Annotated in this window: 54 protein-coding genes and 2 tRNA genes (2 of these 56 only partly in view); 38 read left to right on the top strand and 18 right to left on the bottom strand. The window is 62.7% G+C overall.

The genetic code is table 11. The features are described 5' to 3' along the window. Positions 1-777: the 3' portion of a glycine cleavage system aminomethyltransferase GcvT gene (gene gcvT / locus H4I92_RS16345; protein WP_077531574.1), read on the top strand. 348 nt of this gene lie to the left of the window's left edge; only the last 777 of its 1,125 coding nucleotides appear in the window; its start codon lies off the left edge, out of view; the stop codon is at positions 775-777. Positions 778-794: 17 nt separating this feature from the next. Here the strand turns inward: gcvT and H4I92_RS16340 are convergent, their stop codons facing one another. Further along, positions 795-1,418: a riboflavin synthase subunit alpha gene (locus H4I92_RS16340; RefSeq protein ID WP_077531818.1), complete on the bottom strand. Its 624-nt coding sequence runs from the start codon at positions 1,416-1,418 to the stop codon at positions 795-797. Between the two features lie 16 nt (positions 1,419-1,434). Next, positions 1,435-1,857 carry a CBS domain-containing protein gene (locus H4I92_RS16335; protein ID WP_077531573.1) on the bottom strand — a complete coding sequence of 141 codons (423 nt, stop codon included), beginning with the start codon at positions 1,855-1,857 and terminating at the stop codon, positions 1,435-1,437. Between the two features lie 152 nt (positions 1,858-2,009). Here H4I92_RS16335 and H4I92_RS16330 point away from each other — a divergent pair, with 152 nt between their 5' ends. From H4I92_RS16330 to H4I92_RS16305, 6 genes are all read left to right on the top strand, one after another. Beyond that, the gene (locus tag H4I92_RS16330) at positions 2,010-2,924 is read left to right on the top strand and encodes a hypothetical protein (protein ID WP_077531572.1); all 915 of its coding nucleotides are present in this window, start codon (positions 2,010-2,012) and stop codon (positions 2,922-2,924) included. A 125-nt stretch (positions 2,925-3,049) separates the two neighbouring features. Further along, positions 3,050-3,724: a TetR/AcrR family transcriptional regulator gene (locus H4I92_RS16325; RefSeq protein WP_077531571.1), complete on the top strand. Its 675-nt coding sequence runs from the start codon at positions 3,050-3,052 to the stop codon at positions 3,722-3,724. Then, positions 3,690-4,214, top strand: a complete 525-nt coding sequence (locus H4I92_RS16320) for a L,D-transpeptidase (RefSeq protein ID WP_077531570.1) — start codon at positions 3,690-3,692, stop codon at positions 4,212-4,214. The genes H4I92_RS16325 and H4I92_RS16320 overlap by 35 nt, the downstream gene beginning before the upstream one ends. 40 nt (positions 4,215-4,254) lie before the next feature. Next, positions 4,255-5,280 carry a beta-N-acetylhexosaminidase gene (gene nagZ / locus H4I92_RS16315; protein ID WP_245800952.1) on the top strand — a complete coding sequence of 342 codons (1,026 nt, stop codon included), beginning with the start codon at positions 4,255-4,257 and terminating at the stop codon, positions 5,278-5,280. Then, on the top strand, positions 5,277-6,440 hold the full coding sequence (locus H4I92_RS16310; protein WP_077531568.1) for a mechanosensitive ion channel family protein: 1,164 nt from the start codon (positions 5,277-5,279) through the stop codon (positions 6,438-6,440). The genes nagZ and H4I92_RS16310 overlap by 4 nt, the downstream gene beginning before the upstream one ends. Next, positions 6,427-7,179 carry an S-methyl-5'-thioinosine phosphorylase gene (locus H4I92_RS16305; protein WP_077531567.1) on the top strand — a complete coding sequence of 251 codons (753 nt, stop codon included), beginning with the start codon at positions 6,427-6,429 and terminating at the stop codon, positions 7,177-7,179. The genes H4I92_RS16310 and H4I92_RS16305 overlap by 14 nt, the downstream gene beginning before the upstream one ends. Before the next feature lie 17 nt (positions 7,180-7,196). On the opposite strand, the gene H4I92_RS16300 is transcribed toward H4I92_RS16305, so the two are convergent. Both H4I92_RS16300 and mfd read right to left on the bottom strand, forming a co-directional pair. Further along, complete coding sequence (locus H4I92_RS16300) at positions 7,197-7,955, bottom strand: CsiV family protein (protein ID WP_077531566.1); 759 nt, start codon at positions 7,953-7,955, stop codon at positions 7,197-7,199. 11 nt (positions 7,956-7,966) lie between these two features. After that, on the bottom strand, positions 7,967-11,464 hold the full coding sequence (gene mfd, locus H4I92_RS16295) for a transcription-repair coupling factor (protein ID WP_077531565.1): 3,498 nt from the start codon (positions 11,462-11,464) through the stop codon (positions 7,967-7,969). A gap of 173 nt (positions 11,465-11,637) precedes the next feature. Here mfd and H4I92_RS16290 point away from each other — a divergent pair, with 173 nt between their 5' ends. The 9 genes from H4I92_RS16290 to sthA all read left to right on the top strand — a co-directional run bounded on the left by H4I92_RS16290 (position 11,638) and on the right by sthA (position 20,952). Beyond that, entirely contained in the window at positions 11,638-13,122 is a 1,485-nt protein-coding gene (locus tag H4I92_RS16290) for a glyceraldehyde-3-phosphate dehydrogenase (protein ID WP_077531817.1), read from the top strand. A gap of 146 nt (positions 13,123-13,268) precedes the next feature. Continuing rightward, entirely contained in the window at positions 13,269-14,624 is a 1,356-nt protein-coding gene (locus H4I92_RS16285; protein WP_077531564.1) for a Na(+)-translocating NADH-quinone reductase subunit A, read from the top strand. A gap of 3 nt (positions 14,625-14,627) precedes the next feature. Beyond that, on the top strand, positions 14,628-15,836 hold the full coding sequence (locus tag H4I92_RS16280; RefSeq protein WP_077531563.1) for an NADH:ubiquinone reductase (Na(+)-transporting) subunit B: 1,209 nt from the start codon (positions 14,628-14,630) through the stop codon (positions 15,834-15,836). Then, positions 15,823-16,623 (top strand): Na(+)-translocating NADH-quinone reductase subunit C, encoded by an 801-nt coding sequence (locus H4I92_RS16275; protein WP_077531562.1) that lies wholly within the window; start codon positions 15,823-15,825, stop codon positions 16,621-16,623. Before H4I92_RS16280 ends, H4I92_RS16275 begins: the two co-directional genes overlap by 14 nt. Before the next feature lie 3 nt (positions 16,624-16,626). Beyond that, positions 16,627-17,292 (top strand): NADH:ubiquinone reductase (Na(+)-transporting) subunit D, encoded by a 666-nt coding sequence (locus tag H4I92_RS16270; protein ID WP_077531561.1) that lies wholly within the window; start codon positions 16,627-16,629, stop codon positions 17,290-17,292. Continuing rightward, positions 17,292-17,900: an NADH:ubiquinone reductase (Na(+)-transporting) subunit E gene (nqrE, locus tag H4I92_RS16265; RefSeq protein ID WP_077531560.1), complete on the top strand. Its 609-nt coding sequence runs from the start codon at positions 17,292-17,294 to the stop codon at positions 17,898-17,900. The genes H4I92_RS16270 and nqrE overlap by 1 nt, the downstream gene beginning before the upstream one ends. A gap of 36 nt (positions 17,901-17,936) precedes the next feature. Further along, positions 17,937-19,163 carry an NADH:ubiquinone reductase (Na(+)-transporting) subunit F gene (gene nqrF, locus H4I92_RS16260; protein ID WP_077531559.1) on the top strand — a complete coding sequence of 409 codons (1,227 nt, stop codon included), beginning with the start codon at positions 17,937-17,939 and terminating at the stop codon, positions 19,161-19,163. 98 nt (positions 19,164-19,261) lie between these two features. Beyond that, the gene (locus tag H4I92_RS16255; RefSeq protein ID WP_077531558.1) at positions 19,262-19,510 is read left to right on the top strand and encodes a (Na+)-NQR maturation NqrM; all 249 of its coding nucleotides are present in this window, start codon (positions 19,262-19,264) and stop codon (positions 19,508-19,510) included. 47 nt (positions 19,511-19,557) lie between these two features. After that, a complete protein-coding gene (gene sthA / locus H4I92_RS16250; protein WP_077531557.1) occupies positions 19,558-20,952 on the top strand; it encodes a Si-specific NAD(P)(+) transhydrogenase in 1,395 nt (464 codons plus the stop codon). On the opposite strand, the gene H4I92_RS16245 is transcribed toward sthA, so the two are convergent. The 5 genes from H4I92_RS16245 to H4I92_RS16225 form a co-directional block, all read right to left on the bottom strand. After that, a complete protein-coding gene (locus H4I92_RS16245; RefSeq protein ID WP_077531556.1) occupies positions 20,936-21,739 on the bottom strand; it encodes a glycerophosphodiester phosphodiesterase in 804 nt (267 codons plus the stop codon). The genes sthA and H4I92_RS16245 overlap by 17 nt on opposite strands. 17 nt (positions 21,740-21,756) lie before the next feature. Next, complete coding sequence (locus H4I92_RS16240) at positions 21,757-22,869, bottom strand: 3-deoxy-7-phosphoheptulonate synthase (protein WP_077531555.1); 1,113 nt, start codon at positions 22,867-22,869, stop codon at positions 21,757-21,759. Between the two features lie 26 nt (positions 22,870-22,895). Beyond that, the gene (tal, locus tag H4I92_RS16235; RefSeq protein ID WP_077531816.1) at positions 22,896-23,861 is read right to left on the bottom strand and encodes a transaldolase; all 966 of its coding nucleotides are present in this window, start codon (positions 23,859-23,861) and stop codon (positions 22,896-22,898) included. Positions 23,862-23,965: 104 nt separating this feature from the next. Beyond that, positions 23,966-24,958, bottom strand: coding sequence for a tRNA dihydrouridine(20/20a) synthase DusA (gene dusA / locus H4I92_RS16230; protein WP_077531554.1), 993 nt, complete (start codon positions 24,956-24,958; stop codon positions 23,966-23,968). Positions 24,959-24,964: 6 nt separating this feature from the next. Beyond that, a complete protein-coding gene (locus H4I92_RS16225; protein ID WP_077531553.1) occupies positions 24,965-25,867 on the bottom strand; it encodes a zinc ABC transporter substrate-binding protein in 903 nt (300 codons plus the stop codon). 163 nt (positions 25,868-26,030) lie between these two features. On the opposite strand from H4I92_RS16225, the gene gltX reads away from it, so the two are divergent. The 3 genes from gltX (at position 26,031) to H4I92_RS16210 (ending at position 27,742) form a co-directional block, all read left to right on the top strand. Continuing rightward, positions 26,031-27,518 carry a glutamate--tRNA ligase gene (gene gltX / locus H4I92_RS16220; protein WP_077531552.1) on the top strand — a complete coding sequence of 496 codons (1,488 nt, stop codon included), beginning with the start codon at positions 26,031-26,033 and terminating at the stop codon, positions 27,516-27,518. A 65-nt stretch (positions 27,519-27,583) separates the two neighbouring features. Then, positions 27,584-27,659: transfer RNA gene (locus H4I92_RS16215), tRNA-Ala, on the top strand. Between the two features lie 7 nt (positions 27,660-27,666). Next, positions 27,667-27,742: transfer RNA gene (locus tag H4I92_RS16210), tRNA-Glu, on the top strand. 52 nt (positions 27,743-27,794) lie between these two features. Here H4I92_RS16210 and H4I92_RS16205 read toward each other — a convergent pair. The 4 genes from H4I92_RS16205 to H4I92_RS16190 all read right to left on the bottom strand — a co-directional run bounded on the left by H4I92_RS16205 (position 27,795) and on the right by H4I92_RS16190 (position 31,711). Further along, positions 27,795-28,646, bottom strand: coding sequence for a 6-pyruvoyl trahydropterin synthase family protein (locus H4I92_RS16205; RefSeq protein WP_077531815.1), 852 nt, complete (start codon positions 28,644-28,646; stop codon positions 27,795-27,797). Positions 28,647-28,714: 68 nt separating this feature from the next. Then, complete coding sequence (locus H4I92_RS16200; protein ID WP_077531551.1) at positions 28,715-29,800, bottom strand: response regulator; 1,086 nt, start codon at positions 29,798-29,800, stop codon at positions 28,715-28,717. Between the two features lie 47 nt (positions 29,801-29,847). Further along, entirely contained in the window at positions 29,848-31,128 is a 1,281-nt protein-coding gene (locus H4I92_RS16195) for a PEGA domain-containing protein (RefSeq protein WP_077531550.1), read from the bottom strand. 118 nt (positions 31,129-31,246) lie between these two features. Further along, entirely contained in the window at positions 31,247-31,711 is a 465-nt protein-coding gene (locus H4I92_RS16190; RefSeq protein ID WP_077531549.1) for a hypothetical protein, read from the bottom strand. A 143-nt stretch (positions 31,712-31,854) separates the two neighbouring features. Between H4I92_RS16190 and H4I92_RS16185 the strand changes: the two genes are divergently transcribed. After that, positions 31,855-34,779, top strand: a complete 2,925-nt coding sequence (locus tag H4I92_RS16185) for an insulinase family protein (protein ID WP_077531548.1) — start codon at positions 31,855-31,857, stop codon at positions 34,777-34,779. Here H4I92_RS16185 and ppsR read toward each other — a convergent pair whose 3' ends face one another. Further along, entirely contained in the window at positions 34,780-35,598 is an 819-nt protein-coding gene (gene ppsR, locus H4I92_RS16180) for a posphoenolpyruvate synthetase regulatory kinase/phosphorylase PpsR (protein WP_077531547.1), read from the bottom strand. A 168-nt stretch (positions 35,599-35,766) separates the two neighbouring features. Between ppsR and ppsA the strand changes: the two genes are divergently transcribed. From ppsA to H4I92_RS16160, 4 genes are all read left to right on the top strand, one after another. Continuing rightward, positions 35,767-38,139 carry a phosphoenolpyruvate synthase gene (ppsA, locus tag H4I92_RS16175; RefSeq protein ID WP_077531546.1) on the top strand — a complete coding sequence of 791 codons (2,373 nt, stop codon included), beginning with the start codon at positions 35,767-35,769 and terminating at the stop codon, positions 38,137-38,139. Between the two features lie 40 nt (positions 38,140-38,179). Further along, entirely contained in the window at positions 38,180-39,103 is a 924-nt protein-coding gene (locus H4I92_RS16170; protein ID WP_077531545.1) for an alpha/beta fold hydrolase, read from the top strand. Positions 39,104-39,129: 26 nt separating this feature from the next. Continuing rightward, positions 39,130-39,627 (top strand): ribonuclease E activity regulator RraA, encoded by a 498-nt coding sequence (gene rraA, locus H4I92_RS16165; RefSeq protein ID WP_077531544.1) that lies wholly within the window; start codon positions 39,130-39,132, stop codon positions 39,625-39,627. A gap of 152 nt (positions 39,628-39,779) precedes the next feature. Continuing rightward, positions 39,780-40,076: a PilZ domain-containing protein gene (locus H4I92_RS16160; protein ID WP_077531543.1), complete on the top strand. Its 297-nt coding sequence runs from the start codon at positions 39,780-39,782 to the stop codon at positions 40,074-40,076. A gap of 12 nt (positions 40,077-40,088) precedes the next feature. On the opposite strand, the gene H4I92_RS16155 is transcribed toward H4I92_RS16160, so the two are convergent. Then, a complete protein-coding gene (locus H4I92_RS16155; protein WP_077531542.1) occupies positions 40,089-40,778 on the bottom strand; it encodes a TIGR04211 family SH3 domain-containing protein in 690 nt (229 codons plus the stop codon). Between the two features lie 65 nt (positions 40,779-40,843). Beyond that, the gene (locus tag H4I92_RS16150) at positions 40,844-41,143 is read right to left on the bottom strand and encodes a YciI family protein (RefSeq protein WP_077531541.1); all 300 of its coding nucleotides are present in this window, start codon (positions 41,141-41,143) and stop codon (positions 40,844-40,846) included. Between the two features lie 111 nt (positions 41,144-41,254). Here H4I92_RS16150 and H4I92_RS16145 point away from each other — a divergent pair, with 111 nt between their 5' ends. Next, positions 41,255-42,133: a PHP domain-containing protein gene (locus tag H4I92_RS16145; protein ID WP_077531540.1), complete on the top strand. Its 879-nt coding sequence runs from the start codon at positions 41,255-41,257 to the stop codon at positions 42,131-42,133. Here the strand turns inward: H4I92_RS16145 and H4I92_RS16140 are convergent. Further along, on the bottom strand, positions 42,121-42,663 hold the full coding sequence (locus H4I92_RS16140) for a YecA/YgfB family protein (RefSeq protein WP_077531539.1): 543 nt from the start codon (positions 42,661-42,663) through the stop codon (positions 42,121-42,123). The genes H4I92_RS16145 and H4I92_RS16140 overlap by 13 nt on opposite strands. 9 nt (positions 42,664-42,672) lie before the next feature. Beyond that, positions 42,673-45,807 carry a ribonuclease E gene (rne, locus tag H4I92_RS16135; RefSeq protein WP_077531538.1) on the bottom strand — a complete coding sequence of 1,045 codons (3,135 nt, stop codon included), beginning with the start codon at positions 45,805-45,807 and terminating at the stop codon, positions 42,673-42,675. Between the two features lie 653 nt (positions 45,808-46,460). Here rne and H4I92_RS16130 point away from each other — a divergent pair. The 13 genes from H4I92_RS16130 to putA form a co-directional block, all read left to right on the top strand. Then, positions 46,461-47,438, top strand: a complete 978-nt coding sequence (locus H4I92_RS16130; RefSeq protein WP_077531537.1) for an RluA family pseudouridine synthase — start codon at positions 46,461-46,463, stop codon at positions 47,436-47,438. Then, positions 47,435-48,091 carry an HAD family hydrolase gene (locus tag H4I92_RS16125; RefSeq protein ID WP_077531536.1) on the top strand — a complete coding sequence of 219 codons (657 nt, stop codon included), beginning with the start codon at positions 47,435-47,437 and terminating at the stop codon, positions 48,089-48,091. The genes H4I92_RS16130 and H4I92_RS16125 overlap by 4 nt, the downstream gene beginning before the upstream one ends. A gap of 19 nt (positions 48,092-48,110) precedes the next feature. After that, complete coding sequence (locus H4I92_RS16120) at positions 48,111-49,145, top strand: S49 family peptidase (protein WP_077531535.1); 1,035 nt, start codon at positions 48,111-48,113, stop codon at positions 49,143-49,145. A 41-nt stretch (positions 49,146-49,186) separates the two neighbouring features. After that, positions 49,187-49,753 carry a YceD family protein gene (locus H4I92_RS16115; RefSeq protein WP_077531534.1) on the top strand — a complete coding sequence of 189 codons (567 nt, stop codon included), beginning with the start codon at positions 49,187-49,189 and terminating at the stop codon, positions 49,751-49,753. 36 nt (positions 49,754-49,789) lie between these two features. Next, entirely contained in the window at positions 49,790-49,969 is a 180-nt protein-coding gene (rpmF, locus tag H4I92_RS16110; RefSeq protein WP_077531533.1) for a 50S ribosomal protein L32, read from the top strand. Positions 49,970-49,976: 7 nt separating this feature from the next. Continuing rightward, on the top strand, positions 49,977-50,981 hold the full coding sequence (plsX, locus tag H4I92_RS16105) for a phosphate acyltransferase PlsX (RefSeq protein WP_245800950.1): 1,005 nt from the start codon (positions 49,977-49,979) through the stop codon (positions 50,979-50,981). Between the two features lie 19 nt (positions 50,982-51,000). After that, positions 51,001-51,942 (top strand): ACP S-malonyltransferase, encoded by a 942-nt coding sequence (fabD, locus tag H4I92_RS16100; RefSeq protein WP_077531532.1) that lies wholly within the window; start codon positions 51,001-51,003, stop codon positions 51,940-51,942. Between the two features lie 25 nt (positions 51,943-51,967). Then, positions 51,968-52,708: a 3-oxoacyl-ACP reductase FabG gene (fabG, locus tag H4I92_RS16095; protein ID WP_077531531.1), complete on the top strand. Its 741-nt coding sequence runs from the start codon at positions 51,968-51,970 to the stop codon at positions 52,706-52,708. A 128-nt stretch (positions 52,709-52,836) separates the two neighbouring features. Continuing rightward, positions 52,837-53,073, top strand: coding sequence for an acyl carrier protein (gene acpP / locus H4I92_RS16090; RefSeq protein WP_077531530.1), 237 nt, complete (start codon positions 52,837-52,839; stop codon positions 53,071-53,073). Positions 53,074-53,165: 92 nt separating this feature from the next. Then, entirely contained in the window at positions 53,166-53,984 is an 819-nt protein-coding gene (locus tag H4I92_RS16085; protein ID WP_077531529.1) for an aminotransferase class IV, read from the top strand. Next, complete coding sequence (gene mltG / locus H4I92_RS16080; protein ID WP_077531528.1) at positions 53,984-55,039, top strand: endolytic transglycosylase MltG; 1,056 nt, start codon at positions 53,984-53,986, stop codon at positions 55,037-55,039. Before H4I92_RS16085 ends, mltG begins: the two co-directional genes overlap by 1 nt. After that, the gene (gene tmk, locus H4I92_RS16075; RefSeq protein WP_077531527.1) at positions 55,039-55,686 is read left to right on the top strand and encodes a dTMP kinase; all 648 of its coding nucleotides are present in this window, start codon (positions 55,039-55,041) and stop codon (positions 55,684-55,686) included. Before mltG ends, tmk begins: the two co-directional genes overlap by 1 nt. A gap of 93 nt (positions 55,687-55,779) precedes the next feature. Further along, positions 55,780-56,608 carry the 5' end (the start) of a bifunctional proline dehydrogenase/L-glutamate gamma-semialdehyde dehydrogenase PutA gene (gene putA / locus H4I92_RS16070; RefSeq protein WP_077531526.1) on the top strand. The gene runs 2,357 nt beyond the window's last position, so the window shows 829 of its 3,186 coding nt (coding positions 1-829); the start codon lies at positions 55,780-55,782; its stop codon lies beyond the right edge, outside the window.

Here is a 56,608-nt window from a genome sequence, read left to right as displayed (position 1 = left end):
GTCAACGCGGCCTGCAAGGCCGAGGACATTGCCCACCTGCGCGCCGGCCTGCCGGCCTCCATTACGCTGACCGAGATGGCCGACAGGGCGCTGATCGCCCTTCAGGGTCCGAAAGCCGAGGAGGCACTGGCGAAACTGCAGCCGGAAGTGCGGGAGATGAAATTCATGGACAACCGCCCCATGACGCTGCTCGACAGCCCCGCGATCATTTCCCGCAGCGGCTACACCGGCGAGGATGGTTACGAGATTTCCGTGCCTTCCGACGTCGCGGAAACCCTGGTCCGCCGCCTGCTCGAGGACGAGAATGTGGAGCCGGTGGGGCTGGGCGCCCGCGATTCACTGCGTCTTGAGGCCGGGCTCTGCCTTTACGGCCATGACATCACCACTCGCACCACCCCGGTCGAAGCCTCCCTCGGATGGGCCATCGGCAAGCCACGCCGGCTCGGTGGTGAGCGCGAAGGGGGGTTCCCCGGCGCCCAGCGGGTCCTTGCCCAGATGCGCGAAGGGTCGCTCGAACGCAAGCGCGTTGGCTTGGTAGCCGAGGGCAAGGCGCCGGTGCGCGAAGGCGCGGTTCTCTATGCCGAGGGTGGCGAGGAGCCCATCGGGGAAGTAACCAGTGGCAACTTTGCCGCGAGCGTGGGCGCGCCCATTGCGATGGGGTATGTGCGTGCGGATCTGGCAGAGAAGGGCACCACCGTTGAGGCGGATGTGCGGGGTAAGCGCCGCAGCATGACGGTCTCGGCGATGCCCTTCCTGCGCCCCGGTTACCAGCGCTAGAAAGGCTGGCGGCGGGGTCAGTCGGCCCTGCGGGGCACCAGGTCCAGGCGGTTAAGGGTATCGATGATGGTCTGGGTCTGGTGGTCGATTTCAATGTCCACGTGGTCGCCTTCACCGAGCGTCCCGAAACGCGTCGCCCTGAGTGTCTCCGGAATAAGGTAGACGGCAAAGCCGTCGCCGGTCAGCTCGGCAATGGTGAGGCTGGCTCCATCCACCGCGATGTAGCCCTTGCTGATGAGGTAAGGGCGCCACTTCTGGGGAACGGAAAAGGCGATCCGGCGGTTATTTTCGGGCTCCTCAATTGCGCTGACCCTGGCCATGCAGTGAACATGGCCTGACAGCAGGTGCCCCCCGATCTCATCGCCGATGCGGGCGGCACGCTCGACATTGACCGGATCCCCTTCCTTGAGTCCGCCCAGGGTGGTGACCCTCAGGGTTTCCATCATCACATCAAATGCGGCCCGGTCGCTGTCAGGCCAGGCTTCGGTGACCGTGAGGCAGGCGCCGTTGACGGAGACTGAAGCGCCAATCGCAATGCCATCAATGAAGTCTGCCGGAAACCGCAGCCGGATTCGGTGGAGTCCGGCCAGACGCTCGACGCTCGCAACCTCGGCTATGCCCTGAACGATTCCTGTAAACACGCCACCCCCCGCCCGATCAGATGTGGCCGTGGCCACTGTTGCGTACCCGGCTCAGCGCCCGCAGTACATCACCCCGTGTAATGACCCCAATGACCCGGCTGTTCTCGACCACGGGGTAGATCTTTGGCTTGGCGCCAAGCATTTCCTCGGCCAGATGGGTCACATCCTCATTTGGGCCAACGGAAACGGTCCGCCGCGACATCACATCGCTCACCAGCTGGTGCTCCTGAGCGTAATAGGAGTCGTTGAGCATCTCCTTGATGCAGTCCTGCTCGGTCACAAAGCCGACAAGGCGCTTGTGCTCGTCCAGAACTGGCGCGCCCAGCTCTTCCTGCTTGACCAGTGTGGCCGCCACTTTTTCGATCGGGTCAGAAGGAGAGAACCAGAGTGACAGTGAACGCATGTAGTCGCGTACCAGGATCTTGGGTGTGGTCGTCATGGAGCCTTGCCTCTGTAAAAGTTTGTTCCACGGCCTTCAGGGTGAATCAGAATACGCTACGCTGCCAATACATGCTAGGACATGGGACTGGCATTCAAGACCCGACGGAATCAGCCGTTAACCAGTGAGGGTACAGGTACGCGGAGAATGGGATGGCGCAGCATCAGCCTGAACGGGCGGAGGAACCGCGGGTTCATCCTGGCGGTAGACTGGAGCCGGTTCCTGAATCGGAAACGCCCGAATGGAATCAGTCGGTGGATGCCGGGATCCCGTGGGGCGAAGGGGATGGGGATACGGCCAGCGGTGAGGAGGCGTCACCAGACGCAGCTACCGAAGAAGCTCTCCAGGCGGCACGAGAGGCGTCGCGCAATCGCCAGCAACGCCGTCGCCGGTTGCTGCACGACTGTGAGCGTCTGCTTCTTTTGGATTTCGATACTCTTGCCATGCCAGGGTGGCCAGACCATCACCAACTGAATCTGGCGCGGCGTCGGCGCGACAGCTGGCTGCTGCTTGTGAGCGTACTTGCCGCCGTGGTTCTGGCGGGCATGGGTAACCTGGTGCCGGCGTTAATCGGGGGGGTGGCCTTTGGCGGCCTGGCGCTGGTTGCGCTCTGGGGGCTGCCGGGCGTGCGCCATGTTTTTACCCATCACCCCTCCTATATGGAGCTATTGCTGAAACGGCGGCGCCTGCTGCACCGGGCCCGCAAACATGTTGAACACCTGGAGGGGCCCATAGGCCTGGCGGCTGCATGCCGCCCGCTGGCCGAGTATAATCCGGCCCTGCGTCGCAGCCGGTACACCGGCCTCTACAGCCTTTCCGAGAGAGGTCAGCTGGTGGACAGCATCCGGAACCGGGCGCAGGCTCAGCTCTATCTCATTTTTGCTCTGGAAGCGGAAAAGGCCTATAACCGTCTGCGTGAGGAATACCTGCGCACCCACGAGCAGATGCTGGATCAGGGAGAGGTAGAGCCGCTGGATGCAGCTGCCCAGGCTACCGATCCCAGCCTGGTGCCTGTGCCGGAGTCGGATCCGGGCGCCGGGGCCCCTGAATCCGCAGATGGCGAGTGAAAGGATACCACCGGGGCAGCTCCGGCTACGGTGGATGCAGGCAACCCGTCCGTTCGTCTTGACACCTTTCCGGCTCAAACGTATGTTTCAAACAATTGTTTGGTCAAACGTTTGAGCGGGATTCCATGGCGCAGTCGGATACAGTTGACAGGATTCTGGATGCGGCGGAAGAGCTGTTCGCCGAAAGGGGCTTTTCCGAAACCTCTCTCCGCATGATCACGGGTAAGGCCGGGGTGAATCTAGCTGCGGTCAATTACCACTTTGGTTCCAAGAAGTCGCTTATCCAGGCGGTATTCGCACGCTTCCTCACTCCCTTCTGTATTGCGCTGGAGGCGGCCTTTGATCGCCTGGAGGCGGAAACGGCTCCGAAGCCCCCCGATCTGGAGTCAGTGCTCCGCGTGCTCACCGCCACCCTGGTGGAAATGCCGCGCCAGCACGATCGCAGCATCGCCATCTACATGCGCCTGCAGGGGCTCGCCTATACCCAGTCCCAGGGGCACCTTCGCCGATTCCTGGAAGCCGAGTACAGCCACACTTTCGGCCGCTTCATGCGGCTCCTCAAAAACGCTACCCCGGAACTGTCCGCCGTGGAACGCTACTGGCGCAACCAGTTCATGCTGGGTGCCACAGCCTTCACCCTCTCCAGCAGTGATGCGCTCACTGAAATCCTCTGGAACAAACTGGGCGTTGAGACACCCAACGAGGAGATTGTGGACCAGCTCGTTCCCTTCCTTGCCGCGGGGATGCAGGCGCATACTGTTGCCCATGGCAACACAGGGAATTCCGACAGCGGTGCCTGACGGCGCTGATCCGGTTGAGCGGATCGAGCTGGACCTGGCCCGTCAGGTCATGACTCTGAGCGGGCGCACTGGTCCATGGCTCTGCTACCGCATTTCCACGGCCGCTGCCGGGCCCGGTCAGCAGGATGGTTCCGGTGGAACGCCTCTGGGGTGGCATCGCATTCGCTCCTGCATCGGCGCCGGCCAGCCCCGGGGCGCGGTCTTCCGCGGCCGGCGTCCCACCGGAGAGGTCTGGAGCCCGGAGCTCCATCAGGCGCATCCCGGGCGTGACTGGATACTCACGCGGATTCTCTGGCTTTGTGGCGAGGAACCCGGGTATAACCGCGGGGGCGCTGTTGATACCATGCGACGGTTCATTTACATCCATGGCACACCGGATACGGAGCCCATGGGGCAGCCGCTGTCCCATGGTTGTATCCGGATGCGCAATGATGACATTCTTCAGCTCTGGGAATGGGTACGCCCGGGCACGCCTGTCCTTGTTCAGTGAGGCCGGCCCGGGCTGTTCTTGTGTCGTTTAGGGAGGCCCGGTGAGCGGACCATTGATGATCGATCTCGAGGGGCCACGTCTCAGTGCCCCTGAGCGTGAACGACTTGCCCATGAGGCGGTGGGCGGGGTGATCCTGTTTACCCGTAACTATGAGTCACCGGCCCAGCTGCGGGCGCTGGTGCAGTCCATCCGCCAGATCCGGCCACGCATACTGATTGGCGTGGACCAAGAGGGTGGTCGGGTACAGCGCTTCCAGTCCGGGCTTACGCGCCTGCCACCGATGCGCAGTTTCGGCCTGACCTGGGAGCGTGACCCGGAGAATGGCCGTGCCATTGCCCATGCGGCCGGCTGGCTGATGGCCTCCGAGCTGCGTGACATGGATGTGGATTTCAGCTTCGCGCCGGTGCTGGATCTGGATCACGGGGTCTCCAGTGTCATCGGGGATCGCAGTTTCCATTCCGATCCACAGGTGGTGGCGGAACTCGCCGGCGCCTGGATTGAGGGTATGCATGAAGGCGGCATGGCGGCGGTGGGCAAGCACTTCCCCGGCCATGGGGCCATTGCGGCGGACTCCCACCACGAGCTGCCCAGCGACACGCGTACCCTGGAGCAGATTCTGGAGCACGACGCGGTGCCCTTCCGGGAGCTCGCGGAATCGCTTGATGCCGTCATGCCGGCGCATGTGGTCTATCCCGGTGTGGATGACCAGCCTGCCGGTTTCTCCCCGTTCTGGCTGAAAAACGTGCTTTCCCGAGAAGTGGGATTCCGTGGTGTCGTGATCAGCGATGATCTCACCATGACGGGAGCGGCGCTGGCCGGCGAACCGCCGGAACGGGCTCGGGCGGCCCTTGATGCCGGCTGTGACCTGCTGCTGGTCTGCAATGATCCTGAGGCGGCCGATGCCGTGGCCGCGAGCCTGAGCGAGGCCGGAGCGCGCGCTTCTGCCGGGTTGGTTTCTCTGCGGGGCAAACCGCTGCCGGGGCCACGCGGCGCCTTCCGCAGTACCGCCCGGTATCGTGACACCCGCGCGGCGCTGTTGCGGATGCTCGATGAGGCGCCCGCATGACGCTTTCCAGGATTGATGGTGTGCTGTCCGGTCTGGGGGTCACGCCGGAATTGCGCGGGCTGCTCTGGGTCGGTGTGATCCTGGTGGCCACCTTCGTGGTGGCGTTTGTCGTCTGGTGGGTGATCCGGGCGATTGAAAACAAGCTGCGGAACAACCGTAATCTCTGGGATGACGTCCTGATCCACGCCATACGGCGCCCGCTTTACTGGTACATCTGGCTTCTGGGCCTGTATTCCGCCTCGGAAGCTGGTGCGCGCTTCTACGAGCTTGATCTGCTCAACCTCAATGGGCTGGGGCTCAGGTTCGGTTTCATCCTGCTGCTGGTCTGGGCACTGCTGCGGTTCATACAGGGCACCGAGGAGCTGCTGGTCTCGAGCCGTGTTGCCGAGCCCATGGATTACACCACGGTTTCCGCCATTGGCAAGCTGTCCCGCGTCTCAGTGTTCGTGATCGCCGCCCTGGTCATCATCCAGAACCTGGGTTACAGCATTTCCGGCGTGCTGGCCTTCGGCGGCGTTGGCGGTATCGCTGTCGGCTTCGCGGCCAAGGACATGCTGGCGAATTTCTTCGGCGGGGCCGTCGTTTACATGGACAAACCCTTCAAGGTGGGCGAGTGGATACGCTCTCCCGATGCCAGCATTGAAGGCGTGGTGGAGCACATCGGCTGGCGGGTGACCCGTATCAGGACCTTTGAGCTGCGGCCGCTCTATGTTCCCAACGCCATTTTCACCACCATCTCAGTGGAGAATCCGTCCCGGATGATGAACCGTCGGATCTACGAGATGGTCGGGGTGCGCTACGATGATGTGGACATGGTCGATCCCATTGTCAGCGATATCCGCAGCATGCTGGAGGAGCATGAGGATATCGATGCCAACCAGTTCCTGATCGTCAACTTCACCGCGTTCAATGCCTCTTCGCTGGATATCATGGTCTATGCCTTTACCCACACACGCGAGTGGGTGGCGTACCAGAACGTGAAACAGGACGTGATGCTCCGCATCAGCAGGATCATCCGCGGGCATGGTGCGGAAGTGGCCTTCCCGACGCGTACCCTGCACATCGCCGGGGGAGGGCCCCAGGCCTTTCTGGGCGAGGGCGTGGCAGCGGAAGGCGAACAGCCTGCGACAGAAGGTGGACAAGCCAATGGGCAGCAGTGAGCCGGTATGGGGCATTATTGGCGGCACGGGGCTGACCGCCATTGATTCGCTGGTCGTTGATGAAACCCTCAAAGCCACGACGTTCTGGGGGGAGCCCTCGGCGCCTCTGCGCATCGGGCGCCTGGGCGGGCGGAAGGTGGTCTTTCTGGCTCGCCATGGTGATCCACACCGTATCCCGCCCCACCGGGTCAACTATCGCGCCAATATCGAGGCGCTCCGGCAGGTCGGAGTGGACCGGATCATCGCAGTGAACGCGGTTGGCTCCATCCATCCGGCCATGACCCCGGCCAGCCTGGTGCTGCCGGACCAGATCATTGACTACACTTGGGGGCGTGCGCCCAGCTTCCATGAGGAGAATCTGGAGCACGCGGTGCATGTGGACTTCACCTGGCCGTATTCCGAGTCAATCCGGGATGCCCTGCGGGCGGCAGCGGCGGAGGTGGGTGTGGTACCCCATGACGGCGGTGTCTACGCCTGTACCCAGGGGCCTAGGCTGGAGACGGCCGCGGAGGTCCGGCGCCTGGAGCAGGATGGTGCGGATATTGTGGGTATGACGGCGATGCCCGAGGCGGTTCTGGCCAGGGAGGCGGAGCTGGATTATGCCTGCATGGCACTGGTGGTGAACTGGGCCGCAGGCAAGACCCGTGAGGTCATCACCATGGACGACATCCGTTCGAACCTGGATGCGGGCATCGGGCGTGTCCTGCAGGTGCTGGAGGCCTGTCTCCGGGCGGATTGAGCGTCGCCCGCCGACCATCAACCCTCGTCTTCGTCTCCATCCTCTGTAGCAATCGGATGGAAGTAGACCACCAGGCCAAAGGTGGGCGCGTCCAGATAATGCACCTCCTCGCTGCGCATGCGCCGGTTTTCCGTCAGCCGGGTCAGCGTCTCCCTGAAGGCCGGGCTTTCGGGCGCCAGGTAGCGGGGCAGGGGCAGAATCAGCTCTGAGACCACCGGGAAGCGGGGAATGGGCGCCACATCAAGTGCGGGTTCGTTCAGGCGCGTGTCATTCAGCGAGGCTCGGACATGCAGGTAACGCCGGCGCTCGATCTGAAGGCTGCCCTGGATCCGCTGTTTACCCGCCTCATCCGCCGCGATATCCACGACCAGGGGAACGGTACGGTAGCCGTCCGGGAATGGGTTCTGCCATCCGGTGAAGGCCAGAACCCGGTAGCCGGAATCGTTCTCCAGTGCCCTGGCAATATTGTTGAGCCGGAGTTCTTCAAGGGGCAGTGCCACTATCTCAGGGGTCCGCTCCACGGGCGCGTCGGATTCCGCGTCGACACCGGCAGCGCTTCCGGGCTCCGGCGCCCATTGGCTGTCCACCCAAAGTGGAACGCCCCTTTCCGGCAGGGAAACGGGGTCATGGCGGTCCGGCAGCTGTTCGGGTTCTCCCAGCAGACGCTCGAACAGCAGCAGCTCCACCCGGTACAGCTCCGCCCCGGATGCTGGCATGGCAATGGTGCAGAGCAGCAGCATGCTGACCAGGATGCGGCGGGTTCCGCGACTCGGCACGGCAGTCTCCTCTATTGGGTTTCTTTGCTTTCCGTGGCGCGTTCTTCAAGGAGCGTCAGGAAGCGGTCAAGATCATTGAGTCTATCATCCGCGGTTTCCCCGTTCAGCCGGAACTTCAGCTGGTCGCCGCTTTCCAGCGCGTAGTCGCCGGGTGAACTCTGGACCAGCTCCACCAGCACCAGTGGATCCACCCGGGTATCGGCGCTGAATGCCATGGTGGCGGAGGAACCTGCTGCATCCACCTTGCTGATCCCGAGCGCTTCGGCCCGTATGCGCAGGCCGGTCTGGCGCACCAGGTTCTTCAGCGGTTCCGGCAGCAGGCCGAAGCGGTCGATGATTTCCACCTGCAGCTCCTTCAGCTGCTCCTGGCTCTGGGTGCTGGCCAGGCGCTTGTAGAGGATCAGGCGCTGGTGAACATCCGGCAGGTAGTCTTCCGGGATCAGGGCGGGGATGCGCAGGTTGATCTCGGTGCCGTGGCGGATGGGCAGATCCGCGTTGGGTGTGCGGCCCTCGCGGATGGCCTTCACGGCCTCGTCCAGAAGCTCCATGTAGAGGGTCAGGCCCACACCCTGGATCTGGCCGCTCTGATCATCCCCGAGCAGTTCGCCGGCGCCGCGGATCTCCAGGTCGTGGGTGGCGAGCATGAAGCCGGCCCCCAGGTCCTGGGCGGCGGCAATGGCATCCAGGCGTTTCTCTGCATCCCCGGTGATCTTCTTGCCCTCGGGAGTCAGCAGGTAGGCATAGGCCTGGTGATGGGATCGGCCGACCCGGCCGCGCAGCTGGTGGAGCTGGGCCAGACCGAAGCGGTCCGCGCGCTCGATGAGGATGGTGTTGGCGCTGGGAATGTCGATCCCCGTCTCGATGATGGTGGTGCAGATCAGCACGTTGAAGCGCTTGTGGTAGAAATCCGACATGATCTGCTCGAGCTCACGCTCGCGCATCTGGCCGTGCGCCACGCCCACCCTGGCTTCCGGAACCAGGGCCCGAACCTCTTCGGCGAGTCGCTCGATGGATTCCACGTCATTGTGCAGGTAGTAGACCTGGCCACCACGCAGGATCTCCCGGAGTATCGCTTCCTTGACCAGGGCATCCTCACGGCGGCGCACAAAGGTCTTCACCGACAGCCGCCGCGCCGGTGGCGTGGCAATAATGGACAGGTCCCGCAGGTTGCCCATGGCCATGTTGAGGGTGCGCGGGATGGGCGTGGCTGTCAGGGTGAGAACGTCCACCTGGGCGCGCAGCTGCTTGAGCTTTTCCTTCTGGTTGACGCCGAAGCGGTGCTCCTCGTCGATGATCGTCAGGCCCAGGTCAGGGAAGTTGAGGTCGCCCTGGAGCAGCTTGTGGGTACCGATGATGATGTCCGCCTCGCCCTCGGCGGCGCGGGCCATGGTTGCCTGTTGCTGTTTCTGGCTGCGGAAGCGGCTGAGCAGCTCCACGCGCACGCCGGTCTCCGCGAAACGGTCCCGGAAGGAGTCGTAATGCTGCTGGGCGAGAAGGGTGGTGGGTACGAGTACCACCACCTGTTTACCCGCGTGGGTGGCCAGGAAGGCGGCGCGCATGGCCACTTCCGTCTTGCCGAAGCCCACGTCGCCGCAGATCAGCCGGTCCATGGGCCGTTCACTGGCCATGTCCTGCTCCACGGCCTCAATGGCGGCCATCTGGTCCGGTGTCTCCTCGAACGGGAACTCGGCGCAGAAGGAATGGTAGGCGTCATCCGGTTGCGGGAAGGCGTGACCTTGGCTGGCTTCGCGCCGGGCGTACACATCCAGAAGCTCGGCGGCGGTGTCCCGGACCTTCTCCAGCGCTTTCTGCTTGGCCTGAGTCCATTTCTCGGAACCGAGCCGGTGCAGGGGCGCGGTGGCATCGTCCACACCGCTGTAGCGCGAGATCAGGTTCAGGTTGGAGACCGGCACATAGAGGTTGGCGCCGTTGGCGTACTGCAGGGTCAGGAACTCAGTGGGCTGGCCATCCACCTCAATGGTCTGCAGCCCCTGGTAGCGGCCGATGCCGTGGTCGATGTGCACTACGGGGGCACCCACGCGCAGCTCGGAAAGGTCCCGGATGCTGCCTTCGGTGTCCGAGTCCGTGGCGCGCTGGCGCCGCCGGCGCTGCATCACCCGCTGGCCGTAGAGTTCCGCTTCGGCAATGACGCAGAGCCCGGCCTCATTCAGCCAAGCTCCATGTTCCAGCGGGCCCGTACACAGTCCCACGGTGTCACTGGCGGCCTGGAACTGCTGCCAGTTATCGACCTCCCTGGGTTGCCAGCCGTACTGCCTTAACTGCTCCAGCAGCGCTTCGCGGCGGCCTGCGGAGTCGGCGGCAAAGAGCACCCGGGGCGAGCGTTCGTCCATGAAGGCCCGCAGTTTTGCCGCCGGATCCTCCGCCCTGGCGTCCAGTGCAATATCCGGCAGTGGGGCACAGGGCATGTTGAGCACACCGGCAGCCTGGGGTTGTTCCTCGGCGAACCAGGTAACCCGGGGCAGGCGTCGGATGTGCCGGAAGCATTCCTCGGTCCGGAGAAATACTTCCTTGGGGGCCAAGATTGGCCGGTAGCGGTCGTACCGGCGTTCCTCATAGCGTTCATCAACCTCCGCCTGGAAGTGATCCAGCGCACCCTGAAGTTCCGGGTCGGTCAGGACCAGGGACTGCTCCGGCAGGTAATCGAACAGGGTAGCGGTTTCGTCGAAGAAAAGCGGCAGGAAATACTCGATCCCCGGCGGACGTATGCCGGCGGCCACATCCTGATATACGGGCGCCTCGCGGGGTGCTTCCGGGAAGGCCTCGTTCCAGCGGCTGCGGAACCGCTGGCGGGAGCGTTCGTCCCAGGGGAATTCATGGGCTGGCAGCAGCTCGATGCGTTCAACCTGGTCAATGGAGCGCTGGGTTTCCGGGTCGAAGGTGCGGAGTGTTTCCACCTCGTCATCAAAGAGCTCAATCCGGTAGGGGAGATCAGCTCCCATGGGGTAGATGTCGAGAATTGAGCCGCGGACGGCGTACTCACCGTGTTCCTGGACGTTATCGGCATGCCGGTAGCCCACGGCCTCGAGCCGCTGGCGCCAGTCATCAATGGGCAGCGGGTCGCCGGTAGCCAGCATCAGGGTATTGCCCTCGGTGAACGCCGGTGGGGGCAGCCGGTGCATCAGGGTCCGGGCTGGCAGCACCAGCAAACCGCGCCTCATCCGGGGCAGGTTGTGCAGTGTCCGGATGCGCTGGGAAATGATCGCCTCGTGGGGCGAGAACATATCGTAAGGAAGTGTTTCCCAGTCAGGCAGTGAGAGCAGGGCCTCGTCCTGTTCATCGTCACGGTAGAACGCCAGTTCCTGTTCCAGCGCCTGGGCCTCGTCGGTGCTGCCGGTGATCACCAGCGTCAGCCCTGGGAAGCGCCGGCTGGCCTCAAGTATGGCCAGGGAGCGGGTGCTGCCGGGGAGCGAGCCCCAGTGACGGTGATCGCCACCGCCGGTGGGCGGGTCAACGGGCAGGAGCGGGGGCTGGGTGCTGGTCTGGTTCATCAACGCTGCATGGTCGGTGTGCGGAGGCGCCATTCTAAGGCCGAGACGCCACGCCTGCCACCCCGGCGGGGCGGGAGTTGATTGCGCCGGAGCGTTTTAAGCTGGATAATACGCCAGCCCGCAAGGGCAGAGGCCATGACCCGACATACACCCTGTTTCAGAGGACCCTGATCGTGAGCCAGGAGCAACTCAACCGCTACTTTTCCGATTGGACCGAGCGTGAAGCCATCGCCGAGGCCATGATTCCGCTGATCGGCCGTCTGTACCGCCGCAACAACGTGGTGACGTCCATGTACGGCCGGGCGCTGATCAACCAGTCGGTCATCAACATCCTCAAGGCACACCGATTTGTGCGCCAGATTGAGGCGGAAGAGCTGGATGTTCACGATACCTATCCGATCCTCGAGACACTGGACCGCCTGAATCTGGGCCAGGCGCACATCGACATCGGCAAGCTCGCGAACCAGTACAATGAGGTGCGCGACCAGCAGAGCCTGGAAGACTTCCTGCGTGAAGCGGTCAACCCGGTGGTCGACCGCTACGACGAGGAAGCCAGGGTGGCCAGCGAGAGCGACACCAAGGACATTGTCCTGTACGGCTTTGGCCGTATCGGCCGGTACCTGGCCCGCATCCTGGTGGAGAAGGCCGGCGGCGGGAACAACCTGCGCCTGCGTGCCATCGTCGTCCGCAAGGGCGGGGCCGAGAACGACCTGGAAAAGCGTGCCAGCCTGCTGCGCCGCGATTCCGTGCACGGCTCCTTCCGCGGCACCATTACGGTGGACGAGGAAAACGAGGCGATCATCGCCAATGGCAACTACATCAAGGTCATCTATTCCGACGGCCCGGACCAGGTGGATTACACCCAGTACGGCATCGACAACGCCATCATCATCGACAATACCGGTAAGTGGCGTGACGACGAAGGCCTTGGTCTGCATCTTAACTCCAAGGGTGCAAGCCGTGTTGTTCTGACAGCGCCCGGCAAGGGCAACATCAAGAACATCGTTCCAGGCATCAACAATGATCTGTACTCGGACGAGGATCGCATCCTCTCCGTGGCTTCCTGTACCACCAACGCCATTACCCCCGTGCTCAAGGCGGTAAAAGAGCAGTTCGGTATTGTTGATGGACACATGGAGACAGTCCATGCCTACACCAACGATCAGAACCTGATCGACAACTACCACAAGGGTGAGCGCCGGGGCCGCAGCGCACCGCTGAACATGGTCCTGACTGAGACCGGGGCCGCCAAGGCGGTTGCCAAGGCCCTGCCGGATCTGGACGGCAAGCTCACCGGCAACGCCATCCGGGTGCCCACCCCCAACGTGTCCATGGCCATTCTCAACCTGAACCTTGAGAAGGCCGCAACACGCGATGAGATGAACGAGTTCCTGCGGGATGTGGCGCTGCACTCGGATCTGCAGAAGCAGGTTGATTACGTGAGTTCCCCCGAGGTGGTGTCCTCCGATTTTGTGGGCTCCCGCCATGCGGGGGTTGTGGATGGTCAGGCCACGATCGCCAACGGTAACCGTGCCGTGCTCTACGTCTGGTATGACAACGAGGCGGGCTACAGCGCCCAGGTCATCCGGCTGGTGAGTGAAATGGCAGGCATGTCCTTCCCCATTTTCCCGGAGCGCGGCACCGCCGCGGATCACTGATCAACTCCATGGCACGCGGCCGGCCCGAGGGCGTCTCCCACCTATTGGGTAGTCGCTCCGGGCCGGTTCTGTGTGGAATCCTGGGCCTGGTATCTCTATAATTGGGCCGGTTTTTCACTCCATCCAGTTCTGATTGGGCAAAGCGAATGATCAAGATCAAGAAAGGCCTCGATCTTCCGATAACTGGCGCGCCCGAACCGACCATCGATCAGGGACGGCCTGTGAGGCATGTGGCCCTGACCGGCTTTGATTACATCGGCATGAAGCCGACTCTGAAGGTTCGGGAGGGCGACCAGGTCAAGCGTGGGCAGCTCCTTTTCACGGACAAGAAGAACGAAGGCGTTGTCTACACCGCCCCGGCTGGCGGTACCGTCCGTGAAATCAACCGCGGCGAACGGCGTGTTTTCCAGTCCCTCGTCATCGAAGTGGATGAGAATGAGGAGGCTGAGACCTTCAACCGTTACAGCGCTTCCGATATTGATGGGCTTGCCCGTCAGGACGTGGTGGACAACCTCGTCAATTCCGGCATGTGGACGGTGATCAGAACCCGCCCCTACAGCAAGGTGCCGGCCATTGACGCGCCGGAACCCCACGCCATTTTCGTTTCCGCGATGGACACCCATCCGCTGTCTCCGGATCCCCAGACCATCATTAACGAGGATCCCGAGGCGTTTGAGAACGGTCTGCGCGTGCTTTCCCGGCTGACCAGTGGCGCTGTCCATCTGGGGGGTGGTCCGGATGCCCGGATCCCGATGCCCAAGGGTGAGCAGTTCCAGCAGCATACGTTTGACGGCCCCCATCCCGCCGGCAATGTCGGTACCCATATCCACTTCATTGACCCCGTGGGTGGCGACAAGGTGGTCTGGACGGTGGGTTACCAGAATGTGATGGATATCGGCCGTCTGTTTACTACCGGTATGCTGCCCACGGAACAGATTGTGGCCATAACCGGCCCCTGTGCCGCAAAGCCGCGCCTGCTCCGCACCCGTATCGGTGCCAGCCTCGAGGAACTGCTCGAAGGTGAACTGGAGCAGGGGGACATGGATATCCGTCTGGTGAATGGCTCCGTTCTGGGCGGGCGCGCCGCGCGCGGGCCTGTCAGCTATCTGGCGCGGACAGCCACCCAAATCACCGCTCTGGAGGAGGGCTATCGCCGTTACTTCATGGGGTGGCTGTCACCTGGGCCGAACCGTTTTTCCCGTCTCAACATCTACCTGTCGAAGCTGATGCCGGGCAAGCGATTCAACTTCACCACCACAACCAATGGCTCGGAACGGGCCATGGTGCCGATCGGAGTCTACGAGGAGGTGATGCCCCTCGACATCCTGCCCACCCAGCTGCTGCGTTCGCTGATCGTTCAGGACACCGAACAGGCCCAGCAGCTCGGGGCACTGGAACTCGACGAGGAAGACCTTGCTCTGTGCACCTTCGTGTGCCCCGGCAAGTATGAGTTCGGGCCGATCCTCCGGCAGAATCTGACGCGCATTGAGATCGAGGGCTGATTCATGGGGCTGAGACAGATATTAGACCGGGTTGAACCGCATTTTGACGAAGGGGGGCGTTTTGAACGCTGGTATCCCCTGTACGAAGCGGTGGACACCATTTTCTACACACCGCCGTCTGTGACCCGGACCAACGCTCATGTGCGTGACGGGATTGATCTGAAGCGGATCATGATCACTGTTTGGTTCTGTGTTTTCCCCGCCATGTTCTTTGGCATGTGGAATGCGGGCTACCAGGCCAACACCTACCTGGCCGAGCAGGGTATGGCCATGACGGATGAGGGGCTGCGTGCCGCCTTCATCTCCGCATTGGCGGGCAATGACCCCAGCAGCATCTGGGATAACATCATCTTCGGTGCCGCCTATTTCGTTCCCATCTATTTCGTGACCTTTGTGGTTGGTGGTTTCTGGGAAGTTCTTTTTGCGACCGTGCGCAAGCACGAGGTCAACGAGGGCTTTTTTGTGACCTCCATTCTGTTCGCACTTATCCTGCCGCCAACCATTCCTCTGTGGCAGGTGGCGCTGGGCATCACCTTCGGTGTGGTCGTTGCGAAGGAAATCTTCGGGGGCACGGGCAAGAACTTCCTGAACCCGGCACTGACCGGCCGGGCGTTTCTGTACTTCGCGTATCCAGCCCAGATCTCGGGCAATGAGGTCTGGACGGCCGTGGATGGATTCAGCGGTGCAACCGCACTGAGCGTTGCCGCCTCCGATGGCCTGGAGGGGCTGAGTGATCACCTGACCTGGTTTGATGCCTTCTTTGGATTCATGCAGGGCTCGGTTGGCGAGACGTCAACACTGGCGATCCTGATCGGCGGTGCCGTGCTGCTGTTGATGAAGATCGCCAGTTATCGCATCGTATTTGGTACGCTGATTGGTTTGATCGGCACCGCGCTGCTGTTCAACGCGGTTGGCTCCGACAGTAATCCGATGTTCGAGATTCCGCCTCACTGGCACTTTGTGATCGGCGGCTTCGCGTTTGCCATGATGTTCATGGCGACGGACCCGGTGTCCGCGTCCATGACCAACACCGGGCGCTGGGTGTTCGGCATCTTCATCGGCGTGATGACGGTACTGATCCGGGTTGTGAATCCCGCATTCCCGGAGGGTGTGATGCTCGCGATCCTGTTCGCGAACCTGTTCGCGCCCTTCATCGACCACCTCGTCATTCAGGCGAATATCAAGCGGAGGCAGGCCCGTGTCGCAGTCTAACGATACCGTCAGCAAGATCCTGATCGTCGCCGTAACGCTCAGCATCGTCTTCTCCGTGATTGTCTCCGGCGCGGCGGTTACGCTGCGCCCGGCCCAGGAGCGCAACGAGGCGCTGAGCACACGCTCCAACATGCTCGCCGCGGCCGGAATCATTGAGGCGGATGCGTCCAATGATAAGGTCGCGGAAACCTTTGAGCGGTTTGAAGTACTGCTGGTGGAGATGGGAACGGGGGAGACGGTTTCTCCCGAAACAGTCAAGGCGGAGTCCGCGGAATCCTATGACCAGCGCCGGGCTGCCCGCGATCCGGACATATCCCGGGGGCTGCAGGATGATCCGGCCGGCATCAACCGGCAGGCGACCTATCGCAAGGCCTTCGTCCTGAAGGATAATGGCTCGGTGGAGCGGGTGGTTCTTCCGATCCACGGCTATGGACTCTGGTCAACAATGTACGGTTTCCTGGCCCTTGAAGGGGATGGGAACACCGTTGCCGGGCTCCGTTTCTACGAACACGGCGAGACCCCGGGGCTGGGGGCGAAGATCCAGAGCCCTGATTGGGTTGCCAAGTGGAAGGGCAAGGAGATCTACGAGCCGGGCAACTGGCAGAACCCCAATTTCCGTCTGATCAAGGGCGGTGTGGGCGAGAACACCGAGGGTCGCGAACACAAGGTGGATGCGCTTTCCGGGGCAACGCTGACATCCCGGGGGGTGGAAAGCACGATCAATTTCTGGCTTGGCGAGCGGGGCTACGCGCCTTTCCTCGCCAGGGTGCGCAACGGGGAGATCTGATCCATGGCGGAACTGAAAACCAAAGACGTCCTGTTTGGACCCATACTGCACAACAACCCGATCGCACTTCAGATCCTGGGTATTTGTTCGGCTCTGGCCGTTACCTCCAGTGTTACAGTCAGTCTGGTAATGTGTGCTTCCGTGATCGCGGTGACCTGTGCCTCCAACTTTGCGGTATCGCTGATCCGCAAACAGATCCCGAGCAGTATCCGGATCATTGTCCAGATGACCATCATTGCTTCCCTGGTCATTGTCGTGGACCAGTTCCTCAAGGCGTTCGCCTACGAGATCAGCAAGCAGCTGTCGGTGTTCGTGGGGCTGATCATCACCAACTGCATCATTCTTGGCCGGGCTGAAGGCTTCGCGATGCAGAACGGGCCCTGGCTGAGCTTTGTGGACGGGCTCGGTAACGGCATAGGATACAGTGTGATCCTGATCGTAGTGGCCACCTTCCGGGAGATCCTGGGTGCGGGTACCTGGATGGGCTTCACCGTTCTGCCGCTGGCCAGTGAGGGTGGCTTCTATGTCCCGAACGGCCTGATGCTGCTGCCGCCGAGTGCTTTCTTCCTGATTGGCTTCTTCATCTGGGCTGTGCGGATCTGGGATCCGGACCAGGTTGAGGAAGAGGAGTTTGAGATGCAGCCCCATAAAGTACGGGAGGCGTTCTGATGGAACACTATATCAGCCTCATCCTCCAGGCGGTTTTCGTCGAGAACCTGGCGCTGGCCTTCTTCCTGGGGATGTGTACCTTTCTGGCCATTTCCAAGAAGGTCGAGGCGGCTCTGGGACTGGGGATCGCTGTGGTCGTGGTGCTCACCATTTCAGTGCCGGTGAACAACCTCATCTACAACTATGTCCTGCGTGATGGCGCCCTGTCCTGGGCTGGGCTGCCCAACATGAACCTGAGCTTTCTCGGGCTTCTGACCTACATCGGCGTGATCGCGGCGCTGGTACAGATTTTGGAGATGTTCCTGGACCGTTACGTGCCGGCACTTTACAGCGCGCTCGGGGTCTTTCTGCCGCTGATTACGGTGAACTGTGCCATCCTGGGTGCATCGCTGTTCATGGTCGAGCGTGACTATGCGTTTGGTGAGAGTGTGGCCTATGGCTTTGGCGCCGGCGTCGGCTGGGCCCTGGCCATCGTGGCACTGGCGGGTATCCGTGAGAAGCTCAAGTACAGTGACGTCCCGCCGGGACTGCGTGGGCTCGGTATCACATTCATTACCGTGGGGCTGATGTCGCTCGGTTTCATGTCCTTCTCGGGCATATCGCTGTAGTACGGCGTATTCGGATTCAAGGCAGAAGGCGGAGTCATGGTTACAGAAATCATACTGGGCGTGGTGATGTTCACCGTGATCGTCCTGTCGCTGGTCGCGATCATCCTTGGTGCGCGGGCGCGACTGGTCAGTTCCGGTGATATAGAGATCGAGGTCAACGGCGACCCGGAACACAGTTTCACGACACAGGGCGGCGGCAAGCTGCTGGGCAAGCTTGCCGAACAGGGGATCTTCCTGTCGTCCGCTTGTGGCGGTGGTGGCAGCTGCGGCCAGTGCGTGTGCAAGGTTCACGAGGGCGGTGGCGCTGTGCTGCCGACGGAGAAGAACCATTTCACGCCACGGGAGCAGCGCGAAGGCTGGCGCCTCTCCTGCCAGGTGCCCGTGAAGCAGGACATGAAGGTTGAGGTGCCGGAGGAGTTCTTCGGTGTGCGTAAGTGGGAGTGCACGGTCCAGTCGAACCACAACGTGGCCACCTTCATCAAGGAAACTATCCTCAACCTGCCGGAAGGCGAGGAAGTGGACTTCCGCGCCGGCGGCTATGTGCAGTTCGAGGCGCCGCCGCACGAGGTGCACTTCAAGGATTTCGACGTGGAGGAGGAGTACCACGAGGATTGGGACAAGCACGGTCTCTGGGACATCAAGTCGGTGGTTAAGGAAGACATCGTGCGGGCCTACTCAATGGCCAACTACCCGGAAGAGAAGGGCGAGCTGCGCTTCAACATCCGTATCGCAACGCCACCGCCCGGTACCAGCCATCCGCCGGGGCAGATGTCGTCCTACGTGTTCTCCCTGAAACCGGGCGACAAGATGACGGTCATGGGTCCCTTCGGCGAGTTCTTTGCCAAGGATACCAACGCGGAGATGTGTTTCATCGGTGGTGGTGCTGGTATGGCGCCAATGCGGGCGCATATCTTCGACCAGCTCAAGCGGATCAACACCAACAGGAAGATCACCTTCTGGTATGGCGCGCGCAGCAGGCGTGAGATGTTCTATGTTGAGGACTTTAACCAGCTTCAGGAGGACTATGACAACTTCACCTGGCATGTGGCGTTGTCCGATCCACTGCCCGAGGACGAATGGGAAGGCGATGTCGGCTTTATCCATAATGTCCTCTATGAGAACTACCTGAAGCACCATGAGGCACCCGAGGACATTGAGTACTACATGTGTGGGCCACCCATCATGAATGCGGTGACCATCAAGATGCTCAAGGATCTGGGCGTCGAGGATGAGAACATAGCCCTGGATGATTTCGGGGGCTGACCCCGAGAACACCCGGCCAAGGCCGGGTGTTTTTGGTTGAATCCGCGGCCGGCGGGGCGTCAACATGGCCTTGGGCGGATCGTGTTAGGGAGGTAAGCATGTTTGTGACATTTGTACTGGCACTGGTTCTGGTAATGGTGCTGATTGCCGGCATGTCGATCGGTGTGATCTTCGGGCGCAAGCCCATCAGCGGCTCCTGCGGGGGCGTTGGCAATCAGGTTGGCGGCGGCAGCGGCTGTTCCGTCTGCGGGCGATCATCAGGAAGCTGCGCCGACGATGAAGAGGCGCCGGACGCTGGAGAAGCGGAGAGCCTTACCTACAATGCAGACAGCGACCGGCGAACCTGAACGGCACCGGTTACTGAATTCAGGCAGACAGAGGAGTGATTGAGCGGATGTCGGATCAGCATTTTGATGTTGTAGTGATTGGTGCCGGACCCGCGGGTGAAGGGGCCGCCATGAACGCAGCAAAGAACGGTCGGCGGGTTGCCATTGTGGATGACAAGCAGACCGTCGGTGGCAATTGCACCCACTGGGCGACCATTCCGTCCAAGGCCCTGCGTTACTCGGTCAAGCAGATCATCAACTTCAACACCAATCCGATGTTCCGCGATATCGGGGAGCCGCGCTGGTTCTCTTTCCCGCGTGTGCTGCAGAATGCCGAACGCGTACGCAACAAGCAGGTTAAGCTGCGCACTGCCTTCTATGCCCGTAACCGGGTCCAGCGCTTTCACAGCCGTGCACGTTTCCTCGATCAGAACCAGCTGGAATTGCATGATGAGGAGACCGGTGGGCAGCGGATCACGGCAGACAGTTTTGTGATCGCCACGGGCTCCTCGCCGTATCTGCCGCCGGACGTGGATTTCTCACACGACCGGATCTACAACAGTGACTCGATCCTGACGCTGTCGCATACGCCGCGCACCATCACCATTTATGGCGCGGGCGTGATCGGCTGCGAATACGCGTCCATCTTCTGCGGACTGGGCGTGAAGGTTGATCTGATCAACCCCGGAAGCCGTCTCCTGTCCTTCCTGGATGATGAGATCTCGGACGCACTCAGTTATCACCTGCGGAATAACGGCGTGCTGGTCCGTCATAACGAGAAATACGAGTCGGTGGAGGGGGATGACCACGGTGTGGTGCTGAACCTTGAATCCGGCAAGAAGGTACGGTCCGATGCCTTCCTCTGGTGCAACGGCCGGAGCGGCAACACTGGATCCCTGGGCCTTGAGAATGTGGGTCTGGAAACCAATTACCGTGGCCAGCTGGCCGTGGACGATCACTACCGGACCCAGGTTCCGAACATTTATGCCGTTGGCGATGTGATCGGCTGGCCCGGGCTCGCCAGCGCCGCCTACGATCAGGGCCGCTCCGCCTCGTCGGACATCATGGCGGACCGCTACTTCCGTTATGTGGACGACGTACCCACCGGTATCTACACCATTCCGGAAATCAGTTCCGTGGGTAAGACTGAAAGGGAGCTCACGGAAGCCAAGGTGCCCTATGAAGTCGGGCAAGCGTTCTTCAAGGACCTGGCCCGGGCGCAGATTTCCGGGGATCCGGTGGGCATGCTCAAGCTGCTGTTCCACAGGGAGACCAAGGAACTTATGGGCATCCACTGTTTCGGTGACCAGGCAGCGGAGATCGTCCACATCGGACAGGCGATCATGAACCAGCCTGGTGAGGCGAACACCCTGGATTACTTCATCAATACCACCTTCAACTACCCCACCATGGCGGAAGCCTACAGGGTGGCGGCTCTCAACGGTCTCAACCGGATTTTCTGAGAGAGGGGTCCGGGTCTGTGGCGGCTTCAGGGCCGCGCAGGCTCTCCACCTGATGGCCCAGCCGGCGCCGGTTCTCAAAGTAGACCAGGGCGCTGGTCGGGTAGTCCGTGATCACGGACGCCACGCCAATTTTCTCCAGCTCCAGCATGTCGTGGATCCGGTTGACCGTCCATGTGGACACGCTCATGCCTTTGTTGCGGGCGTCGCTGACCAGGCCCTCGCTGCAGATCCGGTAATTGCAGCACAGGTACTGGCAGTCGAGGCTCTTGGCCTGGCGGACCGGAGAGGGGAAGCGCCTTTCCGCCACATAGCCCAGGCTTACCCGCCGATCCAGCCTGCGGGCTGAACGCAGGAAGCCGGTGTTGCTCGAGGTCAGGGTGATCCGCTCGTAGAGGTTCTCACGCTGGATCCACTCAATCAGGCGGTTGCAGAGCCGGTTGAGCCGGCCGCGGTCATCGGATTTCACTTCCAGCTGCAGGTGTCTGTAGTCGGGGCAGGCCCGCACCACGTCATCGAGGCTGGGAATGCCCGTGGCGTGGTGCCAGTTCGCGGTGTTCTGGCGGGCATCCAGGGTGCTCATCTCCAGGGCGGAGACCGAGCTGACGGTGCGGTCGCTGCCCGTGGTCCTCAGCAGGGAGCGATCGTGAATGACCACGGGAACGCCGTCCTGGGAAAGAAGGATGTCCATCTCAAAGCGGCGAATGCCGTGGCGGTAAGCGTGCATGAAGCCGGCAAGGGTGTTCTCGGGTGCTTCGCCTTTGGCGCCGCGATGACCGTAGATCAGCATGGACGCGGATGCCTCCTTCATCCGTTATCGGTGTAGAGAGCGCGCCGTTTTCGGTACGTCTCGTGGCAGAGTTCAACGTCTTTCAGGAACCGGGGCAGATCCCGGGGCAGCAGTGCCTGGGGACCGTCCACCAGGGCTTTTTCCGGGTTTGGATGGAAGTCCGCCAGGATCATGTTGGCCCCGGCGATCACGCCCTGCGCTGTGGCATGGACGATATCGGACATCCCATCCGGTGCCCGGTCACGGACACCCACCGAGTGTGACGGGTCAATGCAGACCGGCATGCGGGTGAGGCGCTTGACCACCGGAATGTGGGCAAAATCCACCAGGTTGCGGTGCGGGTTGCCGGCCTCGGTCTTCATGCCCCTGAGGCAGAAGATCACATTGGTGTTGCCCTCGGTGGCCAGGTATTCAGCCGCATTCAGGGATTCGTTCAGGGTGATGCCGAATCCGCGCTTGAGCAGCACCGGAAAGGTGCTCTGGCGGCCCAGGGCTTTGAGCAGCTCGAAGTTCTGGGTGTTGCGGGTCCCCACCTGGAGCATCACGCCTGTCGGGTGCCCGGTCTGCTCAAGTGCCTGCTTGATCTCATGCACGTGGTTCTCGTGGGTCACCTCCATGGCGACCACCCGGATGTCGTACTGGCCTGCAAGTTCGAATACCCAGGGCAGGCAGTCCGCACCATGGCCCTGGAAGGAATAGGGGTTGGTGCGGGGCTTGTACGCGCCCATCCGGGTGCACTGCTGACCGTTGTCCTTAAGGGCCCTGAGCATCTCCTCCACGTGGGTCGGGTTGTCTACCGCGCACAGGCCGGCAAAGACATTGAGGTTGTCCTGGTCGAAGTGGATGCCGTTGTAGTCGAAACCGGTCTGGCGTTCGGCGTCACTGTGCCTACCGAGGACCCGGAAGTCGTCGGAAATGCGGATGACCCGCTCGACGGCGGGCAGTGCTTCAATTTCCCCGGCATCCAGAGCCTTGGTGTCGCCGATCAGGTAGACCTCGGTCAGTGTCTGCTGGCTTCCGAGCACGTCATGAACCCGGACCTCGACATTACTGAGCTGATCGAGGAAGTTCATGGTCTCGCGGTATGCGTCGCTGTCGCGATCCGTATCCGGATGAAGTATCAGTAGCATGGGCCCTCCGGGTCTCTGTATGGCGTTCAGGCGGCCTGGATCCAGTCTCCCAGATTCTTTTCCAGCTGACGCTGGTCGGCGGCAAAGCGCCGGATGCCTTCAGCCAGCTTATCGGTGGCCATGGCATCCTCATTGAGATGCCAGCGGAAGCCGCTCTCATCCAGCGGGGCATGGGATTCCTTGCAGCTTGTGTTCCCGGGGTCCAGGCGCCGCTCCAGCGTGCCGGTATCCTGTGACAGCGATTCCAGAAGCTGCGGGCTGATCGTCAGCCGGTCACAGCCGGCCAGGTGCTCGATCTCGCCCTGGTTGCGGAAGCTCGCCCCCATGACAATGGTTTGGTAGCCGTGCGCCTTGTAATAGTCGTAGATGCGCTGTACCGAGCGCACACCGGGGTCCTCGGCTGGGGTGATGGCGTCCTGGCCGGTCTGCGCCAGATGCCAGTCAAGAATCCGCCCCACAAAGGGTGAGATCAATGTGGCGCCAGCGTCGGCACAGGCCCTCGCCTGGGTGAATGAGAACAGCAGTGTCAGGTTGCACGCAATACCTTCGCGCTCCAGCACCCGGGCGGCCTGGATGCCCTCCCAGGTGGCGGCGATCTTGATCATGACCCTGTCTGTATCCACGCCCCGCTGGCGATAGAGTTGCGTAAGCTCCCGCGCCCGGGCGATGGTGGCATCGCGGTCGAACGACAGGCGCGCGTCCACTTCGGTGGAGACCATTCCCGGCACGCTCTGCAGGATCTGTTCTCCAGCCAGAACGGCGAGGCAGTCACCGGCGAGAACAGGGTCCGGAGAGGTACTCCGGCCCTGCTCCCGGGCCCAGTCCAGTGCCTGTTCCACCAGGTGGCGATAGGCGTCCGAGGACACGGCCTTGAGCAGCAGCGACGGGTTGGTTGTGGCATCCCTGGGCTGCCACTGGCGTATGGCGTCCAGATCACCGGTGTCGGCGACCACGGTGGTCATTTGACGAAGCTGATCAAGTTTGGAAGTCATCGGCTGGTTGCGTCCATTGTGCATCCGGGTGTAAGGAACCCTGAAGGGTAACCCGAGTCACGATAGCGCGCTGTCGCCGGTGTCACAAGCGCGGAATCCGCCAGTCAGGCGGCATCGGCCTTTTCCCGGACCAGGCTCAGCGCATCTTGGACAACCCCGGTGCCGGCCCCGGCGCGATGGGCGTTCTCACTGAGATGGCGACGGAATTGGCGGCCACCCGCACAGCCGTGGAAAAGGTTCATGATGTGACGGGTCATGGCCTGCAGGGGAACCCCCTCGGCCAGGCGCCGCTCCAGATAGGGGATGAACCGCTCGATGGCCTCTGCGCGCGTGATGCAGGGATCTGGTGCGCCGTAGATCTCCGGGTCCACGCGGCTCAGCAGCCAGGGCTGCTGATAGGCGGCACGGCCGATCATGACGCCGTCCACGTACTGGAGCTGCTCACGAATGGCGTCCATCTGCCAGAAACCGCCGTTGATGATGATTTCCAGCTGGGGGAAGCGTTCCCGCAGGGCATGGACCCAGTCATACTTCAATGGCGGCACCTCTCGGTTCTCCTTGGGGCTGAGTCCCTGAAGGATGGCAATGCGGGCATGAACCATGAAGGTGCGGCATCCGGCCTCCGCGACCCGTTCAATGAAGTGGACCAGATCCTCCCACTGCTCGTGGCCGTCGATGCCGATACGGTGTTTGACGGTGACGGGCAGGGTTGTGCTGGCCTTCATGGCGGCCACAGCGCGGGCAACGGTGTCCGGTTCCGCCATCAGGCAGGCGCCGATACGGTTGTTCTGGACGCGGTCACTGGGGCAGCCCACGTTCAGGTTGACCTCATCATAGCCCCAGGCTTCGGCCATGGCCGCGCACTGGGCCAGTTCCGCCGGGTCCGCGCCTCCCAGCTGCAGGGCGATGGGGTGCTCCTCCGCGTCATAGTCCAGGAAGCGTGCCCGGTCGCCATGGATGAGGGCGCCGGTGGTTACCATTTCGGTGTATAGCAGGGCATGACGGGTCAGGCCCCGGACGAACCAGCGGTAGTCCCGGGTGGTGTGATCCATCATGGGTGCGATGCTGAAACGGCGATCCGGTTCCGGGTGCTGCATGCCGGTCTACTTATCCTTGGATGGTTGTTCGGGGCGGCAGCGGCTCACCGCCTCCGCAAGGGACTCCAGGAACGCTGTATAGCCACCCACTTCGACAGGGGTGTCACCCCCGATGGGATCCCAGCGGCTGACAGCGAGGGGCTGGGGCACATCAAGGCCGCGCCACCAGTCACCGCCGAGCTGGGTTTCCGTCATGATACAGGGGAATCGGGCCTCTTCAAGGGACTGCTGGAGGCCCGCGATGTGTCGTGCACTGGGGCTGCGTTCAGGGTTGCTGGTGAGCGTGCCGGCGATGGTCAGCCCGAAGTGGTCCGCGAAATAGTGGAACGCATCGTGATAGGTGAACAGCGTGATCATCTGCAGGGGGTCAAGCTGTGCACGGATGCGCTCTTCAGTCTCATGCAGACGGTCCTCAAAGCGTCTGTGATTGCGTTCAATGGCCTGTCTGTCCACCCCGTCCAGCTGGTCAAGGGTTTCCCTGGCACGCTCGGCCATGGCAAGGGCCCGTTCCGGGGACAGCCAGACATGGGGGTCCTCGCCGGTGCCGTGATGGCCGTGCTCATCATTTTCCGACTGGCCCTGGGGCTCCCCGACCAGTGTCCGCGCCTTGCCGGACAGCGTGCTGTCACTCATGGTTCCCTGCAGGAACGGTTCCAGCCCGGCTCCCAGCCAGTAGATGCGATCCGCCTCCGCCAGGCTGCGGCGCTCAGAGGGCCGCATGCTGTAGTGATGGGGGCTGACATCTGCGGGCACCAGGGCCTGGACATCCGCCTGCTCAGCCGCCACCTCCTTGACGATCAGTGCCAGGGGGTGGGTGCTGGTAACAACAAGGGGGCGCTCCGCCCAGGCGGGCGTGGCCATGAGGCCCAGAAGGAGTATCAGCAGGTACAGCAGATTTCGATCAGTCATAGAGCGTTATAACATAACATATCAGTGGAGGCTGCATTCTATCCAATCAGGGCGTAAACGACCATAGGTGAGGATACGGAAGGACGACCCGGCCCGGTGGAGACGTTATAATGCGCGCTTTCATTGAGTCGATGCCGACCTAGTCGAGGAGCCAGGAACCGATATGACCGTCAGAACCCGAATCGCCCCTTCGCCCACCGGCGACCCGCATGTGGGTACGGCCTATATCGCGCTGTTCAACCAGTGTTTTGCGCGCCAGCACGGCGGGCAGTTCATCCTGAGAATTGAGGATACCGACCAGGCCCGGAGCACGCCGGAGTCCGAGCAGGCGATCCTGGATTCCCTGCGCTGGCTGGGGCTGGAATGGGACGAGGGGCCGGATGTGGGCGGCGAGTACGGCCCTTACCGCCAGTCCGAGCGCCGTGATGAGTACCGTGCCTATGCCGAGCAGCTGGTCGAGAGCGGTCATGCGTTTTACTGCTTCCGCAGCCCTGAGGAGCTGGATGCCATCCGCGATGCCCGGCGCGAGCAGGGGCTCAACCCGGGCATCAAGGGGGATCTGGAGCTGCCGGCGGATGAGGTGAAGCGCCGTATGGACGCCGGCGAGCCCTATGTGATCCGGATGAAGGTGCCGGAGGAGGGCGTGTGTGAGATTGAGGACATGCTCCGTGGCACGGTGAGCATCGACTGGACCCAGATCGACTGCCAGATCCTGCTCAAGTCCGACGGCATGCCCACCTACCACCTGGCGAACGTAGTGGACGACCACCGTATGGGCATCACGCATGTGATCCGGGGTGAGGAATGGATCAATTCCGCGCCCAAGCACAAGCTGCTTTACGAGTACTTCGGTTGGGAGATGCCGAGCCTTTGCCATATGCCACTGCTGCGCAACGAGGACGGCACCAAGCTCAGCAAGCGCAAGAACCCCACCAGCATCAGCCTGTACGAGCGGCTTGGGTTCATGCCCGAGGCGGTGCTGAACTTCCTGGGGCGCATGGGCTGGTCCATGCCGGACGAGCGGGAGCGGTTCACGCTCGAGGAGATGCAGGCGGAATTCGATATCCATCGGGTCTCGCTCGGCGGCCCGGTGTTCGATCAGGCCAAGCTGCGCTGGCTCAACGGCCTCTGGATCCGCGAGACGCTGAGCGACGAGGCCTTCATGGACCGGGTGGGGGACTGGTGGTTCAGCCGTGAGCAGCTGGCGCCGCTGGTGCCGCACCTCAAGAGCCGTGTTGAGACCTTTTCGGACATCGCGCCCATGGCGTCGTTCATGTTCTCCGGGATGCTGGATATGCGCCCCGAGGACTTCCAGCACCGCAAGCTGGATGAGGAGACAGTGCGCCGGATCCTGCAGTTTGCCCTGTGGCGTCTCGAGGCGGAGCGCCACTGGAGCCGGGATACGGTCTTTGCCGACCTCAAGGCGCTTGCGGGTGCCATGGGCCTGAAGATGGGGGAATTCATGTTCCCGATCTTCGTGGCTATCGCAGGGACTCCCAATTCCTGGTCGGTGGTGGACTCCATGGGGCTTCTGGGGCCGGACGTGAGCCGGGCACGCCTGCGCCATGCACTGAATGTGCTGGGTGGTTTCTCCAAGAAGCAGGCGAAGAAGGTCGAGAAGGAATACGCGGCACTGGAGACCGGCGAATAAAGGCGGCAATCAGGGGTTGACGCGCCCCTGGGTCGCCACTAATATACGCACCCGTTGGACGCAGTGGGGCCATAGCTCAGCTGGGAGAGCGCGGCGCTGGCAGCGCCGAGGTCGGGAGTTCGAGCCTCCCTGGCTCCACCACTTTTCAGTCCCGTTCGTCTAGAGGCCTAGGACACTGCCCTTTCACGGCAGTAACAGGGGTTCGAGTCCCCTACGGGACGCCAGATACAGAAAAGCCGGCCATTTGGCCGGCTTTTTTATGTCCGTATTCCGGACTCAGCCCTCCGCGATAGCGCCCTTGTTCACTCCCTCGAAGGCGTACACCTCAATCCGGCTTTCCGGTTCCAGCTTGCGGGTTTCATCGCGCAGATGGCAGGCAATCCACTCCACGGTGGTATCCGGCCCCATGATCTCGGTACGGGCCGCCGGCAGGGCCATTTCGAAATGGCCCTGGTCCGAATCGTAGCTGAACCGATGATAGGTGATGCCTGCATCCTCGAAGGTTTCGGTGTGGTCTTCGGCTGTTGCCAGGTAGATGTCACGCCAGCGCTCGCCCCAGTAGTGCTCCAGGTCCGGGGCGCGCTGACCGTTGCGCAGGATCCGGATGCGGGAGCGGTGGCCGTGGGCGATGCGCTGGCAGTTGCCGTCATGCTTCTTGAGCCCGTGGGCATAGTGGTACCAGGCGCCTTCGATGGCCTCCAGGCGCAGGCTGATGTGCACGCTTTGGACGTTGTCTGGAAGGATCCGCTGCAGGCTTTCCGAAAGCCGGGTGGCGATGGCCTGGCGTTCAACGGCTGTGCCGGGGACGGTGGTAACCGCCTGCTCCGGTGATCGATGCTCGATCCAGGTGCCGTCCTCCAGGTGCCAGCGGAAATGCCCGGCCGCTTCCGGGTCCAGCCACTGGAGTCCGGAATAATCCGCCGGGATCAGCAGCCGGTGGTCCACCTGGTCGTCAATATGCGCCTTGATGGTGCTTTTGACATGGCCGAAGTCGAACACCATGCCGGCCTCGTTCAGCTCGCCGGCGAGTTCGATGTCCACGATCCAGCTTTCGCCGACCAGGCCGCGGTGAGGGTCCAGGTAGGCAAAGTCTATGACGGTCAGGTTATCAACGAAAAGACGGTTCATGATGCGGTGGCTGCCTGCGGAGTGAAAGCCCGCATGGTAGCAGATCACCGCATGGGGCGGGCAGCGGCTCAGCCGATCAGCCCGCCCAGCCAGGCAATGCCGAGACTGAAGATGCCCAGGCTGACGGCCAGTGCCATGGTGTAGATCCGAGCTGCCGTGGTTTTCTGCTCGCGCCGGTAGAGATCCAGGGTGCGCTGGGCGACTTCCTCGGAGGTATCCCGGGCGATGTCATGGGCCTGCTGGACGGCTTCCGACTGCAGTGACTGCCAGAATTCCGTATCCACCGTCTGTGTCGCGGTCAGGTGGTCCTTGAGAGCATTCAGGTCGCCTTCCGTCAGCCCCTGTTGTGTCTGCTCCCGGACCTCCCGGCGCAGCTCGCTGAGCTCATTGCCCAGATTGAGGGTGACTTCGGCGGCTACCTCGTTTTTCAGCGACTCCAGGCGGCCCTCCACCAGCTCGCGGAAATCCGCGGTCTGCTTTTCTATGGCTTTTTCCCGTCGGCGCTCACTGTCCTCGATCAGGCGGCGGACATGGTCGTGCTGTTCGTCGAAAAGGCTGGAAAGCAGCTCGTGCAGCCGGTTATGGATATGGGTCTTCACCGCCGAGCGTGCGATCTGTTCGATCAGCTCAGTGGTCAGGGGCACGGTATCCCCTTCGGCACCCGCGCTCTGGCGACTGTCCGCAAGCCGTACACTGGCCTCGGTCTCAAGGGGGTCGGATTCATCCGGTGTCTCGGCCACATCCTCGGGTGCCGGTGGTTCGGGCAGGGTGCCCTGGTTCAGGTCCTGGGTCAGCGCCGTGAGGATGCTGTCGAGCCCATCCGCCTGCGGGGGCTTGGTAAGGATGTTGTAGACTCCGTATCCCTGCGCTTCCTGGATGAAATCATCCGATTTCTTCGAGGTGCACATGACCACCGGGATGGAGGCGGTTGCCGGGTTGCGCTTGATGGCCTTGGTGGCTTCCACGCCATTCATGCCCGGCATCAGGTGGTCCATGAAGATGACGTCCGGTGGCTGCTCGCTGTTCAGAAGATCCAGGGCCTCCTCCGCGGAGCCCGCCATGCTTACATCCATGTTGCGGCTCTCAAGGAGCTTGCTCAGGGCGAAGCGGGCGACCTTGGAGTCGTCCACCAGCAGAGCGGTATTGATGGTCATCTGACTTCCTCTTGCGTACTGCGTTGTTACCGGATCGGCTGACATGGTCACCACGCCTCCATGGAGGGACACTGTGTTTCCCGGTAGCTGCCCTTGCGGTAGCACACACCCGGCTCCGAAGTGCGGGCGGTGAAGACCTCGCCCTCCGGTGTCGTCATGCGGACCTCGCCGTAAGGGTCGCCTTCTCGGAACGTGCTTTCAATGCTGGCACCGCTGGGATGACGGATCTCGCCCCGGCCGTGGAAGCGGCCATCGACAAACTGGCCCTGGTACTGGCGGCCACTGCTGAAGGTGCGAACCCCTTCGCCATGGAAACGGTCGTTGGCGAAGTCACCGCGGTAATAGCCGCCGTCGGGGTAGGTCAGGCGACCTTCGCCGTGGAGCTGGCCGTCCCGGAAGTTACCCACGTACATGAGTCCTTCGGCGGTGGTCAGGGTGCCGTGCCCATTGAGTTCGCCGTCCTCCCAGTTACCGGTGAAGGTATCGCCGTTGCTGGCCGTGAGCGTACCACGTCCATGGTATTCACCGTCCTGGAACTCGCCCTCGTAGACATCGCCATTGGGGTGCTGCAGGCTGCCTTCGCCATGCATGGCGCCCTGCTGCCACTCGCCCTCGTAGATGCGCCTGTCCGGGAAATGGGCCGTACCCTCGCCGTGAAACTCGCCGTTGCGGAATTCGCCTTCATAGGTGAGGCCGTCGCTGTCCCCGTAGGTACCCTCGCCGGTTTTCACGCCGTGTTCCCAGGTGCCGTCGCGGTAGCGGACTGTGGTATAGCGCTCAAGGCGTGCCATCAGGGTGGGGGCGTCTCCGGCATCCAGGTGGATCTGTTCCCGCCAGGTGCTGTGCTTCGGTTTACTGATCTCGATGCTGTAGGTCCCCGGATCCAGCTCCAGGTCCATGGCGGTGGAGCCCCTGGGGTCGCCGTTGATTTTCACCTGGTCGTCGTAGACGTTGGAGCGCAGTGTCAGCCGTGCCTGTGTTGGCTCCTGCTTCTGTTCCTGCGCCTGCTCTGTGGACGTGGCGGACAGGGTGTCAGCCGCCGCTTCGGCGCTGGCGGCATCGGCAGTGGTTTTGGCACCGCTCCCGGTATCGGGTACGGAAACGGCCGGAATAACCCTGGGAATTCTGTCGGTATCGGCCTGGGCTGCGTCTGCTGAGGCGTGCTCATCGTCCGCGTTTGCTTCAGTCTCCCCGGAAGAAGGCGGCGAGACCACCGGAATGCGTGAGCCCACCAGCTCCGGAGAGCGCTGGATGGTGGCAAAACCGGCCGTCACCAGCAGCATGATCGCGAGAAAATTCGCAAACAGCAGCGGTCTGTAGTCGATCATTGCATGCCACTCCGTTCATTCCGACACAGCGGGTCAGACAGGGGGCGGTGCGCCACCTGTTCAGTCTGACTTCATGTTATCGGAGAACTGGCGGTGGCTGCGTGAAGTGACGCACTTTTCAGGCGTTTTCCGAGTGCCTCCGCTGCTGCAGTTCCTCCCAGGCGCGCATGTGGACATCCGCTTCATACTCGTAGGGCGATTTGAACGGCGTCAGGACCAGGTCGAAGACCGCGAAAAGCAGGCCCACGGAAAGCCAGGACAGCACCAGCGTATCGAGCGTGGTGGCCTGGACCTGGGCGGTTGCGTCCACGAAGCGCTCCAGGTGGGGCAGGGCGTTGTCCACCAGCGCCACCGGGTTGAAGCGCGCGAACACCAGCGGAATCCATACCCCCAGGAACACGGGAAAGAATCCGAATGACCAGAGGATACGGCGGATCAGGTAGATCACCAGTGCATTGACGTATCGCCGCCGCAGTTCCGGTATGCCGCGGATTTCCTCCAGGTAACGCTTGCGTTCGACCCAATAGGCCTCAACGCGGGGGCGGGATCCGGAAGTCTCTGTATGCTCGTGTTGGCCGGTCAATGATTACCCATTCAGACGTTGCCCAGTGTCCCCACACTATAAACAAGATGTGAGCGGTTGCCAGAGGGCATTCCGCCACGCCTGTGGGAACACGGGCGCGCAACCGCTAGAATGGCGGCACATTCACAGGACAGGAAGAGAGCATGCTGGATCAGGCGGAACCGCAGGTTCACCCGGCTTTCGAGTGGGTACGCAATCACCGGATCGAGACACTTCACCTGGAAGTGGAGGAGTATCGGCATCGGGCCACCGGGGCATGCCATCTGCATCTCGCTTCAGACAACGACGAGAACGTCTTTCTCGTGGCCCTGCGGACCTTCCCTATGGATTCCAGCGGGGTTGCGCACATTCTCGAGCACACGGCTCTGTGCGGGAGCGAGAACTACCCCACGCGCGATCCCTTCTTCATGATGATCCAGCGCTCGCTGAACACCTTCATGAACGCGCTGACCAGCAGCGACTGGACGGCCTATCCGTTTGCCAGCAAAAACCGCAAGGATTTCGACAACCTTCTCTCGGTCTACCTGGATTCCGTGTTCTTCTCCAATCTGGACCCGCTGGATTTTGCCCAGGAGGGCCACCGGCTGGAGTTCGAGACCCCGGATGACCCCAGTACGCCGCTGGTGCACCGGGGCGTGGTCTACAACGAGATGAAGGGGGCCATGAGTTCGCCCGTGTCGCAGCTCTGGCAGACACTGTCGAAGCACCTGTTCCCGACCACAACCTACCATTACAACAGCGGCGGCGAGCCGGACCACATCGTGGACCTGACCTATGATCAGCTGGTCCAGTTCTATCGCCGCCACTACCACCCCAGCAACGCCATTTTCGCCACCTTTGGCGATATCCCGGCGCGCGAGCACCAGGAGCGCTTCGAGTCCCTGGCGCTGAACCGGTTCTCGGCGGCGGAGATCGACCTGCCGGTGCGCAATGAGAAGCGCTACTACGCGCCCGTGCGGGTCCAGGAGCATTATGGCGTGGACCCTGACGAGGGCACCGACAACCGCACCCACGTGGTCATGGGCTGGCTGCTGGGGGAGAGCTTCGACCTTGAGAAGAACCTCGAGGCGGAGCTGCTTACGGCCGTACTGCTGGAAAACAGCGCCTCGCCGCTGCTGCAGGCGCTGGAGACCACCAGCCTGGGGCAGGCCCCCTCGCCACTGTGCGGTCTCGAGGATTCCAATCGGGAAATGACCTTTGTCTGCGGCATTGAGGGTACGGAGCCGGAGCAGGCCGGTGAGGTGGAGAACCTGATTCTCGAAACCCTGGAGAACGTGGCCCGGGAGGGCGTTGCCCATGAGAAGCTGGAGGCCATCGTGCACCAGCTGGAACTGCAGCAGCGCGAGATTTCGGGCGACGGGTTCCCCTATGGCCTGCAGCTGATCATGCAGGCGCTTTCGCCCATGGTGCACGGTGGTGATCCCGTGGACCTGCTCGACCTGGAGCCGGTGCTGGAACGGCTGCGTCAGCGTATCCAGGATCCGGAGTATGTGCCCGGGCTGATCCGGCGTCTGCTTCTGGACAACCCGCACCGGGTACGCCTGGCCCTGGCACCGGACACCGGGCTCAACGAACGCCGGGAACAGGCGGTCCGGCAGGCGCTGGACGAGCGCAAGGCGAGCCTGAGCGGCGAGGAGGAGCGCACCCTGGTGGAGCAGGCGCAGGCCCTGCAGGCGCGCCAGAACCAGGAAGCGGACGACAGCATGCTGCCGCGCGTGGGCATCGAGGATGTGCCGGCGTCGCTGAAGATCCCGGAAGGTGAGTCCGATGCGTCCGGGCGTATCACCCGCTATCACATGGGGACCAACGGCCTGGTGTACCAGCAGCTGGTGGCACCGCTGCCGGACCTGGAACCGGAACACCGTCAGCTGCTGCCCATCTATTCGAGCATGCTGAGTGAAGTGGGCGCGGGCTCCGATGATTACCTGCGTATGCAGGACCGCATCTCGGCGGGCAGTGGCGGTATCAGTGGCGCGGCCACGATCAAGGGCAATGTCGACGATGTCCAGTCCGTGCGCGGTTACTTCACCCTGGGCGGCAAGGCCCTGGCCGCGAACAGCGACGATCTCGCCGGGCTTCTGCATGACGTAGCCTCCGCCGCACGTTTCGACGAAAAGGAGCGGGTGCGTGAGCTGGTGGCGCAGATGCGGGCCCGTCGGGAGCATTCGATTACCGGCAGCGGACATGCGCTGGCCATGGGGGCTGCCTCCCATGGGGCCAGCCCCGGCGCCCGCCTGACTTATGAGCTGGGCGGGCTTGAGGGCATCCGGCAGCTGGTTGCACTGGACGACCGCCTGGACGACAGCGCTGAGCTTGACCGCTTCTGCCAGCGGCTTTCGGAACTCCATGAGCGGATCCATGCCGGGGGCCCGGACTTCCTGCTGATCGGTGAGAGCAGTGGGCTGGAAGACTCCGAGGCGGCGGTACGCGGCCATTGGTCCCTGGATGGGGAACAGGCCGCCGGCGGCTTCCATCTGGATCCGGTGAGTGAACAGGTCAACGAAGGCTGGCTGACCGCGACCCAGGTGAACTTCTGCGCCCGGGCCTTCCCGACGGTGCCGGTGGAACACCCGGATGCGGCGCCGCTGAGCGTGCTGGGCGTGCTGCTGCGCAATGACAACCTGCACCGCAGCATCCGCGAGCAGGGTGGTGCCTACGGCAGCGGCGCGGGGCAGGACAGCGCGAACGGGGTCTTCCGGTTCTTCTCCTATCGCGATCCACGACTTGAGGAGACCCTGGCCGACTTCGACCGCTCGCTGGAGTGGCTGCACGCGGGGGGCCAGACGGCGGCTTCCGTGGAAGAGGCCATACTGGGTGTAATCTCCCAGCTGGACCGTCCTCGTTCACCCGCGGGGGAGGCCCGCTTCGCGTATCAGAGCCGGCTTTTCGGGCGTACGCCCGAGCAGCAGCAGCGCTTCCGCGAGCGGGTACTGGCGGTGGATCTGGCCTCCATGCAGAGGGCGGCCGAACGCTGGCTTACGCCTGAACGCGCCTCCACGGCCGTGGTCACCGGTCATGGTAACCGGCAGCGGCTGGCGGATCTTGGCATGAAGGTTCTCGAGATCTGATCAGCGTGCCCGGCGCTCGATCCCGGTCTGGACCAGGAGACGGGTGGAGATTTCTTCCACCGAGTAGTCCGTGGTGTTCAGGCTCGGGATCCGCTCGCGCCGGTACATGCTTTCCGCTTCATTGACTTCCATCATGCACTGGCGCAGGGACGCGTAACCGGAGTTGGGGCGGCGTTCGTTGCGGATGGCCGACAGCCGGTTGGGGTCAATGGTGAGTCCGAAAAGCTTCTGCCGGTGGGGTTGCAGGGCGGAGGGAATGCGCTGCTCCTCCATATCCTCCTCGGTCAGCGGGTAGTTCGCCGCCTTGATGCCGTACTGGAGGGCGAGATACAGGCATGTGGGTGTCTTGCCGCTGCGTGACGGGCCGATCAGGATGACGTCGGCGTCGTCATAGTAGCGGGTGCGGGCGCCATCATCGTTCTCCAGCGCGTAGTTCACCGCCTTGATCCGTTCCTCGTAGCCGCCGTCGCGGGAGATGGCGTGGGATTTGCCCACAGTGTAGGAGGAGCTCGAATGAAGCTCGTTCTCCAGGGGCGACAGGAAGGTGCCGAAGATGTCCACCATGAACGCTTCGGCTCTGGAGAGTTCACCCCGGATCTCGCTGTCAACAATGGTATCAAAGGTCAGCGGCCGCGCCCCGTCGAGCTCCCCCGCCTTGTTGATCTGCTCAACCGCCTCCTGGGCTTTGCCCACGGAATCGATGTAGGGAAGGGTGATCTTCTCGAACTGGATGCTGTCGAACTGGGCCAGGAGGCTGTTGCCAAGGGCTTCGGCGGTAATGCCGGTGCCGTCGGAGATGAAGAAGGCGGTGCGTTTCATGAGGCGTGGGGCTCTCTCCTGATTTTCCGGTATCCTAGGCCGATACGGTCGGTCTGTGAACCCGCTCCGCGCAATGGTGGAGATAACCCTGCCGGTTACAGTATGATACGCGGGCTCTGCAGGGCGCGTGGCGCCCCGGGTGACAGGCAATAACGAGGGAGATTGGCTTTGGACGATTTCATCATCGGTTTCGAGCAACTCGGCATGGACGATGTCGAGCGCGTGGGCGGCAAGAATGCCTCCCTCGGGGAGATGATCAGTAACCTCGCCAATGCCGGTGTGACGGTACCCGGTGGGTTCGCCACCACAGCACAGGCCTACCGCGAGTTTCTTGAGAAGGACGGGCTGCGCCAGCGCATTGATGAGACGCTGGACAGTCTGGACATCAATGACGTCAACGAACTGGCACGGGTTGGTGCGAAGATCCGCCAGTGGATCATCGATACGCCTTTCCCGCCGGCGCTGGAGCAGGCGATTGCGGACCGCTTCGGCGCCATGCAGGACGGTAACGAGCGCATGGCGGTGGCGGTTCGTTCCTCCGCGACGGCGGAAGATCTTCCGGACGCCTCCTTTGCGGGGCAGCAGGAAACCTTCCTGAACATCGTGGGGCTGGATAACGTCAAGCTCGCCATCAAGGAGGTCTTCGCCTCCCTGTTCAATGACCGGGCGATTTCCTACCGCGTACATCACGGCTTTGATCACAACAAGGTGGCGCTCTCTGCCGGCATCCAGCGCATGGTGCGCAGCGAGACCGGCAGCAGCGGTGTGATGTTCACTCTCGACACCGAATCCGGTTTCCAGGAAGTGGTGTTCATTACTGCCTCCTACGGTCTGGGCGAGACGGTGGTACAGGGTGCGGTCAACCCGGATGAATTCTACGTGCACAAGCCGACCTTTGAGGCCGGTCGCCCCGCCGTTCTGCGTCGCAACCTGGGCAGCAAGGCCATCAAGATGGTCTATGCCGGTGACGGTGAAATGGGCCGTTCGGTTGAGACGGTCAAGGTGGATGCGGAGGATCGCAACCGGTTCTGCCTCTCCGATGAGGATGTCACCGAGCTGACCCGCCAGGCGCTGACCATCGAGAAACACTACGGGCGGCCCATGGACATCGAATGGGCCAAGGACGGCGACACCGGTAAGCTGTTCATTGTTCAGGCACGGCCTGAGACCGTCCGCAGCCGCAAGGGGCTGCACACCATGGAGCGCTACCTGCTCAAGGAGAAGGGGACCGTGCTGGTTGAGGGCCGGAGCATCGGCCACCGCATCGGTGCCGGCCCGGCCCGGATCGTTACCAGCATCAACGAGATGGACCGCGTCCAGGAAGGGGATGTGCTGGTGACGGACATGACCGACCCCGACTGGGAGCCGGTCATGAAGCGCTCCGCCGCGATCATCACGGACCGTGGCGGACGCACCTGCCATGCGGCCATCATTGCCCGGGAACTGGGTATTCCCGCTGTTGTCGGCTGCGGTAATGCCTCCGAGCTGGTCCAGGAGGGCCAGGAGCTCACGGTCTCCTGCGCCGAGGGCGATACCGGCCTGGTGTATGACGGCCGGCTCGATTTCGAGCTGCGCGAGAATTCCGTGGAATCCATGCCCAAGCTGCCGTTCCGCATCATGATGAACGTCGGCAACCCGGATCGGGCCTTTGACTTCCAGGCCCTGCCGAACGAAGGCGTGGGTCTTGCCCGGCTGGAGTTCATCATCAACCGCATGATCGGCGTTCATCCCAAGGCGCTGCTGAATTTCGACTCGCTGCCGGGGGACATCAAGCAGACGGTTGAGAAGCGCATCGCCGGTTACAGCTCACCGGTGGACTTCTACGTGGACAAGCTGGTCGAGGGCATATCCACGCTGGCGGCCGCCTTCTATCCCAAGCCGGTCATCGTGCGGCTGTCGGACTTCAAGTCCAATGAATACGCCAACCTGATCGGGGGCACCCTGTATGAGCCGGACGAAGAGAACCCGATGCTCGGCTTCCGGGGGGCATCCCGTTATATCTCGGATTCCTTCCGGGACTGCTTTGAGCTTGAATGCCGGGCACTGACCCGCGTCCGGGACGAGATGGGTCTGAACAACGTTGAGGTCATGGTGCCGTTCGTGCGTACGCCGGGCGAGGGTCGTCAGGTCGTGGAACTGCTGGCGGAGAATGGTCTGGAACGCGGTCGCGAGGACCTGCGCGTGATCATGATGTGTGAGCTGCCGGCCAATGCCCTCCAGGCGGATGAGTTCCTGGAGCATTTTGACGGCTTCTCCATCGGTTCCAACGACCTGACACAGCTCACGCTGGGGCTGGACCGGGATTCCGGGATCGTGGCCCACCTGTTTGATGAACGCAACGAGTCGGTCAAGTCGCTGCTGGCCAGCGCCATTGCCGCATGCCGCAGGGCCAACAAGTACGTTGGGATCTGTGGCCAGGGGCCCTCGGATCACCCGGATCTGGCCAAATGGCTGATGGATCAGGGCATCGACAGTGTCTCTCTTAATCCGGATTCGGTGCTGGACACCTGGTTCTTCCTGGCGGAAGGGCAGCACTCCTGATCGACCGGTGTAACCCCAGGCAGGCTTGAGGAAAGCGGGTATGCAGAGCAGCAGCCGATTGTTTCCGGTGACCCTGTCGGCTACCGAAATGGCCGCTGACCTCTATGAGGACGTGTACCTGCTGAACCCCGGTGTGAGCCCGGATCCCAGCGTCCGTATCGCGGTGACCCGGGTACGGGATCCGGCCTGGCAGGGTCGACGCGTTCCGGTTGTGCTCATTCACCGGGAGTTCCAGAATAAGCGCGAGTGGCTCTCGCCCGGAGGCGAGGGACTGGCAGGGCTGCTTGCCCGATACGGGTTTGATGTGTGGCTGCCGGAGATGCGCGGCCACGGCATGTCCCCGCGTAACCGCGATTGGGCGCTGGGCCACATTGCGCTGCTGGCGGAGGAGGACCTGCCTCCTGTACAGCGGTTCGTGGAAGAGCAGAGCGGCGTGCCCCCGGCCTGGCTTGGGCAGGGCCTTGGAGCCCGCATGCTGGCTTACGCCCTGGTCAACAACCACCGCTTCCTGCGCCTGGTGCCCGCCGCCGTCTTTGTGGACCCCGGCCGGGCGGATTCCCACTGGACGGAATCCGAGGCGACCATGGGTGAGAAACTGGGGCTGCGCCGGCGCCAGCGGTTTCTGGGTGGTCTGCACGGCTGGGGCCCGGAGGATGAGCCCAGCGCCCTGTTCCGGGATCTGTACCGGACCCAGAAACGTTACCGCAGGGGCAAGGGGCATCCCACCCACGAAGGACTGCGCGTCATCCGCTGCCCGGGGCTCGTGGTCGGTGTCGAGGATGAGGAGGCCACTGTGCGCGACTTTGCGGGCAATCTTGGCGGACAGGTCCGCCATACCCTGGGCCAGGAGAGCGGCAGCAGGAGCGCCGCCGGCCAGAGCACCCTGGGAACGGCGCTCCAGGATGATATCCGCGCCTGGCTGACAGAACATACCCGCGGCCTGCGGGCTGACAGTATCGACTGAAATCGCAACTGGATCAGGAGGAAATCGTGTCGCAAGAGACAATCGTCACACCGGACCTTGTGGATGAGCACCCGGAAGTAGCTGTGGTTGAGCCCATGTTCGTGAACCTGGGCGGGCGCGGTGCGTTTGGTGGCGAGATCGTCACCGTGAAATGCTTTGAGGACAACTCCGTGGTCAAGGAGCAGGTCGGCAAGGAAGGGCATGGCAAGGTGCTCGTCGTCGACGGCGGCGGCTCGCTGCGTATTGCCCTGCTGGGTGACATGCTGGCGGAAAAGGCCTCGAAGAATGGCTGGCAGGGCGTGATTGTCTACGGCTGTATCCGGGATGTGGACGTGATCGGCGAAACGGACATTGGCGTTCAGGCCCTGGCTACCCATCCGCGTAAGAGTGAGAAGCGGGGGCTGGGAGATCTGAACGTGGCCGTCAGCTTTGGCGGAGTCACCTTCGAACCCGGTCATTATGTCTATGCCGATAACAACGGCATCATCGTATCCGCTGAACCGCTGCCGGAAGTCTCCGTGTAACCGGCTGTTTCCGGGAGCCGGCGCACACATCCGGCTCCCGTTCCGCCTTATGCCATCTCATTCTTTGACGCCCGTAGCCCCTCCCGGTATAACGTAGTCGACCAGTAACAATAACAACCGTGGGACGGGATCATCTCATGACCGGAGACTCAATGCGGGATACGTCAGAGAAGCGCGACTTTATCCGTATGCACGTGGATACGGTGGTTGAGCTTTTCGAGGATGGCAGTGACCAGAGGATACAGGGGCGGTGCGTGGACCTGAGCGCCACTGGGATGGCGGTTGAGATGGATCGGGAGATGGCGGAAGGGCAGCGGCTGCATACGTCGTTGCCCTCCCACAACCCGGATTTTCCGCCTTTCGAGACCGTTTCCACCGTACTCAGAAGTGAACCGATAGACGGTGGCCGCTGGCGTGTCGGTCTGCGGATCGATGAGGTCAAGCGCTGAGCCTGACCATGGTCAGGCCCAGTTTTCGCTCTTGCGGCTGGGTTTGAGCAGCGGGAAGATAACCGCTATGAAAATGCCCGCGATCACCAGGCCGCCCCCGGTCAGCAGGTAGCTGGATTCACGGCTGTCTTCGAGGCGCTGGTTTTCGTTGGTCAGCAGCTCAACCTCCTTGCGCAACTCCTGGCGTTCCTCACGCAACTCGCGGTTGCGCTTCTCGAGATTGATCGCGTCCTCGGAGATGGTACGGATGCGCTCAAGTTCGTCACTGGTTTCGTTGAGCTCCGATTCCAGGGACTGCTTCTCCTGCTGTACCTGCTCAAGCTCGGAGCGGGTCTCCTCCAGCTGTGAGCGCGCTCCAGAGAGCTCCTCTTCAGTGCTGGCCAGCTGCTGCTGGACGTCCTGGAGCCGGTCTTCCGCAATACGCTCGGAACTCAGGAAGCGGGTTGCGATGTAACCTTCTTCGTCATCACCAAAGCGTACACGCGAATAGTCGTTCTCCGCGTCTTCTTCGAGCACCTCCACGGGGGTGCCGCTGCGCAGGGCGGACTCAATGATCCGGTACTCGTTGCTCGGGCCCGAGCGAACCGGGACGTAGATCACATCGTCCACATATCGGGTTTCGGCCTGTGCCACGGAGGCCAGCACAAGCAGCAGCGGCACCATGCAGCGTAATGCTCTGTTCATGCCTTTCTGTGGGGTCATGATGTCATTCCCTGTTAAACGGAGTCCGGATTCTGCCACAGCGCATTCGCCTTGCCCAGTGAGGCTCAGGGCAGCACTGGCTTGAATGGCCTGACTGTAACTTTTTCGTAAACACCTGCTTCCACGTAGGGATCCGCCTCTGCCCACGCTTGTGCTGCTGCCTGGGATTCAAATTCCGCTATCACCAGGCTGCCGGTAAACCCGGCCTCGCCCGGCTCGGTGGTATCCTCGGCGGGGAAGGGCCCAGCCATGAGCAGGCGCCCTTCGCTCTTCAGGGCCTCAAGGCGCTCAAGGTGCGCAGCCCGGGCCTGTTTGCGGCGCTCAAGGCTGTCTGCAACATCGTTGGCGATGATGGCGTAGTACATACGGATCTCCTGCCTGGAAAACGGGGGCGTATGAGTCGTAACAGCCGCCTATGATAAGCTGCCCCCGCCTTCGCGCCAATCCCGGCATGGAACAGCATTTCCCGGAGCATTATGCATACTGACGGACCCAGGCCGCTGCTTGCGGATCTGCACTGCCACAGCACCGCCTCCGATGGCGGTCTTTCGCCGGCCTCAGTGGTGGCCCGCGCCGCGGAGAAGGGCGTGGGCGTTCTGGCGCTGACCGACCATGACACCATTGCCGGCGTGGCCGAGGCCCGGGAGGCGGCCATGGCGGAAGGCATGCATCTGGTCAGCGGTGTGGAGCTGTCCTGCCTCTGGCGTAGCCAGACCATCCATGTGGTGGCCCTGGACTTCGATCCGGACGATATGGGCTTTCTAGAGGCGCTGGAAGGGCAGGAGAGCGTCCGGCACGAGCGTGCGGGCACCATTGATGAGCGGCTGCGGAAACAGGGGCTGCCCTCGGTACTGGAGGAGGCGCGCGCTCTGGCGGCTGGCGTTCCGGGGCGGCCCCATTTTGCCCAGGCACTGGTGGATGCAGGCGTGGTTCCCGGGGCACGTCAGGCGTTCCAGCGCTATCTGGGAACCGGCAAGGTGGGAGATGTGGCAGCCTGCTGGCCGGAACTGGCCGAGGTTGTTGGCTGGATCCGTGAGGCCGGAGGCATTCCGGTGCTGGCGCACCCGCGCCGTTACGGGCTGACCAACAACAAGCTGAGGAAGCTGGTGCAGACATTCCAGGATGCCGGCGGTCAGGCGCTGGAGGTTCTCAGTGCCGGGCATTCACCCCAGGATAGCGGTTATCTTACGCGCCTGTGCCTGGATGGCGGGCTCTGGGCCTCCGGGGGCAGTGATTTCCATTGGCCGGAACGGCCTTGGTCCGAGCTGGGCCGCCTTCCGGAACTGCCTGTCGGACCTGAGCCGGTCTGGTGGCACTTCCGGAGGGAGACGCGGGCCCGCCTTCAGGGCGAATGATAGTGCAGGTAGAGGTCCGTAAGGAGTTCGGGGATGGCGTCGGCATAGTCCGCCAGGCGCTTGGGGTCCTTGCGCGCCTGTTGGAAGGCTTCATCGTCAAACAGGTTTGAGAGGGTCAGTATGGGCGTCATCAGCTGCCCTACGGTTTCCTCGTCCTCCTCACCAACCCACTGATCCTCATCCAGCAGGAAGGTATCGGTGAAGCCCGCACACCAGTTCTCAAGCGCCTCCTCGGCGGTGTCGTCATCCTCGGGTTCCGGCAACTCCAGCGTCTGACCCTGTTCCAGCTCCTGCTGGATGGTCCTCACCAGCCGCGACACCAGTGTCCCGAACTCCTCGGGCATGGCGTCGCCGCCGGCCTCGGGCTGGCCCGTGGCGATGGCATGGATACGTTCCACCGACACTGGCACGGGCCCCACCACGGAGGCTGTAACCACCCCGTGGAGGCCAAACACATCCAGTGCCTCATCGCTCTGTCCCGGGGCGAACAGGAATGACTCCAAGGTTTCCACGTCCTGATCGGTCAGCATAACCTGGTCTCACTCCTGTTCATTGGTCTTTGCCTGGTTGCGGGCCCTGCGGAACTCTTCCTGACGCCGGCGGATCTCCCGCGGGTCGTTGTAGGCACGCCCCTTGATGGGCTCCAGGTGAACCTCATCCTCGGCCGGGCTGTTCTCCGTCCCGCCGGTCGCGGTTTCCGCTTCTGCCGCCTGGGCGGGCGCGGCGGCTGCCGGTTCAGCTTGGGAGGTTGATTCGGCGCGGGCCTCCGCTTGAGGCCCGGTGCCGGATTCCGTAGAGGGTTCCTCTACGGAAGGCGCCGGTTCAGCTGCCTGGGCGCCGGCATTTTTTCCGGCGTCACCGGCAGCATCGTCATTACCCTCCGCTTCCGGCTGTTTCCGGGCTTTCGTGCTGGCAGCGGGCTCGCCATCGGTGGCTGCTGCCTCACTGAGGGCCGTCTTCGGGGGTTCCTCCGGCTGCTGTGCACTTTCAGCGGTGCTTTCCTTGCCAAAACCGGAGTCCTTTTCAGCTGCATGAGTCTCTTCGGCTGCAGGGGGCTCCGTCGTTTGTGCTGCGCTTTCCTTCGCCTTGGGGGCGTCGGTTTTCGCTTCAGATCCGGATTCCTTCTCCGCCTTGGCGTCAACAGCTTGCGTTTTCACGCCCTCGGCGGATTCCTGGTCAGCAGGCTTGCCGTTTTTCTGCCGGGGGCGGCGGGGACGCTGGAATTCCGGGTTTGGTGTTTCGTCCTCGGCGCTGTCCTGCTGGTTCCGGTTCCTGCCGCCGGAACCACCATGGCCCTGGTTCTTCCTGCGGTTGTCGGAGCGGCCCTGGTTGTCGCCACTGCCCTCGGGGGCCTTATCGCCGCCGCCCTGGGACTGCTTGTCGGAGGATTCCTCCTTCTGCTGCTCGTCACGGTCCGAATCACGATTGCGACGGTTACCTCCCCCTTTGGATTTCTGGGGACCGCCCTCGTTACCGCCGCCTTTGTTGCCACCACCGGACTTCTGCTCGGTATCGGGCTTGCGGTCGGAACCGGATTTCTGCTCGCCCCTGGGCTTCTGTTCGGCATTGGATTTCTGGTCAGCACCGGACTTCTGGTCGCCACTGGCTTTCTGTCCGCCACCTTTGCCGGACTGGCGGGATTGGCTACCGCCACCGCCTTTACCGCCCTGGCCGGAACCTTCCTGCTTGCCGCCGTCCTGCTTACCACCGGACTTCTGCTGGCTGTCCGAATCCTGCTGTCCCTGGCTCCGGTTGCGGTTCTGGCCACCACGGCGGCGCCGGTTCTGGCCGCCGCGCTGGTTGTTGCCGTCCTGGCCCTGACGGCCGCTCTGCTGCTGGCCGCCACCCTGCTGGCGCTGCTGGTTGTCGCCGCTCTGGGCCTGTCTCCGGTCGGAAGAGCCGCCGCCCTGGCGCTGGTTGCCTGAGCCGGTATCCTTTTGGCTTGAGCTGGATTCTTCCGGGGCCGCGAACATGGTCTGAAGCTTGCGTCCGACCCGCTGCCAGAACCCGAGTGTTTCACCGGCTGCCGGTGTTTCGGTCTTGGGTTCCGGGGCAGGGGTGCGGTTGGCCGGGGTTACCGCCTTTACAGCGGCTTCTTCCCGTTCGCCGGTGCTCTGGCCAATGGACCAGGCATCTTCCGGTTCGTCCTCGTGCCTTGCAGCGATCTCGAAGCTTGCTTCTCCAACGGTGACTTCGGTGTCATCGGTCCGCAGGCGCTGGACTTCGAAGTGTGGTGTCTCCAGGTTCTGGGAGGGTATTACCCGAACCCGCACATTCTCGCGTCGCTCAATGGCGTTGATCTCGTCGCGCTTCTCGTTGAGGAGGAAAGCGGCGACCGTGACCGGTACCAGTGCCCGTACTTCCGCAGTCTTGTCCTTGGAGGACTCCTCATACATCAGGCGCATGATGCTCAGCGCCTGGGATTCCATGCTGCGGATGGCGCCCTGGCCATTGCAGCGCGGGCAGACCTCGCTGCGGGTCTCGCCCAGCGAGGGCCGTAGCCGCTGGCGAGACATTTCCATCAGGCCGAAGCGGGAAATGCGGCCCAGCTGCACGCGGGCGCGATCAAGCTCCAGTGCCTCCCGGATACGCTGTTCGACCTCGCGTTGGTGGCGGTTGGGTGACATGTCTATGAAGTCGATCACGATCAGGCCGCCAATATCGCGCAGGCGAAGTTGCCGTGCAATCTCGTCCGCCGCCTCCAGGTTGGTCTGGAAGGCCGTCTCCTCGATGTCGCCGCCCCGGGTGGCGCGCGAGGAGTTGATGTCGATGGACACCAGTGCCTCGGTGGGGTCGATTACCAGCGAGCCACCGGAGGGTAGGGACACTTCCCGCTGGAAGGCGGTCTCGATCTGCGCCTCGATCTGATACCGGCTCAGCAGAGGAATGTCATCGGTGTAGAGCTTGATGCGGTTCTCGAAGGAGGGCATCACCGCTCGGACGAAGTTGAGCACATCCTCGTACACGCTGGGGGAGTCGATCATCACCTCGCTGATGTCCTGGCGCAGGTAGTCGCGCACGGCGCGGATGATGACGTTGCTTTCCTGGTAGATCAGGAAGGGCGCCTTGCGCGCTTCCGCGGCCTGGGTGATGGCATCCCAGAACTGCAGCAGGTAATCCAGGTCCCACTGCAGTTCCTCGGTTTCGCGGCCGATCCCGGCGGTGCGGACGATCACGCCCATGGCCTTGGGCACCTTCAGCCCGGACATGGCCTCCTTGAGCTGGCTGCGCTCGTCGCCCTGGATGCGACGCGAGATGCCGCCGGCTCTGGGGTTGTTGGGCATCAGGACCAGGTAGCGCCCGGCCAGGGTGATGAAGGTGGTCAGGGCCGCGCCCTTGTTACCACGCTCTTCCTTGTCGACCTGGACGATCAGTTCCTGGCCTTCGTTGAGCACGTCCTTGATGTTGATCTTGCCATCAATCTCGGACGGGGCCTTGCTGAAGTATTCGCGGGCGATTTCCTTCAGGGGCAGGAAGCCGTGACGTTCGGAGCCGTAATCAATGAAGGCGGCTTCAAGGCTCGGCTCGATGCGGGTGATGCGCCCCTTGTAGATGTTGGATTTCTTCTGTTCGCGGGTGCTGGATTCGATATCAAGATCGACCAGACGCTGGCCATCGACCAGAGCGACACGCAACTCCTCTTCGTGAGTTGCATTGATCAGCATTCTTTTCATGTGGAACAAACTTCCATCGTTCTGCGACGGAAGCGGTGCGGGGCGCAATGACGAGACAGCGGGCGTACGTTCGCCCGCTTCAGCAAAGCCGGAGGGGCCTTCTATGGCCAGCCCCGTGCTTGAGGGCGTACGGTTCTGTGGCCGCACGCCACCGAAGTCTGTCCCGTACCGGCTACGAGGTCTTATGTCATATTCATGAGCAGGACAGCCCGAACCGGTGCTTCTGTGTTTTCAAACCGTTGCGATGACCCTGCCGCGCGCTTCCGCCCGGATTGACATCAGTTCCTCCGGCTTTGACTCCAGCCGGGCGGAACACCCATCACGACGCGCGTTGTTCTCAGTTTCCGTGATCGTCCACCGGGGAGAGCCTCCTGGGCTCCGGCCCGGCGGGTGAAAGGACTCAGCCGCGCGCCTGTGTGATTCTGTTGGCTCTCGCTGTTTTCCTGCCAGGTGGAACCGGTGCGTCCGCTGCTCGTTTCATACCGGGCCCGAAGGCTCTATAATTGCGGATTCAATCGCTGACCGTGTTCCGCCAGTCCAGCCGGCCGAGATCGTCGGTCCGAGCGGAGCGGGAAAACAGAGTCAATATAGCAGTAATCCCCTGCCTCATCAACGAGCTGCGGAATGGCTCCGCATCCCAGGAGAAATACAGAATGCCAGGGCACCCGGGCAGCCATGACAGCGCCGAATCCAGACCCAGGGTCCAGTGGCTGGAAGTGGCGCCGGAATGGGCCGGACAGCGTCTCGACAACTTCCTCATGGGGCGTTTCCGGGGCGTTCCGAAAAGCGTTATCTACCGCGTGATCCGGAAGGGCGCCGTGCGGGCCAACCGCAAACGGGTGAAGCCGGACTACCGCATCGTCGCGGGTGACTCGATCCGGGTGCCGCCGCTGCGGGAACCCGAGCAGAAACCGGATCGAGCCCAGCCCGGTCGCCGGGTGCAGCGGCGCATGCAGGCGGCGGTGCTGCATGAAGCCCCGGACTTTCTGGTTGTGAACAAACCGGCTGGCATCGCGGTGCATGGTGGCAGTGGTGTGGACTTCGGGCTGATCGAGACGCTGCGTGCCGGGCGGGATGACCGTTACCTGGAGCTGGTGCACCGGCTGGACCGTGATACCTCCGGACTGATCCTGGTGGCCCGGCGCCGCTCAGCCCTCAAGGCCCTGCAGGACCAGTTCCGGCAGAAGAGTACGCACAAGGTTTATCGGGTGCTTGTGGTCGGAGAGTGGCCAAAGGGGGTGGCGCGCGTGGAGGCGCCGCTGCAGCGGGTCACCGGCGGGGCCGGTGAACGGCTGGTACGTGTCAGCGCCGATCAGGGCAAGGCGGCCCGGACGGACTTCCGGGTTCTGGAGCGTTTCCCTGGATACACGCTCCTGGAGGCCACACCACTGACGGGGCGCACGCACCAGATCCGGGTGCACGCGGCCTGCCAGGGATGCCCTGTGGCGGGGGATGCCAAGTATCTCGATGGGGCCTCGCAGGCGGCCTGGCAGCGTGGCGGTGGCGACCGGCTGATGCTGCACGCCCATCAGCTGGCATTCGAGACGCCCGCGGGTGAAAGGGTGACCTTCGAGGCACCGGTGCCGGAGGATTTTGAAGCGCAGATTCAGCGACTGGGAAAGCGTCAATGAGCTTTGATGTGGTGATCTTTGACTGGGATGGCACCCTGATTGATTCCGTGGATCATATCGCCGATAGTCTCGAACTGGCGGCGCGGGATCTGGGCTATCCGGTGCGTGAGCGCGAGGCGCTGCGCCATATCGTGGGGCTGGGCATGGAGGAGGCGCTGGGTCAGCTCTGGCCGGGCATCACCCGTGAAGAGATGACTCAGCTGCGTGAGGTCTATGCCCGCTATTTCTTTCAGCGCGATACCACGCCGGCGGATCTTTTCCATGGGGTGGATGAGCTGCTGGAAACCCTGCATGGTGGCCCCATGCTGGCGGTGGCCACCGGCAAGAGCCGGCCAGGGCTGGACCGGGCGCTGGGCTCCAGTGGGCTGGGGCGTTTTTTCCCTCTGACCCGCTGCGCCAATGAGACCGCCTCCAAGCCCGATCCTCTGATGCTGCGCCAGATTGTGAGCGAGACCGGCGCTTCCGTGGAGCGTATGGTGATGGTCGGTGATACCATCTACGACATGGAAATGGCGCGCCGGATCGGCATGCCGGCGATTGGCGTGACTTGGGGGGTGCATTCGGAGGCGCAGCTTTCGGCGCACAGCCCCATGGCCATTGCCTCTGACATCTCAATGCTGCGGGAGCTGATGGCTTCTGGCGGCACCCAGTGAATAACAGCAAGGAGACACCATGTCCGAGTGGGATTCGGAAAACGCGGAATGGGGCGTGACGCGGGAGGAACCTGCGAAGCGACAGGAGGGGCGTGCCCAGGAGGCCAGGGAGGACTCCAAGGAATGGCGCCTGATCGAGAAGACCATGATGTCGATGCAGGCAGAGCAGCGCCGCAGCCGGCGCTGGGGTATCCTGTTCAAGACACTGATACTGCTCTATCTGTTTGCGCTCCTGTTCACGTTCGGGTCGCCCTTTGGCTCCGGTGACCTCACCCCTGGCACCGGCGGGCCCCACACGGCACTGGTGGATGTGGAGGGCGCGATCGTCCAGGGCCAGGATGCCAGCGCCGACCACCTGGTGACCGCGCTGGAGAACGCCTTTTCGGCGGAGCAGTCGAAGGGCGTGATCCTGCGCATCAACAGCCCGGGTGGCAGCCCGGTCCAGGCCGACTACGTCTACCAGGCCATCAATCGGCTGCGTGATGAGTACCCGGACAAAAAGGTGCACGCAGTGATTTCGGACATCGGCGCTTCCGGCGCCTATTACATTGCCGCTGCGGCCGACCGCATCCATGCCAATCCTTCCAGCCTGGTCGGATCCATTGGCGTGCGTGGCGGTGGTTTTGGCTTTACCGGTGCGATGGAAAAGCTGGGTATCGAGCGTCGGCTGTACACGGCGGGTGAGAACAAGGCCTTCCTGGACCCCTTCCTGCCGGAAGACCCTGAGCAGGTGGCGTTCTGGGAGACCGTGCTGGACCGCACCCATGACCAGTTCATCGAGCGGGTGCGCGAAGGACGTGGGGATAAGCTGAAGGAATCCGAGGCGGAGCTGTTCTCGGGCTTGATCTGGACCGGACAGAAGGCGCGCGAGCTGGGGCTTGTCGACAGCTTCAACTCGGCCGGCCAGGTGGCCCGCAACGTGGTTGGCGCCGAGAACATTGTGGACTACAGCTATAAGCCCTCACCGTTCCAGCGGATCATGCGTGACCTGGGCAGCTCGGTTGGGCAGGGTGTTACGGAAACGCTCATCAACAGCGGCCCCATGTTGCGCTGAGTTTTGACAATCAACGGTGGGAACCCTAGAATCGCGGCCTTATGTCGAACCCGGAGATACCCCTGTCGGTCGATGCGCTGAAGCCGTTCGAACAGGGGACCGTCAAAGAGGGCAGTCTGGCCCTTGCCGGTATGAACCGGCTCGAGCCGTTGATTCTGGAAACAGAAGGCGAGGCGGTGGTCAGGCTGGCGTTCTTTTTTGATGACGAGCGGCGTCGCGTCATTGAAGGCTGGGTCCGGGCGGAGCTGGTGGTGCTTTGCCAGCGATGCCTTGAGGCCATGCGCCTGCCGGTGGAGTCAGACTTCCGGGTGGGCGTGGTGGACACAGAGGTGATGGCGGAGCAGCTTCCGGCCAGTCTAGAGCCTATGGTGGCGGGGCAGCGGGATCTGCCGATCCATGAGCTTCTGGAGGATGAGCTCATCATGAGCCTGCCGGACTATCCGGTGCACGAGAAGGCAGGCTGCAGCGCATCCGCCACGCTGGAACGCATCAACCGGGATGCCGGCGACGCTGTTGCTCAGGCGCGCGAGCACGATACAGACAACCCGTTCCGTGTACTGGCCGGCCTCGGCTCTGGGGGGCAGGATCAGGGCGGAACGGATTCGTAATTCAAGAGAAAGGCAAGACTCCAGGAGTAATCTGCTATGGCCGTTCAGAAGAATCGCAAGACCCGTTCACGGCGCGGCATGCGTCGCTCCCACGACGGGCTCAGCAAGCCCGCGCTGTCCATGGACCCGACTACCGGGGAAGTGCATCGTCGGCATCACATCTCCCCCGATGGTTTCTATCGGGGTAAGAAGGTGATCGAAACACCGGAAGACTGAGTGACCGGTGGCGGCTGAGACCACCATCGCCGTTGACGCCATGAGTGGCGACCGCGGCTGTGAACCGGTGGTCCGCGCTGCGGAAATTGCCGTTTCGAATAACAGGGCCTTGAGGGTCGTGCTGCTGGGTAGGCGCGCGGACCTCGAGGCCTTTCTGTCTGCGGGCCACGAACGCATCGAGATCCAGGATGCCCCCGACGTGGTCACCATGGAGGAGCGTCCCTCCCACGCGCTTCGCCATGGTCAGCAGTCCTCGATGGCGCGTGCGCTGTCATTGGTCCGCAGCGGCGGCGCCGATGCCTGCGTCAGCGCCGGCAACACCGGGGCGCTCATGGCCCTGGGCCGCAACACCCTCGAGACCTGGCCGGGCATCGAACGGCCCGCCATTATCAAACGCATCCCCTTCCATGACGGCCACTGTTATGTGCTGGACCTGGGTGCGAATGTGGATGCCAGTGCCGAGCACCTGGTGCAGTTCGCCCTGATGGGGCGCCTCATGGCGCAGGCTGTGGACGGCATCCAGGAGCCCCGTGTGGCACTGCTCAATGTGGGCCAGGAGGCTGTCAAGGGCAATGAGCAGGTCCGGCTGGCGGGCCACATGCTTCAGGCGCGAGAGCAATCCGGATACATTGGCTATATTGAAGGCAGCGACCTTTTCCGGGGCGTGGCCGATGTGGTGGTGTGTGACGGTTTTGTCGGCAATGTAGCGCTGAAGACCGGAGAGGGCGTTGCAGAGCTGATCGGCGATCTGATACGGCGTTCTTTTGCAGACAGCTGGTATTCGCGCTTGGTCTCGGCCCTCGCTGCACCGGTGTTACGCAGGATCAAGCGGCGCCTGGACCCCGCACGGCATAATGGCGCGAGTTTCATCGGCCTGCGCGGCGTGGTGATCAAAAGCCACGGCAATGCGGATGTGACCGGGCTGGTGGCAGCCATTGAACAGGCGGCCCGGGAGGTCGACCATGAACTGCCGCGCAGGCTCGGGGACTTGCTGGAACAGGTTGAATTCTAGAACAGAACAGGAAGGACAGATGACGACAGCACTGGTGTTTCCCGGTCAGGGCTCCCAGTCCGTTGGAATGCTGGACGAAGCAGCTGCCGAGTGGCCGCTGGTCGGGCAGACCTTTGAGCAGGCCTCCGGCGTGTTGGGTTACGATCTGGCTGAACTCTGCCGGCAGGGCCCTGCGGAAGAGCTGAACCGTACCGATGTGACCCAGCCGGCACTGCTTACCGCCAGCGTTGCGCTGTGGCGTGTTTGGCAGGATCTGGGCGGCCCGAAGCCGGATTATCTGGCGGGCCACAGTCTCGGGGAATACTCCGCGCTGGTGGCTGCGGGATGCCTGGAATTTGCTGACGCCGTTGACCTGGTGCGTATCCGCGGCGATGCGATGCGGCATGCCGTGCCGGAAGGTGCGGGGCGTATGGCTGCGATCCTGGGGCTGGATGACGAGGCCGTTATCAGTCTCTGTCAGGAGCACGTCTCAGAAGGCGTGGTTGAAGCGGTCAATTTCAATGCTCCCGGGCAGGTAGTCATTGCCGGCTCCGCAACTGCGGTGGACCGCGTGATTGAGCGCGCCCGGGAAGAGGGCGCGAAGAAGGTCATGCCCCTGGATGTGAGCGTGCCGTCCCACTGTGCCCTGATGCAGCCGGCGGCGGATCGCATGGCCGGGGCGCTGGCGGGTGTGAGCGTTCAGGACGCGGCCATTCCTGTTGTCCAGAACGTGACCGCAGGCCCGGTGACCGACGCGGCCTCCATCCGTGAGAATCTCTACTGGCAGCTGATTTCGCCGGTGCGGTGGACCGAATCCGTACGCTTTATGGGCGAACAGGGTGTCGGTGTCATGGCCGAGTGCGGTCCCGGCAAGGTGCTTTCGGGGCTGGCGCGGCGCATTGACCGCAGCATGGGGTGTCATCCCACTGAGACCCCTGAACAGATGACAAAGGCGCTGGAAGCGGTTCGCGAAGGCGCCTGACAGCGACGCTCAACGGGAGAAAAGGATGCTGGAAGGACAGGTGGTTCTGGTAACCGGCGCGAGCCGTGGCATCGGCAGTGCGATTCTGGAACGCTTTGCCAGCGCCGGTGCCACGGTGATCGGAACAGCAACATCGGAATCCGGTGCGTCCGCCATTGCCGGCAGGATCAGCGAGAATGGCTGGCAGGGTGACGGGGTGGTCATGAATGTGGGTGATGCGGAGAGCGTCACAGAGGGCATCAAGACGATCGGCCAGAAGTTCGGCCCACCCACGGTGCTGGTCAACAATGCCGGCGTGACCCGGGATGGGCTGGCCATGCGCATGAAGCCCGATGACTGGGACGAGGTGATCAACACCAATCTCTCGGCGGTCTACCGCACCAGCCAGGCCGTGCTCAAGGGCATGATGAAGGCGCGGACCGGGCGCATTATCAACCTGAGTTCGGTGGTTGCCCGCATGGGCAACGCCGGGCAGATGAACTATGCCGCCAGCAAGGCGGGCATCGAGGGCATGACCCGTTCCCTGGCGCGGGAAGTGGCAAGCCGTGGTATCACCGTCAATGCCATTGCGCCCGGGTTCATTGAAACGGACATGACGCGGGAGCTTGACGAAAGCCAGCGTGATGCCATGCTGTCAGCCATTCCGGCAGGCCGTCTCGGCGAGGCAGGGGAAGTGGCCGATCTGGCTGTGTTCCTCGCGTCCGAAGGGGCAGCCTACATCAATGGCGAGACAATCCATGTCAATGGTGGCATGTATATGAACTGAAGGAGGGCGTTCCCGCCGTCACAGGGTGGGTACGGCTTCCGGTCAGCCCCTTCCGGGTCGGTTGTTCGGCCCGGGGGATTCAACTAAACTGGCACGCCAGCACTGCTGGACGCACAAATGAGGACATTATGAGTACAGTTGAAGAGCGCGTTAAGAAGATTGTCTGTGAACAGCTGGGGGTTAAGGAGTCCGAAGTACAGAGCACTTCCTCTTTCGTAGAGGATCTGGGTGCCGACTCCCTGGACACGGTTGAGCTGGTCATGGCTCTGGAAGAAGAGTTCGAGACCGAGATCCCGGATGAGGAAGCCGAGAAACTGACCACGGTCAAGGACGCGGTGGACTACATCGAGTCCCACAGCAGCTGAACGGACCAACGCGGTTCGATCGGTACCAAAGCCGCCCTGAGCAGGGGCGGCTTTTTTGATCGTGACTGGCTCAGACAGCGGGAGTAGAGCTGATGCCCGAATGGATCTGGCCGGGGAATGGCCCGGTGGTACCGCCTGATGATCGGGGGCTGGCCTATGGACAGGGGGTCTTCGAGACTTTGAGGGTGACCCCGGCCGGGCCGATCCTGTTGGACGCGCACCGGGAACGGCTTCTGGCGGGCTGCCGGGTGCTCGGAATCCCGTTTGATGCGCACGCACTGGACGACTGGCAGCAGCAGGCCGGCGAACGTGGGCTGCTCGCTCCGGAAACCCCGGCGGTGCTCAAGGTCACGGTTACGGCGGGGTCTGGTGGCAGGGGCTATCGGCCGCCGGCAACAGTGACGCCCAGGGTGATCTCCGCCCTGGCAGCGGCCCCGGCGATACCGCGTGAAGGTGTCCGGGTCCGTCTCTGCCGGCAGCTGCTGTCTCCGATGGTGGCGGGCCGGGGCTTAAAGACCCTGGCCCGCCTGGAACAGGTACTTGCCAGTTCCGAACTCTCAGAGAGCGAGTTCGAGGGGCTGATGGCGATGGAGGAGGGCTCTGGATGGGTCGAGGGAACCCGGTCCTGCTTGTTTTCCGTGGTGGACGGTACCCTGGTGACGCCTCCACGGGACCAGCTCGCTGTTGCTGGAACGCTGCGCGACTGGGTCGTCGGCAACGCAGGACGCCTTGGCCTGACGATCGAGGAACGTGAACTGACGGAGGCCGACTTCCGGAGCCATGGGCTGCTGCTCGGCAACAGTGTGATGGGTCTGGTGCCCGTCAGCGAGTGCGGTGACAGTACCGTGCCGATGAACGTCAAGGCCACGCGGATGGTTGAGGATGTGAACAGGGAGCTTGGATTCCGGTGATGTGGTCGGGGAAGCGCATTCTTGGTTTCGTGGTCCTTCTGGCGGCCGTGACGGCCATCGCGGGCTGGCTGTTCACAGAGTGGCAGTTCCAGCGCATGGAAGAGCCGCTGGCGCTTGAGCAGCCCGTAACCATGGAGATCGAGCGTGGCACCACCCTGCAGGGGCTAGCGCGTGAGCTGGAGAGGCGGGAGCGCCTGCACAGCGCGTTCTGGCTGCGGGTGCGTGCGCGTCTGGAGCCTGAACTGGCGGAGTTGCAGTCCGGTTTCTATCAGCTTGAGGACGGCATGTCTCCACTGGCCTTTGTGCGCCGTGTAGCCGCAGGTGACACCCAGAGCTGGACAGTGCGTATCCCGGAAGGCTGGACGTTCGACCGCATCCGCGCACGCCTGGCCGACGCGGAGCCCTTGCGCAATGAACTGGAGGGAGTGAGCGGTGAGGGAGTAATGGAACGTCTGGGGCAGCCTGGTATGGACCCCGAGGGCTGGTTCTTCCCGGCAGTGTATGAATATAAGCATGGTGATTCGGATCTGGATGTGCTTGAACGGGCCCATAACCGCATGCAACGGATCCTGGCCCGGCTCTGGCAGGACCGCAGTGAGGAACTGCCTCTGGAAACTCCCTATGAAGCCCTGATACTGGCTTCGATCGTGGAGCTTGAGACTCCCCTCAGTGAGGAGAAACCCCGGGTCGCCGGCGTTTTTACGCGGCGGCTGGAGCAGGGAATGCGTCTGCAGACTGACCCCACCGTGATCTATGGCATGGGTGAAGACTACGAAGGTCGTATCGGTCACGCGGACCTGAGGGAGTACACGCCCTACAACACTTACCGGATCGATGGCCTGCCGCCCACGCCCATAGGGGTGCCGGGTGAGGCTTCGCTGCGAGCCGTTGTGAATCCGGCGGAGGGCAATGCCCTCTATTTTGTCGCGAAAGGCGATGGTTCCCATCATTTCTCCAGTACACTTGAAGAGCATAATGAGGCGGTGCGCCGGTATCAGCTCAATCGCGGCGAGGACTACCGGTCCTTCCCGGCACCGGAGAGCGGTAAAGACTGATGACACGCGGGCTTTTCATTACTTTTGAAGGTACGGAGGGCGTGGGCAAATCCACCGCCATCCGCAGTGCCAGTGACTGGCTCGCGGAACAGGGCGTGCCGCACAGGGTAACCCGTGAACCGGGCGGTACCCCCATGGCGGAGGAGATCCGGGAACTCCTCCTGCGCTCACGGGAGGAGCCGGTCGATCCCACCTGCGAGCTGCTGCTGATGTTCGCCGCCCGGGCGCAGCACCTGGCCCGGGTCATCCGGCCAGCGCTTGAGGGGGGAGAATGGGTGCTTTGTGATCGTTTCACGGATGCCACCTACGCCTACCAGGGAGGTGGGCGGGAGCTGGACGCGGTGCCGGTAGCGCAACTTGAATCCCTGGTTCAGGGGGAAGCGCTGCGCCCCGATGCCGTGCTCTGGCTTGATGCGCCAGTGGAAACGGGGATGGCCCGGATTGCTGGGCGGGGTGAGGGACCGGACCGTTTTGAGCACGAGCGGGTCCGGTTCTTTGAGCGCGTGCGTCAGGTCTATGAGACGCGTGCCGGCAATCCTGCCAACCGTTACCGGCGTATTGACGCAGAAGTAACCGCGAAGGAGGTCGCGGCGGCTGTTCGAGGGACGATGGAGGAACTCCACAAGGAGTGGCCGTCCCTGCAATGATTGTCGTGCAGGGTTTTCCAAGCTCTGCTTTAATGAATGAATAGACCGTGTGGGCAGAGGTATCACGCCCAGGATTACTGGAGGCCGAACGCTATGTTTGATGCCAGTCGGGTGCTTGACCCGTCGTTCCCCCACGATGATACCGATTTCCTCTGGCAGGGTATCGTCGATAACCATTACACCGATGAAACGGCCTACCTTGAATCACTGCTGGCGCTGGCAGAGCCTGATGGGCGCGAGCGCCAGGCCATTGCGGATCGGGCAACAGGACTGATCCGCAAGGTCCGCGAGCAGGATGATTCCGTGCACATGGTGGACGCGCTTCTGCAGGAATACAGCCTGGATACCGAAGAAGGCATCCTGCTGATGTGTCTGGCTGAGGCGCTGATAAGGATTCCGGACGCGCATACGGCGGATGAGCTGATCCGCGACAAGATGGGTGACGCCGACTGGCGCAAGCACCTGGGCCGCAGCGAATCCGTCATGGTCAACGCCTCCACATGGGGCATGCTGCTTACCGGCCGTGTGGTCAAGATGGACCCGGGTCTGGATGGCCACCCCAAATCCATCTGGCACAAGCTGGTGAACCGCGCCGGTGAGCCGGTGATCCGCAAGGCCATGTACCAGGCCATGGCGATCATGGGCCGGCAGTTCGTGCTTGGCCGGGATATTGATGAAGCCCTGCAGGAAGGTCGCCAGTACCGGGATCAGGGCTACAGCTATTCCTTCGACATGCTGGGGGAGGCGGCGCTCAATGAGTCCGACTCCTCGCGCTATTTCAATGATTACTGGACGGCTATTGAGGCAGTGGGCAATGACCGTTACCCCCGTGGTGAACGGCCGGTGCCATCGGTTTCCATCAAGCTGTCCGCGCTTTATCCACGCTATGAGCGTGCCCAGGAGGACAGGGCGAAGGCGGAAC

Origin of the sequence: Vreelandella halophila (assembly GCF_019903425.1) — a bacterium.
Lineage (GTDB): Bacteria > Pseudomonadota > Gammaproteobacteria > Pseudomonadales > Oleiphilaceae > Halospina > Halospina halophila.
The sequence above is the reverse complement of the archived record's forward strand: the minus strand, read 5'-3'. Positions and strand labels throughout refer to the sequence as shown.

Bases quoted from the DNA above. Each gene is read 5' to 3' on its own strand.
- H4I92_RS16205 (WP_077531815.1), bottom strand. From the start codon at position 28,646: ATGAACCGTCTTTTCGTTGATAACCTGACCGTCATAGACTTTGCCTAC.
- H4I92_RS16170 (WP_077531545.1), top strand. From the start codon at position 38,180: ATGCAGAGCAGCAGCCGATTGTTTCCGGTGACCCTGTCGGCTACCGAA.
- H4I92_RS16195 (WP_077531550.1), bottom strand. From the start codon at position 31,128: ATGATCGACTACAGACCGCTGCTGTTTGCGAATTTTCTCGCGATCATG.
- rpmF (WP_077531533.1), top strand. From the start codon at position 49,790: ATGGCCGTTCAGAAGAATCGCAAGACCCGTTCACGGCGCGGCATGCGT.
- H4I92_RS16200 (WP_077531551.1), bottom strand. From the start codon at position 29,800: ATGACCATCAATACCGCTCTGCTGGTGGACGACTCCAAGGTCGCCCGC.
- H4I92_RS16140 (WP_077531539.1), bottom strand. From the start codon at position 42,663: ATGCTGACCGATCAGGACGTGGAAACCTTGGAGTCATTCCTGTTCGCC.
- sthA (WP_077531557.1), top strand. From the start codon at position 19,558: ATGTCGGATCAGCATTTTGATGTTGTAGTGATTGGTGCCGGACCCGCG.
- H4I92_RS16280 (WP_077531563.1), top strand. From the start codon at position 14,628: ATGGGGCTGAGACAGATATTAGACCGGGTTGAACCGCATTTTGACGAA.
- H4I92_RS16310 (WP_077531568.1), top strand. From the start codon at position 5,277: ATGACGCTTTCCAGGATTGATGGTGTGCTGTCCGGTCTGGGGGTCACG.
- tal (WP_077531816.1), bottom strand. From the start codon at position 23,861: ATGACTTCCAAACTTGATCAGCTTCGTCAAATGACCACCGTGGTCGCC.
- ppsR (WP_077531547.1), bottom strand. From the start codon at position 35,598: ATGAAACGCACCGCCTTCTTCATCTCCGACGGCACCGGCATTACCGCC.
- tmk (WP_077531527.1), top strand. From the start codon at position 55,039: ATGACACGCGGGCTTTTCATTACTTTTGAAGGTACGGAGGGCGTGGGC.
- H4I92_RS16155 (WP_077531542.1), bottom strand. From the start codon at position 40,778: ATGACCCCACAGAAAGGCATGAACAGAGCATTACGCTGCATGGTGCCG.
- fabD (WP_077531532.1), top strand. From the start codon at position 51,001: ATGACGACAGCACTGGTGTTTCCCGGTCAGGGCTCCCAGTCCGTTGGA.
- H4I92_RS16325 (WP_077531571.1), top strand. From the start codon at position 3,050: ATGGCGCAGTCGGATACAGTTGACAGGATTCTGGATGCGGCGGAAGAG.
- nqrE (WP_077531560.1), top strand. From the start codon at position 17,292: ATGGAACACTATATCAGCCTCATCCTCCAGGCGGTTTTCGTCGAGAAC.
- gltX (WP_077531552.1), top strand. From the start codon at position 26,031: ATGACCGTCAGAACCCGAATCGCCCCTTCGCCCACCGGCGACCCGCAT.
- H4I92_RS16160 (WP_077531543.1), top strand. From the start codon at position 39,780: ATGCGGGATACGTCAGAGAAGCGCGACTTTATCCGTATGCACGTGGAT.
- H4I92_RS16085 (WP_077531529.1), top strand. From the start codon at position 53,166: ATGCCCGAATGGATCTGGCCGGGGAATGGCCCGGTGGTACCGCCTGAT.
- H4I92_RS16125 (WP_077531536.1), top strand. From the start codon at position 47,435: ATGAGCTTTGATGTGGTGATCTTTGACTGGGATGGCACCCTGATTGAT.
- H4I92_RS16305 (WP_077531567.1), top strand. From the start codon at position 6,427: ATGGGCAGCAGTGAGCCGGTATGGGGCATTATTGGCGGCACGGGGCTG.
- H4I92_RS16330 (WP_077531572.1), top strand. From the start codon at position 2,010: ATGGCGCAGCATCAGCCTGAACGGGCGGAGGAACCGCGGGTTCATCCT.
- H4I92_RS16335 (WP_077531573.1), bottom strand. From the start codon at position 1,857: ATGACGACCACACCCAAGATCCTGGTACGCGACTACATGCGTTCACTG.
- H4I92_RS16255 (WP_077531558.1), top strand. From the start codon at position 19,262: ATGTTTGTGACATTTGTACTGGCACTGGTTCTGGTAATGGTGCTGATT.
- acpP (WP_077531530.1), top strand. From the start codon at position 52,837: ATGAGTACAGTTGAAGAGCGCGTTAAGAAGATTGTCTGTGAACAGCTG.
- H4I92_RS16115 (WP_077531534.1), top strand. From the start codon at position 49,187: ATGTCGAACCCGGAGATACCCCTGTCGGTCGATGCGCTGAAGCCGTTC.
- mfd (WP_077531565.1), bottom strand. From the start codon at position 11,464: ATGAACCAGACCAGCACCCAGCCCCCGCTCCTGCCCGTTGACCCGCCC.
- nqrF (WP_077531559.1), top strand. From the start codon at position 17,937: ATGGTTACAGAAATCATACTGGGCGTGGTGATGTTCACCGTGATCGTC.
- H4I92_RS16120 (WP_077531535.1), top strand. From the start codon at position 48,111: ATGTCCGAGTGGGATTCGGAAAACGCGGAATGGGGCGTGACGCGGGAG.
- dusA (WP_077531554.1), bottom strand. From the start codon at position 24,958: ATGCAGCACCCGGAACCGGATCGCCGTTTCAGCATCGCACCCATGATG.
- H4I92_RS16185 (WP_077531548.1), top strand. From the start codon at position 31,855: ATGCTGGATCAGGCGGAACCGCAGGTTCACCCGGCTTTCGAGTGGGTA.
- H4I92_RS16130 (WP_077531537.1), top strand. From the start codon at position 46,461: ATGCCAGGGCACCCGGGCAGCCATGACAGCGCCGAATCCAGACCCAGG.
- H4I92_RS16225 (WP_077531553.1), bottom strand. From the start codon at position 25,867: ATGACTGATCGAAATCTGCTGTACCTGCTGATACTCCTTCTGGGCCTC.
- H4I92_RS16285 (WP_077531564.1), top strand. From the start codon at position 13,269: ATGATCAAGATCAAGAAAGGCCTCGATCTTCCGATAACTGGCGCGCCC.
- mltG (WP_077531528.1), top strand. From the start codon at position 53,984: ATGTGGTCGGGGAAGCGCATTCTTGGTTTCGTGGTCCTTCTGGCGGCC.
- H4I92_RS16245 (WP_077531556.1), bottom strand. From the start codon at position 21,739: ATGCTGATCTACGGTCATCGCGGCGCCAAAGGCGAAGCACCCGAGAAC.
- fabG (WP_077531531.1), top strand. From the start codon at position 51,968: ATGCTGGAAGGACAGGTGGTTCTGGTAACCGGCGCGAGCCGTGGCATC.
- H4I92_RS16145 (WP_077531540.1), top strand. From the start codon at position 41,255: ATGCATACTGACGGACCCAGGCCGCTGCTTGCGGATCTGCACTGCCAC.
- H4I92_RS16320 (WP_077531570.1), top strand. From the start codon at position 3,690: ATGGCAACACAGGGAATTCCGACAGCGGTGCCTGACGGCGCTGATCCG.
- H4I92_RS16270 (WP_077531561.1), top strand. From the start codon at position 16,627: ATGGCGGAACTGAAAACCAAAGACGTCCTGTTTGGACCCATACTGCAC.
- H4I92_RS16150 (WP_077531541.1), bottom strand. From the start codon at position 41,143: ATGTACTACGCCATCATCGCCAACGATGTTGCAGACAGCCTTGAGCGC.
- H4I92_RS16240 (WP_077531555.1), bottom strand. From the start codon at position 22,869: ATGCTACTGATACTTCATCCGGATACGGATCGCGACAGCGACGCATAC.
- rne (WP_077531538.1), bottom strand. From the start codon at position 45,807: ATGAAAAGAATGCTGATCAATGCAACTCACGAAGAGGAGTTGCGTGTC.